This window comes from Streptomyces sp. NPDC059740 (assembly GCF_042733155.1).
Lineage (GTDB): Bacteria > Actinomycetota > Actinomycetes > Streptomycetales > Streptomycetaceae > Streptomyces.
Genome location: NZ_JBHWGP010000001.1, coordinates 310,835 through 366,882, shown reverse-complemented (window position 1 = coordinate 366,882; position 56,048 = coordinate 310,835). Strand labels below are relative to the sequence as shown.

Below are 56,048 nucleotides of genomic sequence, written 5' to 3'. Positions count from 1 at the left end.
CCCCGGCGCGGACCGGGCACCGGGCACCTCGGGGCGGCGTGCCCCACCGGCAGCCGGGTCGTCCTCGGCAGCGCTCTCCGCCTCGGGGCCCCGGGCCCGCCGGCGCCCCGCGGGCCGGCCGTCGGCCTGGGCCGGAATGGCGGGCGCACCACCACGGGTACCGCCGTCACCCTCGGCCTCGTCACCGGCCGCAGCCGCCGCGCGGGCGCCCCGGGCCGGACCGCTGGGGACGGGCATGACCGTCGTCTCGTTGCCGGTGGCCTCGCGCGGACGGTCCGTCACGGGCGCACCGTCCGCACTGACGGGCACCTCCAGCACGTACGCGCTGCCGGCGCCCGGCACCTCGTGGGTCTGCAGCAGCCCACCGTGCTGCCGGACCACGCCGCGCACGATCGGCCCGTGGACCGGGTCGCCGCCGGCGTGGGGTCCGCGGACCTCGATACGCACCACCTCACCGCGGAGCGCCGCCGCGACGACGATGGTGGCGTCGCCGCCGGTGCCCGCCGGGGTGTTGCCGGTGGCGTCGACGCCCGCGACGTCCGCGATCAGGTGGGCCAGCGCCTGGGACAGCCGCTCGCCGTCCACCTCCGCCACGATCGGTGGGGCGTGCACCGCGAAGCGGGCGCGCCCGGGCCCGATCAGCTCCACCGCACCGTCCACACCGGCGGCCACCACCGCGTCCAGCGACAGCCGTTCGCGCCGCAGCCGCTCCTTGCCGGAGTCCAGCCGCTGGTAGCTCAGCACGTTGTCGACGAGCGTGGTCATCCGCGCGTACCCGGCCGAGAGGTGGTGGATGACCTGGTTGGCCTCGGGCCACAACTGCCCGGCCGGGTCCGCGCCGAGCGTGCCCAGCTCGGTGCGGAGCTCTTCCAGCGGCCCGCGCAGCGAGTGGTCCAGGACGGAGAGGAGCTGCGCGTGGCGGGCGCGCAGGGCGTCCATGGGGCGGCGGTCGGTGAAGGTCATCACCGCGCCGACGAGCTGGTCGCCGTCGCGGACCGGAGCCGTCGTCAGGTCCACCGGTACCGCCCGGCCGTCCTTGGCCCACAGCACCTGCCCGCGCACCCGGTGCTTGCGGCCCGAGCGCAGGGAGTCCGCCAACGGCGTCTCCTCCCACGGAAGGGCGGAGCCGTCGGCGCGGGAGTGGTGGATGAGGGGGTGCAGCTCCTGGCCGCCGAGTTCGCTGGCCCGGTAGCCGAGGATCTGCGCGGCCGAGGGGTTGACGAGGACGACCCGGCCCTCGGAGTCGACGCCGACGACGCCCTCGGCCGCAGCGCGCAGGATCATCTCCGTCTGCCGCTGCTGCCGGGCCAGTTCGGCCTCGACGTCCAGGGTGTCGCTGAGGTCCCGCACGACGAGCATCAGCAGCTCGTCCCCGGTGTAGCTGGAGCGGTGGTCGGCCCAGGCCGCCTCGAACGCCGACTCGTAGGGGGTCCGGCCGTCCTCCAGGTTGGCGCTGGTGACCTCGACGAGCATCTCGGTGCCGTCGGTGCGCCGCGCCACCATCCGGGTCGGCTTGGTGCGTTCCTCCCCGGTGTCGTCGTCGGGGCGGCGCATGGAGCCGGGGATGCGCTTGGAGTCGAAGGTCGGCAGGAGGTCCAGCAGGCCCCGCCCGACCAGTGCCGTCCCCGGCGCCTCGAACGTCTCCAGCGCGATGGCGTTGGCGTTGACGACCGTGCCGTTGCAGTTGACCAGCAGCAGCGCGTCGGGGAGGGCGTCCAGTATGGCTGCGAGGCGAGCAGCGCCTCGGGATGGCCTGCTGCTCACGACGACGCTTCCTCCCTGCTGATACCGCACCTTGCCGAGACCGCCGGTGCCCCTGCGGCACCACCGTGCCATACACGTGCGGCGGGTCACTTGGGAGGGAGTCTACGGGCACGGGGCGGCGGCGCGGAGGCGGATGACGCGCAGCGAACACGAAGGATGAGTGCCTTTCGGGCACACGTCCGACATGTGCCCCGCTTCCCGTTCTGATGCGCTACGTCAGCACGGATGCCGTCACCAACCGGCCCCCGGCAGCAGCGGTTGGACGCTCTTCCAGCGGGTGATCTCACAGCCGTTGGTGCGCCGGAAGGTCGCGTCCACGGGACGTCCCGCCCAGACGCCCGTGACGTGCGCGGTCGCCGGGCCCCCGTACTGGAGGGTGCACTGGGCGTGCGGGTCGACGGGGGCGAACGGGTCGGCCCGCCAGGTCGTCGCCTTGTCCAGCCGGTCGCAGGCGTCCCGCGCCATCGGGTGCGTGCCGCCGGTGGGGTGGCAGACCAGCTCCACGGCGTTGCCGTCGTAGGCGCGGTTGCCGGAGCCGGTGACCCGCACGGTCAGGTGGTCCGGCTGCGTCCGCGTCGGCTTCGGGCCCCTCGCCGCCACCGGCGGGGGCACGGGGACGGACACCGCCGGGGCGGCCACCGGAACGCCGGACCCGGCCGGGGTCGCACCGGCGGTCGGCACGGCCGTCACGGCGAGTGCGGCCGAGGCGAGGGCGACCAGGGCTCCGGCCGGTCGGCGGCCGTGGTCGCGCCGGCGGCGCACGGGTCCGGGGCGGCGGGCGGAACGGAGGAGGCGGAGCGGCATGACGGACTCCTGACGTGCTCAGGGGTGAACGGGTCTCGGGCGGCCGTTGCGGGCCGCGCCCGGAGTGACCGCCTCTTCGCGTCGTCTAACGCCGCCGATTGCGGGACGTTGCGCGGGGGTGGGCCGGCCGGGCGGTGTGCGCGGGCGCGCGAGCGAGGAGAGCCGGCCTCGGGGCGCGGGGTGAGGCACGTCACGCGGGCCGGAGCCGCCGCCGGACCACCCGGCCACCGACACCCCCGCCTCTTCCACCTCTCCCACCTCTTCTGCCTCTCCTGCCTCTCCTGTCTTTCCTGCCTCTTGCGTTCCTCGCGACGCGCCTTCGTTCCCCGCCCTTCCCCGAGCGTCCCGCCCATCCCCCGGGCGCGCCCGTCCCTCCGGCCCTCCGGACCTCCGCCCCTCCGGGCGTCCCGCCGTCCGTCTCCCGGCGCCACGCCGTCCCTCTCCCCGCCGTGCCCGACCCGGCCGCAACGCCTTTGCCCCTGGCCCCACCGGCCGGGTACGGTAGGCGGCGATTGGTGACAGCGCACAGTGCTGTGCCATCATCTGCACACACCACATCGCGTTCGCGCGGGTGAGTGCGTGGAGGCGTCGCCTAGTCCGGTCTATGGCGCCGCACTGCTAATGCGGTTTGGGTCTTACCGCCCATCGAGGGTTCAAATCCCTCCGCCTCCGCTCACGACCGAAGCCCCAGCCCTCGTCGGCTGGGGCTTCGGTGCGTTCCGGGGGTGGGGCAGCCGGCAGCGGGGCTTCGGTGGTGGAGGGCGCGGGGCTGAGGTCGGGGCTGTGGGGGCGGCTGAGGTGATCGGCCGGGGTGTCCGGCCTCCCGTGCCCGACCGGGTCACGGCCTACCCGTCTCCGGCTGCGGCTGCCGGTGCGGGTTCGGGCGGGTTGCTCGGGGGCGGAGGGTGTCCCCTTCCGGGGGTGTCGGGTGCGCGGCGGCCCGGTCGGGGCGTGGTGAGGCGCCCGTGACGCCTCCCTGCCACCCCGGGCGCTGGACCCGCGTCCCGCCGCCGACGACCCCGAAAACACGTTTCCGCAGGTCAGAGCAGGTTCGGCCAATGGATTTCGCGTCACGGCGCAGGTCATGTAATGTTGTTCTCGCAACGCCGACCGGCAAGAAAAACCGCCGGAAAGCCAAGCGCTCGTAGCTTAACGGATAGAGCATCTGACTACGGATCAGAAGGTTGCAGGTTCGAATCCTGCCGAGCGCGCAGCAGGTCAGAGGGCCCCTGGGAATCTCCCAGGGGCCCTCTGGCATTCGCGGGTGGCATCAACCGCCTCCCGCGCTCAACTCGGCCTCAGCGGGGGTGCGGTCCGGTACGGGGCACCGGCTCGCAGGAAACGGTCCGTGGGGACGGCTCACCTCGTGCCGCGGCTGTAGCGCCACAGGACGTGGACCGCGCGGAGCACCGCGAGGGAGACGGCGAGGGTGAGCGCCAGGGCGTGGAGTGCGACGTCGAGGGGGTGGGGCAGGTCCCAGACGAACACGGGGCCGGCGATCGCCCCGAAGACGACGAGGCCCAGGAAGGCCGCGCTGGCCAGGGCGTAGCCGATCTCGACGGTCAGTGCGTCCCGTTCGCCCTGGCTTCTGGGCCCGCTGTGTGCCTGGTTCTCCATCGCCGTTCCCCCGTCCTGCCGTCGCCCCAGCCCCGGGCTGCCCGACCGGCCCCTGGGGCGGACCCGGAGGTGCTGTTCCAGGTGCCGGGACCCTGTGTCGGGGCCCCTGGTCCTGTGCTGGGTCCGGGGCCTGGTGCCAGTGGTTCCGACAGTAGTGGCAGGGGTGGGGGCGGGGCGGTGGATCGGGTGAGGGGACGGTACGTTCCGGCCACCGGGGCGGCCCTGAGGGGGAGGTCGGAGGGGCCTGTGGGAGCCCTGTGGCTCGGAAACCCGAGCTCGGGGAAAACCGCTCGCCCGGGGGCTGCCGGCGGCGGAGCATGGCGCCATGCGTTACTCCGGACCGCCGCTCGAGCCCGTGCCCGTTCCCGTCTCGGTCGAGGCGCTCGCGCAGGGGCGGCCCCTGGTGCCGGTGTGGCAGAACGAGGCGGGCGGCCTGACCTTCCGGATCGGCGGGGCGGGCGGCGGGTACGTGAAGTGGGCGGCGAGCGGCTCGGGGTGGGACCCGGCCGCCGAGGTGGAGCGGCTGCGGTGGGCGGGACGTTTCACCGCGGTGCCCCGGGTCCGGGGGCAGGGGGCGGACGAGGAGGGGGCCTGGCTCCTCACCGACGAGCTGGCCGGTACGAGCGCGGTCACTGCCCGGTGGCGGGCGGAGCCGGCGGTGGCCGTCCGGGCGTTGGGGGCGGGGCTGCGGGCCCTGCACGAGCGGCTGCCGGTGGCCGAGTGCCCCTTCAGCCGGGGGGCCGGCGAGCGTCTGGAGCGTGCCCGGCGGCGGGGGGCCCGGGTGCCGGCCGGCCTCTCGCAGGCCCCGCCGGTGGACCGGCTCGTCGTCTGCCACGGCGACCCGTGCGCGCCCAACACCCTGCTGGACGAGAGCGGTTGCTGGTCGGGCCATGTCGACATGGGGGACCTGGGTGTCGCCGACCGGTGGGCCGACCTGGCCGTCGCCACCTGGAGCGCCGGGGTGAACTACGGGCCGGGGTGGGAGGACGCCCTCCTGGACGCCTACGGGGTGCGCCCCGACCCGGAGCGGACGGACTACTACCGCCGGCTCAACGCCGTCGGCTGAGCCGGGTCCGCCGGCGGCCGGTGCCGGCCGGGGCCGGGCGGTGTCCCGGGCCCCCGGGGGCCGCGGTCCCGCCCCCGGCATTCAGCCGTGACGCGGGGCGGATGTCCCCTGCGCGGTGTGCGGCCGGCTGCGGGGAGCGTCCCGGCACTCTTCCCGGTCGCCACGCGGCACGGACCGTTGCGCCGCGGGTCGCAGCCCAGCATCCTCCGGTTATGGAACTCACCCCGCAGACGGCGCGGCAGTGCCGTGTCACCTTCCCCCGCGCGGCGGTCGACCTGGCGGTCGGCGTCCTGGAGACCTACCGGGGGCAGGACCCGGAACGGGTCCACCTCGCGGCGATGCGGCTGAGCGGCGGACGTCTGAACCGGCTGTCCCACTGGATCGGGGTCGCCGAGCGGGACCTGGGCACGTTCCTCTGGTACGCCGGGGAGACGCCCGTCCCGCGGGAGGTCGAACGGGAACGGTCCCGTGCGGTGGACTTCGTCAACGGCGTCATGGACGCGGCCATGATCCACCGGGCCCCCTCGCCGGACTGAGGGGCCGTCCCGTCAGCCGGTGGCGGCCAGGGCCAGCAGGCGCAGGGCCTCGCGGAGGTCCGCCAGCGTGGCCTCGTCGGCGACCCGGTCCCCGGCGGGCGTGAGCCTGCGGGTGACGGCGCCGATCTCCCGGCAGGAGGCCTCGACCAGATCGGCCGACATCTTGCGCAGAGTGCCCCGCAGTTGGGCGTTGGCCAGGTCGCCGCCGGCGGGGAAGGGCGAGGCGGTGACGACGGCGGTGGGGCGGTCCACGAACTCCCCGCTGGAGACCAGCCAGTCCAGGGCGTTCTTCAGGGCGCCGGGCGGGCCGGCTGCGTACTCCGGGCTGACGAGGAGGACGGCGTCCGCCGCGGCGACCGCCGTACGGAGGACCGCCACGGGGGGCGGCGGTACGGCCTCCTCCCCGTCCAGGTCCGGGTTGAAGGGCGGAAGCTGGTCCAGGGCGGCGGCCCCGGTGGGGCCCTGCCACAGGTCGAGGGCGGACCGCAGCACGGCGCCGGTGGCGGAACGGGCGCGGAGGCTGCCGGATATGGCGAGCAGTCTCAAGGGGTCTCCGATCGGGTCGGTCGCCTGGGACCGGCTGTCTCGGGCCGGATGCCCGGGGGACGGCCGTTGTCAGTGGGTGGTGCCACAGTGTGCGTGGACGGACCGGGCTGGACCGCGCGGGGGGCGGCCCAGCCCGGCTCTGTCCTGGTGCGCGTGCGGGGAGCCCGCCTCAGCCGCGGTCGCCGAGCGGCAGCGCCTTGGCGAGTTCCCGCCACTGCGCCAGCGGCAGCGGCTCCAGGGCGCCCGGCTCGCCGGGGGCGGCCTGCACGACCTGGAGCGCGACGTGGTCGGCGCCGGCCGCCAGGAACGCGTCGGCCTTGCGGCGGACGGTCTCGGCGTCCCCGAGGGCGAAGACGGCGTCCAGCAGGCGCTCGCTGCCCCCGCCTTCGAAGTCGGCCTCCTCGAAGCCCAGCCGCTGCAGGTTGCGCGTGTAGTTGGCGAGCCCCAGGTAGTGGCCGAGGTAGCCCCGCGCGGTCTCGCGGGCCCGGTCCAGGTCGGTGTCGAGGACGACCTTGAGTTCGGGCGCGAGGAGGGGGCCGTCGCCGAGGGCGGCCCGCGCCTGGGCGGTGTGCTCGACGGTGACGAGGTAGGGCAGGGCGCCCAGCGCCCGCTCCCCGGCGAGTTCGAGCATCTTGGGGCCGAGGGCGGCCAGGGCCCGCAGGTGCTGCGGCACCGGGCTGGGGGCCGCGTCGAGGGCGTCGAGGTAGCGGCGCATCGCCGCGTAGGGCCGGGTGAAGAGCGGGTCCTCCTGGTGCCGGCGGGCCACGACCTCGCTGTGGCTGACGCCGAGGCCCAGGACGAACCGCGGCCCGTGCTGCTCGGTCAGGAGGGCGTGCTGGGCCGCGACGTCCTCAGCGGCGTGCTCCCAGATGTTGAGGATGCTGGTGCCGACGTGGACGTGGGTGGTCGCGGAGAGCACCGGGCCCACCTGTGCCGTCGACGGGCTGCCGCCGATCCACAGGGTGCCGTACCCCAGCTCCTCCAGTTCGCCGGCGGCGTCGGTGATCGCCGGGAGCTGGTCGTCGTTGTCGGTGCGCAGACCCACGGCCCACAGGCCGTACCGTCCGAGGGTGTCGTTGAGTGCCATGTACGGCGAACGCCGCCCGGGCCGGGACGTGTTCCCCCGCGTGGCCGCCGGGTGATTCTCAGGATATTCACAGGAAGCCGCAAGGGCGCTTTCATGGCCGCGGGCGAGGCTCGGGGCCATGACCGCGACCTCGACGACACCGTCCGCACAGACCGCCGCCTCCGGGACGCAGCCCCTCGGCAGGACCAAGGACCGGCCGGAGCTGCTGCGACCCGACGGCGGGCCGCTCCGCGTCCTCGTCGTGGACGACGAGGCGTCCCTGGCCGACCTGCTGTCCCTGGCGCTGCGCTACGAGGGGTGGGAGATCCGCTCGGAGGGCGACGGGGCCGGTGCGCTGCGCACCGCACGCGAGTGGCGCCCGGACGCCGTGCTGCTGGACGTGATGCTGCCCGACATGGACGGGCTGACGGTCCTGGGCCGGCTGCGGCGGGAGGTGCCCGACGTCCCCGTCCTCTTCCTGACCGCCAAGGACGCCGTGGAGGACCGCATCGCCGGACTGACGGCGGGCGGCGACGACTACGTCACCAAGCCCTTCAGCCTGGAGGAGGTCGTGGCCCGGCTGCGCGGCCTGCTGCGGCGGGCCGGCGCGACGGCGCAGCGCTCGGAGTCGTTGCTGATCGTCGGTGACCTGGTGCTGGACGAGGACAGCCACGAGGTGTGGCGGGCCGGGCAGGAGATCCGGCTGACCGCCACCGAGTTCGAGCTGCTGCGGTACCTGATGCGCAACCCGCGCCGGGTGCTGAGCAAGACGCAGATCCTGGACCGGGTCTGGTCCTACGACTTCGGCGGCCAGGCCAACGTCGTCGAGCTGTACATCTCCTACCTGCGGCGGAAGATCGACGCCGGGCGCGCCCCGATGATCCACACCCGTCGCGGTGCCGGCTACCTCATCAAGGCGGCGGAGTAGGCGATGGGCACGGCCACCGTCCGGACGCCGGCCACGCCACCGGGCACGGCCGTGCCACCGCGGCCCCGGCGCCCGCCGCGCGGGCCGGGTGTCCGCCTGCGCCGCTGGTCGCTGCGGACGCGGCTGGTCGTCTCGGCCGTGCTGCTGATCGCGGTGGTCGGCGCCGTCATCAGCGTGGTGACGGCCATCGCGCTGCGGTCCTACCTCGTCGACAACCTCGACAGACAGATGGAGCACCGGGCCGCGGCACCGCACCCGCGTGACGCGCCGACCGGGGACCTGGACCGGCTGGACTTCGTGGTGCTGCCCGGTCAGCCGATCGGCACGGTCGGCGGCCTGCTGGGCCAGGACGGCCACGTCGTCTCCGGCATCCGCAGCGTCGAGTCGCAGAGCCGGCTGCCCGCCTCCCACACCACCGCGCTCAACGCCGCGCAGCGCGCCGCGCTGGACACCGTCGCCCGCGACGGCGACCCGCACACCGTCACGCTGCCCGGCCTGGGCGACTACCGCGTACAGGTGGCCGGCGGCGCGGCGAACGGACCGCGGCCCGGTGGCGGTTCCGGTGACCCGACCGGTGGCGCGGGCACACAGGACCCGTTCGTCATCGGCGTGCCGCTCGCCGAGGTGCAGGACACCGTCGGCACCCTCGTGGTCGTCGAGGTGAGTGTCACGGCTGCCGGCGTGGTGGCCGCGGGCATCACCGGCACCGCGATGGTGGGGCTGGCGCTGCGCCCGCTGCGCCGGGTGGCCGCGACCGCCACCCGGGTCTCCGAACTGCCGCTGCACAGCGGCGAAGTGGCGCTGCACGAGCGGGTGCCGGACGCGGAGGCCGACGGCCGCACCGAGGTCGGCCAGGTGGGCGCCGCACTCAACCGCATGCTGGGCCATGTCGCCTCCGCGCTGGCGGCACGTCAGGAGAGCGAGACGCGGGTGCGGCAGTTCGTCGCCGACGCCAGCCACGAACTGCGCACGCCGCTGGCCGCCATCCGCGGTTACGCCGAACTGACCCGGCGCGGCGACGAGGAGGTCGGTCCCACCACCCGGCACGCGCTGGGCCGGGTGGAGTCCGAGGCGCAGCGCATGACGGGCCTGGTCGAGGACCTGCTGCTGCTGGCGCGGCTGGACGCCGGCCGGCCGCTCAGCCACGCCGCGGTGGACCTGGTGCCGCTGGTGGTCGACGCCGTCAGCGACGCGCGGGCCGCCGGCCCCGGCCACCACTGGCGCCTGGACCTGCCCGATGCGCCGGTCCTCGCCCACGCCGACGCGGCCCGCCTGCACCAGGTGCTGGCCAACCTGCTCGCCAACGCGCGCACCCACACCCCGCCGGGCACGAAGGTCACCGCCGGTGTCCACGCCGAGGGCGCACAGGTCCGCCTGACGGTGGCGGACGACGGGCCCGGCATCCCGTCCGCCCTGCTGCCGCACGTCTTCGAGCGGTTCGCCCGCGGTGACGCCTCGCGGGCCCGGGCCAAGGGCGGTACCGCGGCGAGCAGCACCGGCCTGGGACTGGCCATCGTGCAGGCCGTCGTCGCCGCTCACGGCGGCACGGTGGGCGTGAGGAGTTCGCCCGGCGCGACGGTCTTCACCGTCGTGCTGCCCGTCAACCCGCTCGGCCGGATCGTGGGGGCGCCGGAAGCCGCCGACACGGTGCCGGAGGCCGCCGACACGGTGCCGGAGGCCGCCGACACGGTGCCGGAGAGCGCCGAGACGGTGCCGGAGAGCGCCGAGACGGTGCCGGAGAGCGCCGAGACGGGGCCGGAGGCCGTTCGCGGGCTGCCGGAAGGCGAGGTTCCGGGTGCCGTGGAGAACTCACAGCGGGCGCACAGCGACACCACACAGGCGTGACAGCAGGGGCCGCGAGTGTCGGAGCATGACGACGACGCAGCCGGCCCCTCCCCCGCTGGGATCCCTGCCACCGCGGGAGCACCTGTGCCCCGCCCCGACCGACACGGTGCTGGACGTGGTGGTGCCCGTCTACAACGAGGAGCAGGACCTCGAACCGTGCGTGCGGCGCCTGCACGCCTACCTGTCGAAGACCTTCCCCTACGGCTTCCGCATCACCATCGCCGACAACGCCAGCACCGACCGCACCCCCGAGGTCTCCGCGCGGCTGGACGAGGCGCTGCCGGAGGTGGTCTCCGTGCGGCTGGAGCAGAAGGGACGCGGCCGGGCGCTGCGCACCGTGTGGTCGCTCTCGAAGGCGCCGGTGCTCGCCTACATGGACGTCGACCTCTCCACCGACCTCAACGCGCTGCTGCCGCTGGTCGCCCCGCTGATCTCGGGCCACTCCGACCTGGCCATCGGCTCCCGGCTGGCCCGCACCTCGCGGGTGGTGCGCGGGCCCAAGCGGGAGTTCATCTCCCGCACCTACAACCTGATCCTGCGCGGCTCGCTGGCGGCCCGGTTCTCCGACGCCCAGTGCGGGTTCAAGGCGCTGCGGGCCGACGTCGCCGAGCGGCTGCTGCCGATGGTGGAGGACACCGGCTGGTTCTTCGACACCGAGATGCTGGTGCTGGCCGAGCGTGCCGGGCTGCGCATCCACGAGGTCCCGGTGGACTGGGTGGACGACCCCGACAGCACCGTCCACCTGGTGCGCACCGCCGTCGACGACCTCAAGGGCGTGTGGCGGGTGGGGCGGGCGCTGGCCACCGGTGCGCTGCCGCTGGACCGGCTGGCCAGGCCGTTCGGTGACGACCCGCGCGACCGTGAACTGCCCGGTGTGCCGCGCGGGCTGGCCCGGCAACTGGTCGGCTTCTGCGTGGTGGGGGCGGTCTCCACGCTCCTCTACCTCGTGCTCTACTCCCTCTTCCGGCTCGGCACCGGGCCGCAGGTGGCCAACGCGCTGGGGCTGCTGGTCTCGACGTTCGCCAACACCGCCGCCAACCGGCGCCTGACCTTCGGGGTGCGGGGCCGCGACAGCGCGGTGCGCCACCAGGCGCAGGGGCTGGTGGTCTTCGCCATCGGCCTCGCCCTGACCAGCGGTTCGCTGGCCGCCCTGGACGCCGCGACCGGCTCCCCGGCACACAGCACGGAGCTGGCGGTGCTGGTCGCCGCCAACCTCGCGGCGACCGTGCTGCGCTTCCTGCTGCTGCGCGCCTGGGTCTTCCCCGAGCGGGGCCGGGCGCGGGCGGCGGCCGAGGCCCCCGGGGCCGCCGGGCACGGCGCGGTACCGCGGACCGCGCCGGCCGGCAACGCCACGGCCGCGACCCCCGCGGACCGGACGGTCGCCCTTCCCGCCCCCTCCCCGTCCCTTCCCGACTCTTCGAACGACCTGAGCAGGAGCGCCTGATGTCCTCGTACCCCTCTGACACCTCGGCGCCGCCGCCCGCAGTGCCGCCGCCCCCGCCCGGTGAGCCGGCGTCCGCGGCGCACCAGCCGGGCGCGGTGGCGGCACCCGGCGCGGGGTCCGTGCCCGGCGCCGTGCCGCCGGTGCCGGTCCGGCGCTACGAGCCCCGCCCCGGCCTCGGCGGCCTGCCCGAGCGGGTGTGGCGCGGGCGGCCGGAGGACCCGCGGTGGGCGCGGCCCGCGCTGCTGGCCCTGCTGGCCGTGACCGCCGTCCTCTACCTGTGGGACCTGGGCGCCTCGGGGTACGCCAACCAGTTCTACTCGGCGGCGGCGCAGGCCGGTGGCGAGAGCTGGAAGGCGTTCTTCTTCGGCTCCTCGGACGCGGCCAACTCCATCACCGTCGACAAGCCGGCGGGGGCCCTGTGGCCCATGGGGCTCTCGGTACGGATCTTCGGCCTCTCCTCCTGGGCGATCCTGGTGCCGCAGGCCCTCATGGGCGTGGCTGCGGTCGGTCTGCTGTACGGCACGGTCCGGCGCCGGTTCGGCGCGGGGGCGGCGCTGCTGTCCGGGGTGTGCTTCGCGCTGACGCCGGTCGCGGCGCTGATGTTCCGGTTCAACAACCCCGACGCGATGCTGTGCCTGCTGATGGTCGGCGCCGTGGCGTGCGTGGCGCGGGCCATGGAGGACGCCCGGACGCGGTGGCTGGTGGGCGCGGGTGTCTGCTTCGGCGTGGCGTTCCTGGCCAAGACGCTCCAGGCATGGCTGATCCTGCCGGTCCTGGCCCTGGTCTACCTGTGCTGCGCGCCGACGAGGCTGCGGCGGCGCATCGGGCAGTTGCTGCTGGCGGGGCTGGCCGTGGTGGTCAGCGCCGGCTGGTGGGTGGCGCTCGTCGAGCTGTGGCCGGCCGGTTCCCGCCCCTACATCGGCGGTTCGCAGAACAACGACTTCCTCGAACTGACCTTCGGCTACAACGGTTTCGGCCGCATCACCGGCAACGAGTCCGGCAGCGTGGGCGGGGGCGGCGGTCCCGGCGGCGGCGGAGGTGGCGGCTGGGGCGAGACGGGCATCACCCGGCTGTTCTCCGCCGACATGGGCGGTCAGATCGCCTGGCTGCTCCCCGCGGCCTTCCTGCTGCTGGTCGCCGGCGTGGTCGTGCTGTGGCGGGCCCGGCGGGCCACCGCGCCGCTGGAGTCGGCGCAGCGCGCCGAGCTGCTCGCCTGGGGCGGTTCGCTGCTGATGACCTTCACGGTCTTCAGCTTCATGTCCGGGATCTTCCACCAGTACTACAACATCGCGCTGGCGCCCTACGTCTCCGCGGTGGTCGGTACCGGCGCCACGGTGCTCTGGCGGCGCCGGGCCCACTTCGCCGTGTCGGCGGTGCTGGCGGTGGCAGTCGTGGGTACGGCCGTGTGGTCCTTCGTCCTGCTCGGGCGCTCGCCGCAGTGGCTGCCGTGGCTGCGCTGGACGGTGCTGGTGGCCGGGATCGTGGCGGCGCTGGGCCTGGTGGCCGCCGTGCGGCTGGGGCGCAGGGCCGCCTACGGGGCCGCGCTGCTCGGTGCCCTCGCCGCGCTCGCCGGACCGGTGGCGTACACCCTGAACACCGTCAACACCCCGCACACCGGCTCGATCATCACCGCGGGGCCCTCGGTCTCCGCCGGCTTCGGCGGTTTCCCCGGCGGCGGACGGCGCGGCGGCGGCTTCCCCGGCGGCCCGCCCGGGGCCACCGGCGGCAAGAACGCAGCCGGCGCCCAGGCTCCCGGTGGTGGCGGGTTCCCCGGCGGTGGCCAGGCCCCCGGCGGCGGCCAGGGCGCAGCCGGCGGGCAGGCCCCGGGCGGCGGCCAGGGCGGCCAGGGCGCGGCCGGCGGGCAGGCCCCGGGCGGTGGCCAGGGCGCAGCCGGCGGGACCGGACGGCAGGGCCGCGCGGGCGGCTTCCCCGGCGGCTTCCCCGGCATGGCCGAGGCCGGCCGGCGGGGCGGAGCAGGCGGCATGGGCGGACTGCTCAACGGCACCAAGGTGAGCGCCGCAGCGAAGAAGAAGCTGCTGCAGAACGCGGACGACTACACCTGGGTCGCGGCGGCGATCGGCTCGCAGAACAGCGCCGGCTACCAGTTGGCCACCCAGAAGCCGGTCATGCCGGTGGGCGGCTTCAACGGCACCGACCCCTCGCCGACACTGGCCCAGTTCAAGAAGTACGTGGAACGGGGACGCATCCACTACTTCCTGGGTGACGGACGCAGCGACTCCGGCGGCGAGAGCCAGGGCCGCGGTGGTCCCGGCGGCGGCTTCGGGCAGAGCGGCTCGTCCTCGGCGATCAGCACCTGGGTGGCGAAGAACTACACCAAGGTGACGGTCGGCAGCACCACGATGTACGACCTGACGAAGCCCGTCTCGGGCAAGTAGGCGGCGCGGCGGCGCAGGGGCGGCCGGGACCCACGGTTCCGGCCGCCCTTCCGGCTCTCCCGGCGGTCCCCTCCGGCACGCGGGGCCGGACCGGGACCGTGCGGCCCGGGCTCGGGGAAGGGCCCGCAAAAGGTGTTGTACGGCGTACAGCGCAACCCTGTACGGTGTAGACCACATTTACGCCGTACAGGGGGAAATCATGACCGACGCGGTCACCGCCGCGGGTGGCACCCAGGCCGACCGTCCCGGTCCCGCGCGTGACCCCGCGCGCTGGGCCGTCCTCGGCGTCATCTGCCTCGCCGTCCTCACCGTCGTCCTCGACAACACCGTCCTCAACGTCGCGATCCCCTCGCTGACCACCGAGCTCGGGGCCTCCACCGCCGACACGCAGTGGATGATCAACGCCTACTCGCTCGTCCAGTCCGGCCTGCTGCTCACCGCGGGCAACGCCGCCGACCGCTACGGCCGCAAGAAGATGCTCGTGGCCGGCCTGGCCCTGTTCGGCCTCGGCTCGCTCTGCGCCGTCCTCGCGGGCTCGCCCGGCCAGCTCATCGCGGCCCGGGCCGGCATGGGCGTGGGCGGGGCGCTGCTGGTCACCACCACCCTTGCGGTGGTGATGCAGCTCTTCGACGACGAGGAGCGTCCCAAGGCCATCGGCATCTGGGGCTCGGTGAACTCGCTCGGCTTCGCCATCGGCCCGCTCATCGGCGGTCTGCTCCTGGACCACTTCTGGTGGGGCTCGCTCTTCCTCGTCAACCTCCCGGTGGCGCTGATCGGTCTGGTGGCCGTGGTCAAGCTGGTCCCCGAGTCCCGCAACCCCAGCGGCGAGCGGCCCGACCTGCTGGGCGCCCTGCTGTCGATGATCGGCATGGTCGGGGTGGTCTTCGCGATCATCTCCGGACCCGTCCACGGCTGGCTCTCGGGCCGCGTCCTGGTCTCCGCGGCGATCGGCCTCGTCGGCCTGGCGGTGTTCGCACTGTGGGAGCTGCACGTGCCGTACCCGATGCTGGACATGCACTTCTTCCGCAACCGCCGCTTCGTCGGCGCGGTGGCCGGCGGCATCCTGGTCTCCTTCGGCATGGGCGGCTCGCTCTTCCTGCTCACCCAGCACCTCCAACTCGTCCTCGGGTACGGGCCGATGGAGGCCGGGCTGCGCATGTCCCCGCTGGCCCTGAGCATCGTCGCGCTCAACCTGGTCGGCGTGGTGCCGCGGGTCATCACCAGGCTCGGCACGCCCCGCACGATCGTGTCCGGCATGACCCTGCTCGCCGTCGGGCTGGCCGTCATCGCCACCCTCGGCGGGAGTGACTACACCTGGATCCTGGTCGGCATGCTGGTCATGGGCTGCGGTATCGCGGTGGCCATGCCGACCATGGCGAACGCCATCATGTCCGCGATCCCGCCCGCCCGGGCCGGGGTGGGCGCCGGCGTCAACGGCACGCTGATGGAGTTCGGCCAGGGGCTGGGCGTCGCGGTGCTGGGCGCCGTGCTCAACGCCCGCTTCGCGGCGCTGCTGCCGCTGGCCGCAGCCGGCGCGGCCTCGCTCCCCGCGGCGCTGGCCACGGTCCACACCGCCGGCGGCCGGGCCGCGGTGGTCGACGCGTTCGCCCACGGCATCCACACCAGCCAACTGGTGGGTGCGGCCGCCGTGCTGGCCGGCGGTGTGGTGGCCGCCCTGCTGCTCAGCAAGGCCGAGCGGACACCCGACGGGGCACCGGCGGACACCGCGGACCCGGCCGCCGGGACCGGCGGGCCCGTCGGCGCCTGAGGCCGGCGGGCGCGGCGGGACTGCGCCCGCGGGCCTGACAGCCTGACGCAATAGCATCGACCACCGGACATGCGGGGCCGTGGGAGGGCGCGGCCCCGCGCCGGCCCCGACCCGGCCGGCAGCACGAAGGAGGGGCGCCATGGCCGCCGGCAACCGGGCCAGACCACGGGAGAGCATCTGGCTGTCCGGCGGCCCCACCCGCCGCAAGTCGGGGGAGCAGCCGGCCGGCCTGGACCTCGACCGCATCGTCGACGCCACCGTCCGCCTCCTGGACGCGGAGGGGGCGCAGGGGTTCTCCATGCGCAGGCTCGCCGCCGAGCTGGGCGTCACCGCGATGTCGGTGTACTGGTACGTCGACAGCAAGGACCAGCTGCTGGAGCTCGCCGTCGACGCCGTCTGCGCCGAGATCGAGCTGCCCTCCGACACCGGCGGGGAGGGGGCGGACTGGCGGGCCCAGTTGCGCCACCTGGCGAACGCGTACCGGCGCATGCTGATGACCCACCAGTGGATGCCCCGGATGCTCAGCGAGTACCTCAACGTCGGCCCCCGCGCCCTGGAGTTCTCCAACGCCACCCTGCGCGTCATGCAGCACTGCGGCCTGCCGGCCGAGTCGGTCACCGGCGCGCTCTCCTCGCTCTTCCAGTTCGTCTTCGGTTTCGCGACGATCCAGGGCGCACACGAGGCGAGGTGCCGGGAGGCGGGCGTCGACCTCGACGAACACCACCACATGGTCCTCCAGGCGCTCCAGGACAGCGGGGAGCAGCGGTTCCAGGAGACGCGGCGGCTGCAGGGGCCGGTGCTGGAGCGGTACGAGGCCCTCAGCTACCAGCGGATGCGGGAGGTCGAGTGGGACTTCGCCCTCGACCTCCAGATCGCCGGCATCGAGGCGATGCGCGACCGCCTCGCGGGCGGACCTGGGCCGACGCCGGGCTGAGCCGGGGCGGGGAGGCCGACGGCCGGCCAGGCGGGCTGTCGGCCCGTCACCCCGCCACCCCCCACGGGAGACCGCGCGGCTCCCGGCGGGCTAGAGTGATCCCATTCGTGTGCTCGCAGTCGGGAATGTGCTGCGGAGCTCTCCTGCGTATGGCCGTACGGCCGTACATGCCGAAGAGGTTCGTGGTGGATTCCCTGCATGTGACCGGTGCGTCGTTCTCCGAGGACGCACTCGACCTGGCCCAGCGTCTGTCCGACGCCGCGACGGCGCTCCACTTGGCCGAAGGCGTCTCCGCCACGGCCCGCACCGCCGTGGAACTCGCCCGCACCCTCGTACCCGGCGCCGGTTGTGCCGGGGTGAGCGAGATCGCCAAGGGCGAGGGGGTGCGGACCCTGGCCCACACCGACGACGTGGTCCCGCTCATGGACACCCTGGCCCGTACCTCCCCGGTGGAGGACGAGGGCGCGGTGCGGCCCGCCTGGCGGGTGCTGTGGGACGAGGACGTGCCGCTGCTGGTCGTGCCCGACGTGGCGGCCGGCCGGGAGTACGGGGCCGACGGCGCCCGCGTCGCGGCCCTCGGCATCCGCTCGGCGCTGGTGTGCCGGCTGCGTGCCACCAACCGCCGGCTGACCGTCCTGGCGCTCTACTCGGCCGAGCCCTGCGCCTTCGACGCGACGGCCGCCCGGATGGTGCGCATGCTGGGGGTGCACGTCGGCGTCGCCCTGGAGTCGGCCGTGGTGCAGGAGCAGCTGACCGAGGCGATGCGCACCCGCGACGTCATCGGCCAGGCCACCGGCATCCTCATGGGCAAGCTCGACATCGACGGGACGGAGGCGTTCCGCCGGCTGGTGCGCGCCTCGCAGAAGGAGAACGTCAAGGTCCGGCACATCGCCCGGCGCATCGTGGAGTCGGCCGGCGGCGGCTGAGCGCACCGTGGCGGGCGGCCCGGCCCGTGCCCCGGTGACGGTCTCTCCTCCCGGGCGCGGGCCGTCGCCGGGGACGCCCGCGGTGAGCGTCCCCGGTGGATTCCTCCCGCGGACTCCCGGGACGGGTGCCTGCCGGCGAGCAGATGTCCCGCGGCGGCCCGCACCGTCCCGCCCCGCTGCCGTCCTCCCGTGGCCGCACAGGCCGACGCCCGGCCGTGTGGCGGCCCCCGGGGGAGAGGGCCGACACGGCCGGGCGTCGGTGGCCGGGCCGGCCCGAAGGGGGCCGGGCCGCGGCGGGCCGGTGGCGGGAAGGCCGGTGCCACCGGCCGTCCGGCGCGGGCCCGTCACTGCGGACGCCGCGCCGGAGGGGCTCACATCGCGGGCAGCGAGTCGCCCTGGAGGGCCTGGATGTCGAGCTCGACCCTCAGGGTGGTGCCGACCGCGGCGATGCCGGCGGCGACCACCTGGTTGTAGTTCATGGCGAAGTCGTCCCGCCGCAGCTCGGCGGTGGCGCTGAACGCCGCCCGGGTGCCGCCCCACGGGTCGGGGCCCGAGCCCAGGTAGGTCAGCTTCAGGTCGACCGGCCGGGTCACCCCGCGCAGCGTGAGGTCGCCGTGGACCGTCCAGCGGTCCGGGCCGGCCGGCTCCAGGCTGGTGGAACGGTAGGTCAGCTCCGGGAACCGCTCCACGTCGAGGAAGTCCTCGTTGCGGAGGTGGCCGTCGCGCATGCCGTTGCCGGTGTCGATGGAACGGGCGGCGATGACCGCGTCCACCGTCGACTTCTCGATGTCCTCACCGATGTCGATGCGCCCGCTGAACTCCGTGAACCGGCCGCGCACGCTGGAGATGCCCAGGTGCTGCGCGATCGCGGCGACACTGGAGTGCACCGGGTCGATCGTCCAGGGGCCGGGGGGCGGCAGCTCCGCCCCGCCCTGCCGGGCCAGCACCACGGTGCCGACGTCCATGCGCCCGCTCGCGGTGACGATGGCGGTGGACGCCGCCGGCGCGTAGCCGACCGCCGTCACGATGACGGTGTACGGACCGGCCGGCAGCGGCAGGGCCTCGCGGACCTGCCCCTCCTCGTCGGCCGTGGCGCGCAGCACCTGAGCCCCCGTCATGTCGGTGACGGTCAGCACCGCGTGTTGGAGGGCCCAACCGTCCCGGGTGCGTACCTGCGCCCGTACTCCCGCGCCCGTCGAACTCATTAGCACTCCCGATCTTGCTTCACGTTCTGAAATCGGACCCCGGCCGGCGGTCGGCGGGCCGTCCCCTGCCCTTGTGCCTACCGCCGGCCGCGGTCCTGGGGCCGGTACGACGCGCGACTCCGCTCAAGCGCGCACCGTACCGGGGTCATTGGTTCCGGCTGCCACCGGGGCGGCTGCCGGGGGGTCCGGGCCGCTTGGTATCGGCCCGGACCGTCATGGTCACTCCCCGGGGTGGGAGAGCTGGACGTCGTAGCCGTCGACCTCGCCGCCACCGACCGACAGGCTGCTCGCCACCGGCGGGTAGCCGCTGGCGATGACCGTGTAGTCGCCGGAGTCCAGGTCGGTGAAGGCGTACGCGCCGTCCTCACCGGTGGTGGAGGTGGCGACCACGTTGCCCGCCCCGTCCACCAGCGTCACCCGGGCGTCGGGCAGCGGACGGCGGTCGGCGCCGGCCCGCACGACGCCCTGGACGCGGGCGCCGGACAGCAGCGAGATCTCCACCCGGGTCACCCCCTGGGCACCGACCTCGACGGGCTGCGCGGTGGGACGGAAGTCCGGGGCGTTGACCGCGATGGTGTAGGTGCCGGGGGTGAGGTCGGCGAAGTTGAATCCGCCGTCGGCGGCCGACCGGCCGGTGGCGAGGACCTCGCCGCGGACGTCGGTGATGACGACCATGGCGTCGCCCACGGGCGCGCCGGTGACTGCGGCCCGCACCTGCCCGCTGAGCCCGCTCGTGCCGCTGAGCACGATGTCGTAACCCACCGACGCCTCGCCCACGACGATGGTCGAGGCCTGCGGCTGGTGGCCGTCGGCCGCGGCGATCAGCACGTAGCTGCCGGCGCCGGGGGCGGTCAGCGCGTACGAGCCGTCCGCCTGGGCGACGGACCGGCCGAGCTGCCGGCCCGCCAGGGAGATGAGGGTCACGGCGGAGCGGCTGACGGGGCTGCCGTCGGCGCCTCGCACGTAACCGTGGACGGCGGGACCACCCGGTGCGCCACCGCCGACGGAGGCGAAGGCGGCCAGGTGCTGCTGCGGCTGGGCCTGGGCCTGGGCCTGGGCCTGGGGCTGGGCCCAGGACGGCACGTCGCTGTCGATGGGGGCACCGGCGCCCACGAGGGCGGGCTCCCGGTCGGGGTGGCCGACGGCACCCGACGCGCTCGCCGCAGCGGGCATCGCGTCGGCGGCGTGCCGGGACGCGGTGACGTCGGTGAGGGTGTCGTCCGGGCTGCCCTGTGTGGAGCGTTCGGTTCCGGACTGGGTGCGCAAGGCGACCTCCTTGATGAACAGGCTGAGGGCGAACGCGAGGAACGCGCAGCAGGCGGCGATACCGAAGATGTTGCCCACTGCGTGGCCGTACGCGACCTCCATGATGTGACGCAGCGGTGCGGGCATGGCAGCCAGGTCCGGAATGCCGGAGGAACTGCCGCCCGAGGACGCTGCCGCCGCCGCGTGGGCGGCCTGTGGGTCGAGGTCGGCCAGCCCGTCCTTGACGTACTGGGCGACCCGGTTGGAGAGCACCGCGCCCATGGCCGAGACACCGACCGCACCGCCGAGGGACCGGAAGAAGGTCACCAGCGACGAGGCCGAGCCGAGGTCCTCGGCGGCCACCTGGTTCTGGGTGGCCAGGACGAGGTTCTGCATCATCATGCCGATACCCAGGCCCATCAGGGCCATGAAGATCGCCATGTGCCAGTACGTGGTGTCGTACCGGAGGGTGCTCAGCAGGCCGATGCCCGCGGTGAGCAGGACGCCACCGGTGACCAGGAACCGCTTCCACTTGCCGGTGCGGCTGATGATCTGGCCGGAGACGGTCGAGGCGACGAACAGACCGGCGATCATCGGGATCGTCATGACCCCCGACATCGTCGGCGTCTTGCCCCGCGCCAGCTGGAAGTACTGGCTGAAGAAGACGGTACCGGAGAACATCGCGATGCCGACGAACAGCGAGGCGGCCGAGGTCAGCGAGATGGTCTTGTTGCGGAAGAGCCGCAGCGGCACGATCGGCTGCTTGGCCTTCGACTCGATGAGGACGAAGATCAGGCCCAGCACGACGGCCCCGGGGACCATCACGTAGGTCTGCCAGGACAGCCAGTCGTACTTGTCGCCGGCCAGGGTGACCCAGACCAGCAGCAGGCAGACCGCCGCGCTGATGAAGACCGCGCCGCCCCAGTCGACCTTGACCTGCCGCTTGACCACGGGAAGGTTCAGCGTCTTCTGCAGGACGATCAGGGCGATGACCGCGAACGGCACGCCCACGTAGAAGCACCAGCGCCAGCCGAGCCAGCTGGTGTCGGTGATGACGCCGCCGAGCAGCGGGCCGCCGACGGTGGCGACCGCGAACACGGCACCGAGGTAACCGCTGTAGCGGCCGCGCTCCCGCGGGGAGATCATCGCGGCCATCACGATCTGGGCCAGGGCGGAGAGACCGCCCACGCCTATGCCCTGGAACACCCGGCAGGCGATCAGCATCCCGGCGTTCTGCGACAGACCGGCGATCACCGAGCCGAGCACGTAGATCACGAGCGCGAGCTGGACCAGCAGCTTCTTGCTGAAGAGATCCGACAGCTTGCCCCACAGCGGGGTGGTGGCGGTCATCGCCAGCAGGGAGGCCGTCACCACCCAGGTGTAGGCGCTCTGCCCGCCGTGGAGATCGTTCATGATCCGCGGGAGGGCGTTGGAGACGATGGTGGAGGACAGGATGGCGACGAACATGCCGAGCAGCAGCCCGGACAACGCCTCCATGATCTTCCGGTGCGACATGGGCGCTCCGCTGTCGGGGGCCGCCTGTGGGCCGCCCCCGTGCTTCGCGTGGCTGCCCCGCACACCGGCTGGTGTGGTCGTAGCCATGTGGTTCCTATCTCATACTGCAGGTGTACGGGTGAGGGTGTCGTGCTGGTGCGCCCGTGGCCGGCAGTCGCCGAAGCTCGAACGCAGCCTGCCGAGCAGTTCGTTGAGGAGGCTGACGTCCGCGTCGGACCAGTCCTCCAGGTACCGGGCGAGGGCCTGGGTGTAGCGCTCGGAGAGTTCGTCAAGGAGCTCCCGGCCCGCCGGGGTCAGGCGCAGCAGACGGGACCTGCGGTCCTGCGGGTCGGGCTGCCGGTCGATCCAGCCGCGCTCCGCGGCGTGGGTGACGTGCCGGCTGGTCACCGACATGTCGATCGCCAGCAGCTCCGCCAGTTTGCTCATGCGCATCTCGCCGTAGCGGCCGAGCAGGGTCAGCACGCCGGCGGACGCCGGTGGACAGTCGGGGGGCAGGATGCGGCCCATCTCGCGCTTGACGGCACCGACGGCGCTGAGTTGCCGGGCCAGCTCCTCGTACTGCCCCTGAGCCGCCATGGGTACCTCCATGTTTTGTTGCTTGAGGCAACCATAGAACCATTTGGTTGCTGAAGGCAAACTGTTGTGGGCGACCTCACGTAAAGACCGGGTAAACCCTTGCTGTGAAAGCGGCGGAGAACCTCTGTTGCGGAAGCGAATGTGCTGGTCAGAAGCGTCCCGCTGGGGGTGCCCAGGGCCGGGCATCTTCGCTAGGGTCTCGACCCATGGCGAACTACCAGCAGCCCCCCGGTGACGGCACCCACGACCCGGCCGGCTCCACGCAGATGTTCCGCGCCTTCGTCGACGAGGAGCAGCCGCAGGCCCGCCGTGCGGCCGCTCCCGCCGCGGCCGCCGCGTCCTCCGGTCCCCGGGTGGGACTGATCGTCGGCGTCGTGGTGGCGATCGCGGTCGTGGTCGCGGCCGTCTGGCTGGCGCTGTAGCCGGCTGCGGTCTCCCTCACCGCCCCGCAGGAGTCCACGGCGGCGGCCCGCCCGCCGGGCCGCCGCGAAGCCCCCGACCGGCCCCGGCGCCCGCGGCGCCCTGGAGGCCCTTGCCCTGGAGTGCACTCCAACTCCTACTGTCCGAGTCACACCGGTTGACCCCGCGACGGCAGGAGCACGGCAGATGAGCACCCCCACCCCCTCCCCCCGACGGCTCGGCGCCCTGGAGGTCGCCCCGCAGGGGCTCGGCTGCATGGGGATGAGCCACGGCTACGGCGACTCCGACGACAAGCAGTCCGTCGCCACGATCCACCGGGCCCTCGACCTGGGGGTCACACTGCTGGACACCGCCGACTTCTACGGCTCCGGGCACAACGAGGAGCTGCTCGGCCGGGCGCTCGCCGCCCCGGCCCGCCGTGAGCAGGCGGTCCTCGCCACCAAGTTCGGCTTCGCCAACCGGCTCGGCGAACCGACCCTGATCCGCGGGGACGCGCCCTACGTCCGGCAGGCCTGCGAGGCCTCCCTCCGCCGCCTCGGCGTGGACCACATCGACCTCTACTACCTCCACCGGGTCGACCGGAACGTGCCCGTCGAGGAGACGGTCGGGGCGATGGCCGAGCTGGTGGCCGAGGGCAAGGTGCGCCACCTCGGCCTCTCGGAGGCGAGCGCGGCGACGCTGCGGCGGGCCCACGCGGTCCACCCGATCGCCGCCCTGCAGAGCGAGTGGTCGCTGTGGACCCGGGACGTCGAGGCGGAGGTGCTGCCGGCCTGCCGGGAGCTGGGCATCGGCGTGGTGCCGTTCTCCCCCCTCGGCCGGGGCTTCCTCACCGGCCGCTACACCTCCACCGACAACCTGGCCGCGACCGACGTGCGGCGCAGCCAGCCGCGGTTCGCCGAGGGCAACCTGGAGCGCAACCTCCGCATCGTCGAGCGCCTCCGCGAGATCGCCGCTCGCCGGGGCGTCACCGCGGGCCAGCTCGCCCTCGCCTGGGTGCAGCACCAGGGGCCGGACGTGGTGCCGATCCCGGGCACCCGCCGCGAGAGCTACCTGGTGGAGAACCTCGCCGCGGCGTCACTGGGACTCTCGGCCGCGGAACTGGCCGAGATCGATGCCGCGGCCCCCGCGACCGAGGTCGCAGGTGCCCGGTACGACGAGGGCAGCATGGGGTACGTCGGCGGCTGAGCAGCCGTGACGGGAGCGGTACGCGGGCAGGGGAGACCCGGGGGTGGCGTGCGGTCGCCGTCGCCCCCACTGCCGTCCCCCCACCGCTGCCGGCCCGGCGGGAGCGAGCGGCCGGGACGGCCGCCCACCTGCCAGGTACCGGTCAGCCTTCGGCGACGAGTCCCTCGCGGAGCGTGGCGAGGGTGCGGGTCAGCAGCCGCGAGACGTGCATCTGCGAGATGCCGACGGCCTCGCCGATCTGCGACTGCGTCATGTTGGCGAAGAACCGCAGCATGATGATCTGGCGTTCCCGCGGCGGCAGCTTGGCCAGCAGCGGCTTGAGCGACTCGCGGTACTCCACGCCCTCCAGTGCGCCGTCCTCGTAGCCGAGGCGGTCGGCGAGCGAGCCCTCGCTGCCGTCCTCCTCCGGCGAGGGGGAGTCGAGCGAGGAGGCGGTGTAGGCGTTGCCCACCGCGAGGCCGTCGACCACGTCCTCCTCGGAGACGCCGAGGCAGAGCGCCAGCTCCGGGACGGTCGGGGAGCGGTCGAGCTGCTGGGCGAGCTCGTCGCTGGCCTTGGTCAGGGCGAGCCGCAGCTCCTGGAGGCGGCGGGGCACCCGCACCGACCAGGAGGTGTCCCGGAAGAACCGCTTGATCTCGCCCACGACCGTCGGCATCGCGAAGGTCGGGAACTCCACGCCGCGTTCGCAGTCGAAACGGTCGATGGCCTTGATGAGGCCGATGGTGCCGACCTGGACGATGTCCTCCATCGGCTCGTTGCGGCTGCGGAAGCGGGCCGCGGCGTACCGCACCAGCGGGAGGTTCAGCTCGATGAGGGTGTCGCGGACGTACGCCCGCTCCGCGCTGTCCTTCGCCAGCCCCGCAAGTCGCAGGAACAGGGAGCGGGAGAGCGTGCGGGTGTCGAGGGCGTCGTCGTGGAGCACGGGCGGCGCCGGCACTGCCTGCGCGGGAACCACCTTCGAGCTGCCCAGTTCTACGGACATGCCACCCCCTTGAGGTCGCGGACGGATCGCTGCGGCGTCCTCGGCCCGGACGGGACGAGAGTGCTGCCTCCCCCTGCATACCGGAGCGGCCGCCGCGGCAAACGCGGTTCCAGCAGAATGTCACATGTCGGCAACGCGCTGTAGCGTCATGTCGACATATCTGGGCTGAATCAGGTCGCCCCCGAGGGTTACGCCTCGATCCTGTTTGCGGACCTCAGTCGGGCGAAGCTCCGCGACAGTAGCCGGGAGACGTGCATCTGGGAAACCCCCAGCTCCGCACTGATCTGCGACTGCGTCAGGTTGCTGTAGTAGCGCAGGAGCAGGATGCGCTGCTCGCGTTCGGGGAGCTGGACGAGGAGGTGGCGGACGAGGTCGCGGTGCTCCACACCGGCCAGTTCCGGGTCCTCGTAGCCGAGGCGGTCCAGCAGCCCGGGCAGCCCGTCGCCCTCCTGCGCCGCCTCCAGCGAGGTGGCGTGGTACGAGCGGCCCGCCTCCAGGCAGGCCAGCACCTCGTCCTCGCCGATCCGCAGCCGCTCCGCGATCTCGGCGGTGGTGGGGGAGCGGCCGTGCTGCACCGTCAGGTCCTCGGTGGCGCCGTTGACCTGTACCCACAGCTCGTGGAGGCGGCGCGGAACGTGGACGGTGCGCACGTTGTCGCGAAAGTAGCGCTTGATCTCGCCCACCACGGTCGGCATCGCGAACGTCGGGAACTGCACGCCCCGGTCGGGGTCGAAGCGGTCGATGGCGTTGATGAGGCCGATGGTGCCGACCTGGACGACGTCCTCCATCGGCTCGTTGCGACTGCGAAAACGCGCCGCGGCGTAGCGGACCAGCGGCAGGTTCGCCTCGATCAGCGCAGCCCGCACCCTGGCGTGCTCGGCGGTCCCCGGCTCCAGGCCCGCCAGCTCGGCGAAGAGCACCTGGGTGAGCGCCCGGGTGTCCGCGCTGCGACTCTCCCGGGTGGCGGCCGGGGCGCTGGTGGGGGAAGACGCGTCGGGCGCCGTACGGGCCGTCGTCACGATCACGCCTCCCCTTCACGGGTCGTGTCCACCCCCGGACGCCGTCCACCGGGTGCGGCGGTGCGGCAGGGCGACGCATCAGATGTGGTGTACACCACAAACTGGCAGCAAAGCGGTCATAGCATCACAAGACGGGCGCATTGCGTGCAAGCACCGCATTGGTCCGTGTTGACCGCCGAGTTGGCGCGGTGCCCGGACACGACAGAGCCCCCCACCGCCCGTCAGCGGGCCGGTGGGGGGCTCGGAGTGTGCCGGGGCGGCCGGTGGCGGCCTCGCGGGCTCCTCAGATCTCGTAGTCGGCGATCACCCAGGTGGCGAACTCACGCCACCTGTCGGCGGCCGCCTGGTGCGCGGGGTGCTCAAGGTAGCGCTTGAGGGCGTCGGAGTCGGCCACGGCGGAGTTGATCGCGAAGTCGTGGGCGATGGGCCGGTCGGTGATGTTCCAGGCGCACTCCCAGAACGTGAGTTCCTCGATCTGGTCGGGGAGGGCCCGGAAGGCGGCCTCCGCCTCGCGCACGCGCGGCTCGTCCCGCAGGACACCGTCGTTGAGCTTGAAGAGGACGAGATGACGGATCACTGCGGTGCACCCCTTCGCGGGCACGACCGGTGGCGGCACCCGGGTCAGCTGATCAACTGGGTCATGAACTCGCCGACCGACTTCGCCGCCGACGAGATGCCCTCGAACCCTATCTGCACCAGGTCCGCAGCCCGGGCGGGGGAGGTGATGACCGTGTACAGGACGAAGACCAGGACGAGATAGAGCAGGATCTTGCGCGCCTGTGCCATCGTCCGCTCCCCCTCACGGCCGGACACCCTCGCGGTGCCGTGGCGTGAGTCTAACCACAGCGACCGCTCCGATCATCAGCCCGGCGACGGTGCCCGTCCGGGCCCTCCGGGAGGCGGCGGGAGGCCGCCCACCGGGCGGGGGCGCGGTCTGCTGCGCTCTTCGGTAGCGTTCTCCCCGATCGTCGAGAGTGACGCCCGTCCGGGCCGGCAGGTGGCGGCGGCAGCGCGACACAGACCCGCCGCCGCGCGGTGCCTCGGCCCCGGCCGCTCAGGGCGCCGCTGCCAGCAAGCATTCGGGGGCTACATGAGCATCGACTGGAACAGGCGCACCTGTGCGCGGCGCGGGCACGTCACCTACGCGCCCCAGGAGCCGGACCTCCGGAGCCGGCTGACCGTCGACACCCACCTGGGCGAGGCCTGGCGCTGTCTGCGCTGCGGGGACTTCGCGCTGGGCGCCCCGCTCAGCGGCGGCCCGGCCGCCCACGCGCCGCTGGTGCCGCGCGGCAAGGTGCTGCGCGACCTGTTCGTGCTGCGCTTCCTCGCCCTGGAGCGGGCGGTGCGCGGCGTCTTCATCGTGCTCGCCGCGGTGGCGGTGTGGAAGTTCAGCAACAGCCAGGACGCGGTGCGCCGGCTCTTCAACGAGAACCTGGACGTCTTCCGTCCGGTCGCCCGGCACTTCAACTACGACCTGGACCACTCACCGGTCGTCGGCACCATCCAGAAGTCCTTCGGCTACGGCCACCACATGCTCCTCATCGTCGCGGGTGCCCTGCTCCTCTACGCCCTGATCGAGATCGTCGAGGGCGTCGGCCTCTGGTACGCCAAGCGCTGGGCCGAGTACCTCACGGTCGTCGCCACCGCGGCCTTCCTGCCGCTGGAGGTCTACGAACTGACGGAGAAGGTGAGCTGGCTCAAGATCGCGACGCTGGCGGTCAACATCCTCGCCGTCCTCTACATCCTGCTCACCAAGCGCCTCTTCGGGCTCCGCGGCGGCCGCCGGGCCTTCGACGCCGAGCGGGAGAGCGCGTCCCTGATGGAGGTCGCCACCGCCTCGGACGAGCCGGTGGCGCCGGGCGTCACCTCGGGGCCCGCGGTATCGATTTAGAAGTACGCGGCCGGATGGGCTAGGCTCTGCCTCGGTAGCGTGTCCGAGCGGCCGAAGGAGCTCGCCTCGAAAGCGAGTGAGGGGAAACTCTCCGAGGGTTCAAATCCCTCCGCTACCGCAGATGAGAGAGGGTGCGCACCCGCGTGGTGCGCACCCTCTCCTGCGTTCCGTCTCAGTCGGTCATGCTGCCTCCCGCCCGAGGGCTTCCCGGAAGCCGCGGGCGACCGCCTGTGCCGCCCACGGCTCGGGGACGCCGACGGAATGGCGTCGCGCAGGCGTTTGCCGGCCGCGGCGTGGATGTCCTCGTGGGCGGTGTCCCGGCGGGTGCTGCACACCAGTCGCCCGTCGGGGGTGAGGGTCCGGCTGTCGGGACGTGGGGCGGGGCGGTGACGTAGGCGAGGGCTTCCCTGCGGGTCTCGAAGTGCGGGATGCCTTCGTCCTCCGGGACGGCTCCGCACAGGTCGCACATGGCGATGAAGCAGATGACGCGGTGGATGGCCATGACGCTCCTCAGCGGTGGTTGTGGGTAGGCGCAGGGATGACTGGCAGACGGTGGTTGTACGCGGTCTTGCTTCCGGTGTGGTGCGTGGCGGTCTTCGTGTTGCTGCACCGGCATCCCTCCGCCGTCGGCGGATTGCTGGGCGGGCCGTTGGGCGCCGTGGCTGCGCGGTGGTGGGCGCGGCGCCGTGCTCAGCGGGGCTCGGCTGATGCGGAGCGTGAGCGGGGCCGGCAGTAGAAGCGGAATCGGGTGGGGTGCTGGTCCAGGGAGGCGTGGGTATCCCCTTCCGGTGTTGCCGTGAAGGGGGTTTCGGGCCTGTGACCTGGGTGCCTCCCTGCCTCCCTGATAGATCATTCACGCAGGCCAGGGCGAGGGAAGCGGTCAGGGAGGGGGTGAGGGAGTTCTCCCTGCCTCCCTGCCGTGCGAGGCTGCGGCTCCCTCTGCTCCCCGGCAGAAGCGGAATCGTCGGGGCATGTCATCAGGTACGACGTCTCAGCAGAGTGACAGCCCTCCTCGGGAGGAAGTCAGCATGAAGGCCCTACGCCCGGACGATTCGGAGGTGTCGAGCGATCGGCACCCTGAACGCGTCTGGTACACCTCCTACGGCTCCAACATGCACTTGGAGCGGCTCGCTGCCTACATCCAAGGCGGGCGCCCGCCCGGCGCGACGAAGGGGTACGCCGGGTGCCGCAACCCCGCCATGCCCACCAGGTCCGTCCCTGTGGAGTTGCCCGGCACGATGTACTTCGCGACGGAGTCCCCTGTGTGGGGAGGGGGAAGGGCGTTCTACGACCCGCAGGCGGCCGGACGCGTGTTTGCTCGGGCCCACCTGGTCACAAGCAGCCAGTTCGCCGACATCGCGGCGCAGGAGATGTACAGGGCGCCAGGTGGGGATCTGGACCTGTCGGGCGTCTTGGAGCAGGGACGTGTCGCGCTCGGCGAGGGGCGGTACGAGACGCTCGTGTGTGCCGGCCAGATCGACGGCATGCCTGTTCTGACGTTCACGGCTCCATGGGGGATGGAGGAAGTCCGCTGGGTGCCGCCAGTGGCTGCCTACGTACGCTTCCTGGCCTCCGGCTTGCTCTCTGCCGGGGCCTGGAGTCCGGAAACGGTCGCTCGGTATGTGGCCGCATGCCCGGGGACGGCAGGCCACTGGTCAGAGGAAGGCATTGCCGCTCTCCTGCGTGAGAACGGCGTACCCGATCAGCGCTGAGGCTGTGCCGGTGACCGCTGGGCCGCGCGATTCTCCGTCTCCGTTTCCGTCCCATTCACCCCCCATTCACCCCCGTTCGCCGACGTTCGCCGACGTTCACGAGCGGACGCGGCCCCGCGTCGCGGACCGCCCTGAACGGTCCTGAACGCGGGCGCGACCACCCGCCGGAGGCGCGAACAGACCTCGAAAGCGAGTGAGGGGAAACTCTCCGAGGGTTCACATCCCTCCGCTACCGCAGATGAGAGAGGGGCGCACCCACTGGGTGCGCCCCTTCGCTGCGTCTCCCTCGCGCTCTCCCCCTAGGCCCGCGTCCGCTGCCGGGCGTTTCCCCGTTCCGTCGGCCGGGCACCCGGCTGGGCTCCGGAAGGTGCCGCGGTGGGCGAGGAGGACGCGATGGCGGAGGAGTCGGACAAGCGGGGGCCGCTGCGGGACGACCGCGAGGCGCAGGAGGTCGAGGGTGAGATGCGTGCCGGACGGGCGCTGCGGGCGGACGAGGCGCTGGAGCCGGAGCCCGAGGGGGAGGACCAGCCCCGCGCCTCGCTCGCCCCGGAGGGCGCCGTACACGGTGCCGCGCCTCCGGGCATGGACGCCGAGGACGTCGAGCTCCGCTCCGAGCTGGCCCGTCACCTGAGCCGGGACGTCTTCCCGGCCGACCGCGCCGGGGTGCGGGCCGGACTGGCGGGCAACAACGCCCCCGACCGGCTGCTGGCGCTCGCCGACCGGCTGCCCGAGGGCGAGTACGCCGACCTTCCCGCCGTCCTGGACGCTCTGGGCATCCCCCGCGAGACGCGCCGGACCTGAACGCCTCTCCCGGGGCGTGCGGACGGGCTCCCGGGTCGGCGTGCGGGGCGGTGTCCTCTCCGGCGGCGCGGTGGGTCTCGGCCAACTTCGCGGGGGGCCGGGGTCGGCGCCCCGGGCCTCTCAGGTGGACGCGGCCCGGCGGGGCGTTCCTCGCGCGCATGGCCAAAAACATGTGCTCTACATCTATCTGTGGTTCCCCGGCGTCCGGACGGGTAATACCGTCCCGGGCATGTAGTTGCTTTGGTTAAGTAACTCGCCCCTGTCCGGGCGGTCACCCCGCCGCCGACCCCCAGGAGGACCCGCCATGCGCATCGCCGTGGACACCGAGAAGTGCTGTGGCGCCGGCCAGTGCGCTCTTGTCGCGCCCGAGGTGTTCGACCAGCGGGACGAGGACGGCGTCGTGGTCGTCCTCGACCCCGAGCCCCCCGCCGAGCAGCACGAGGCCGTCCGCGAGGCCGCACAGGTCTGCCCCGCCGCCGTCATCACCCTCGGCTGACACCCCGCCCACCCGGCGCACCCCGGACCGGCCCGCCCCCCGGGCCGGTCCGGTGCCGCCCAGCCCGTCGCCGCCCGTGGAAGGAACCCCCGATGACCGAGACCCCGACCGCGCCCGCCCCCTACTCCCGGCGCGCCACCGGCTGTCCCTTCGACCCGCCGCCGGAGAAGACGGCACTGCTCGAGACCGGTTCGCTGACCCGCGTGACGCTGTGGAACGGCGTCTCGGCGTGGCTGGTCCCGCGCCACGCCGACCAGGTGGCGCTGTTGCGCGACCCCCGCGTCAGCGCTGACAACCGCCACCCCAACTACCCGAGCGTCAGCGCCGGGCAGGAGGCCTCCCGCGAGCACAACCGGTCGTTCATCACCATGGACGAGCCGCAACACAACGAGCAGCGGCTCCGCTTCACCGGCGAGTTCACGCTCAAGCGGATCGCGAGCCTCCGCCCCCGTATCGAGCGGATCGTCACCGACCTGCTGGACGAGATGGAGCGGACCGGCCCGCCGACCGACCTCGTCCAGTCCTTCGCCCTGCCGTTGCCCTCGCTCGTCATCTGCGAGCTGCTGGGCGTCCCCTACGAGGACCACGACTTCTTCCAGCGGGCCAGCGCCGTCATCGTCGACATGCGCAGCACCGCGGAGCAGGCGCTCGCCGCCTCCCAGGAGCTCGTCGACTACCTCGGCGACCTGGTGGAGGCCAAGCTCACCAAGCCCGGTGACGACCTCCTGAGCAGGCTCGCCACCGAGTACCTCGCCACCGGGCGCAGCGACCGCTACGAGTGCGCCAAGCAGGCCCGGCTGCTCCTGGTGGCCGGCCACGAGACCACCGCCAACATGATCGCGCTGGGCACCTGCGCACTCCTGCAACACCCCGACCAGCTCGCCCGGGTCCGCGACGGCAGCCCCGAGCAGGTGACCGGCGCGGTCGAGGAACTCCTGCGGTACCTGACGATCGTGCACATGGGCCGGCGGCGGGTGGCCCTGGCCGACATCCCGGTCGGCGACACCGTGATCAAGGAGGGCGACGCCCTCATCTGCCCCACCGACGTCGCCAACCGCGACCCGGAGGTCTTCGAGGACCCCGACCGGCTCGACGTCGGCCGGCAGGCCCGCCGCCACCTCGCCTTCGGCTCCGGCCCCCACCAGTGCCTGGGCCAGAACCTGGCCCGGGTGGAACTCCAGATCGCCTACCCGGCGTTGCTGCGGCGCTTCCCGGGGCTGCGGCTGGACGCGGAGCTCTCGGAGATCCGGTTCCGCGAGCAGATGCTCGTCTACGGCGTCCACGAGCTGCCGCTCGCCTGGTGACCGTCGCCCCCGAGCGCCGGTCAGCCGGTGAGGGGCGGGGCCGCAGAGCGGCCGGTGCGGTCGGTCCGCGCCGGTCCTCGCCGCCGGCCCGTCCCTCACCGGCCCCGGAAGAACTCCCGCAGCAGCGCGGCGGACTCCTGCGCCAGGACCCCGGTGACGACCTCCGGCCGGTGGTTGAGGCGGCGGTCGCGCACCACGTCCCAGAGCGAGCCGACCGCCCCCGCCTTCTCGTCCACCGCGCCGTAGACGACGCGGTCCACCCGGGAGAGCACGCAGGCCCCGGCGCACATCGTGCAGGGCTCCAGGGTGACGACCAGCGTGCAGCCGGTCAGCCGCCAGGTACCGTCGCCCCGGTCGGCGCCGGGCGCGGAGCTGCGGAGGTGGGCGGCGGCGGCCCGAAGCGCCTCGACCTCCGCATGGGCGGTCGGGTCGCCGGCCGCCTCCCGCCGGTTGTGGCCGGTGCCGATGACCTCACCCGAGGGCGAGAGCACGACGGCGCCCACCGGGACGTCGCCGGTGGCGGTGGCCAGCGCCGCCTCGGCGAGCGCCCACCGCATCGGTTCCACCCAGGGGTCGCGCAGCGGGTCCGCCGGGCCGTGCGCGTCCGCCGTGGCAGGCGGGGCGGACGGGCAGGCGGGGCGGCCGGCCGCCGAGGGGGGCTGGTGCTCGGGACGTGGGGCGGTCATGGACCCAAGTCTCCACCGTGCGGCCTGCCCGGTGCCCGGCCGGTGCCGGCCGTGGCGGTGGGCGCAGGGCCCGCCACCACGGCCCGTGCGGCATCGGCTATCGCACCGCCTCCAGCATGTCCGAGCAGCCGAGGGCGTCCGCGATGGAGCCCAGGGCGTCCACCTCCAGGACCAGCAGTCCCTCGGCGGAGACGCCCAGGTCGTCGAGGAGTTCGGTGTCGCCCAGGGGGCCGGCGGGCGGTGGGGTGTCGGCGCCCATGGCGTCGTCCACCTCCTCCTCCAGCGTCTCGGGCTCTCCGTCCTCCGTGCCGTCGAGGTCGAGCCGGTCGAGGTCGTCCTCGTCGGCGTCGCGACCGAGCAGTTCGTCGACGAGCAGGGCGCCGTACGAGCTGCGGGCCGCGGCGGCGGCGTTCGAGACGAAGATCCGGGGGTCGTCCTCGCCGTCCACCCGGACGACGCCGAACCACCGGTCCTCCTGCTCGATGAGTGCCACCACCGTGTCGTCGTCGATCGCGACCTCTCGGGCCAGGTCGGCCAGATCGGTCAGGGTCTCCACGTTGTCGAGCTCTGAGTCGCTCGCTTCCCACCCGTCTTCGGTGCGCGCGAGCAGTGCGGCGAAGTACACCGTGACTCTCCCAGTGGTCTACAGGCGTGCCGGGCCGGACGGGAGAGGCGGCCGCCAGGCCGCGCACATCCCGCCCACCCGGAATCGTGGCAGAAACAACACGATTGCGGGGAGTACTGCGCGCTGCGTCGTGCGCCGGGTGTGGAAGATGTGACGCAGGCGCCAGGTTGGAAGGAAGGTTTTTTCCAGCGTGTCCCGCGGGCGGCCGGTGCATCCCCCTGGCATGGGACAGCAGCACCTGCGGGACGCCGACCACCGGAACGGCCGCATCCGCCTGCGCAGGCTCGGGCGACGGGGGCGCACCGGAACGACCCGCTCGACCCCGTCCGCCGGTCCGACTCCGCCCCGCCCCGCCCAGCGGCCGGTCCGGGTCACCAGCGGAACGTGCGCATCCGCAGGGCCTGGCGCATACGGGCCGCGCGGGCGCGGCGCGGCTGGACCCGGTCGCGGAGCGCCTTCGCCTCGTGGAGCTCCCGCAGGAACTGCGCCCGCCGCCGGCGCCGCGCCCGCTCGGCCTCGGCCCCCGCCGGGCTCGTGGCGGACTCCCGGGCCCCCGGCGGGGCGGCGGCCACGTCCACCGGCGGGACGACGCGGCGCATCGTCTCGCGGCTGCGGCGCGGCGGCGGGGGGTGCGGGGCGGACACCACGGGGGCGTCGCGACGGGGCGAGGGCTGTCCGGTTCGGGTGTCGGGCACGGTCCACCACCTCTGCTGACGGTCGCCGCCCGGTGTGTGGGGCGGCACAGAGGCAAGCGTTCCCGCCTCCGGCCGCTTCGATGCGGTGCAGGCCCCTCCTCCGGCGGCCACCCCGTCTCCGCGGCCTCGCGGGTAGGGTGGGCGACTGGTCCGCCTTTGCGGACGTTTCCGCAGTTCAGCGCCCCAGGAGGATCTTGTGCGCGTACACGTCGTCGACCATCCGCTAGTCGCCCACAAACTCACCACGCTGCGCGACCGGCAGACCGACTCGCCGACGTTCCGGCGCCTGGCCGACGAACTGGTGACCCTCCTCGCGTACGAGGCCACCCGGGACGTGCGGACCGAGCAGGTCGAGATCGACACGCCGGTGACGAGGACCACGGGTGTCCGGCTCGCCCGGCCGCGCCCCATGGTGGTGCCCATCCTGCGGGCCGGGCTCGGCATGCTGGACGGCATGGTGCGGCTGCTGCCGACGGCCGCCATCGGGTTCATGGGCATGGTCCGCAACGAGGAGACCTACCAGGCGCAGACCTACGCCACCCGGATGCCCGAGGACCTGTCGGGCCGTCAGGTGTACGTGGTCGACCCGATGCTCGCCACCGGCGGCACCCTGGTGGCGGCCATCCGCGAGCTGATCCGCCGCGGCGCCGACGACGTCACCGCCATCTGCCTGCTGGCCGCTCCCGAGGGCATCGAGGTCATGGAGCGCGAGCTCGCCGACGCCCCGGTGACGGTGGTCACCGCGGCCGTGGACGACCACCTGAACCCCGACCGCTTCATCGTCCCGGGCCTCGGCGACGCCGGCGACCGGATGTACGGCACGGCCGACTGAGGCAGGCGGGCGGGTCCGGCGAAACCACCGGCACACCGGACCGCTCGGACCACCCGGGCCCCCGGGCCGCTCTCGGCCACGGACCCGGCCCGCTCGCGCCAAGGAATGGCCCGGCCGCGGGCCGCCGCCGGCCTCAGCAGCCCGCGTGGGCCTTCGAGGTCCGGGCGGGGGTGGGGTGGGTGAGTGCGGTCAGGCGTGAGCCGGCGGTGTCGGCGTCGGTGAGGTCGGTGAACTTCTCCCCGAGGATCAGGTCCACGTCGCCGCCCTTGCGGTGGTCGCTGCGCGAGAGGGCGCCCGTGACCTGGACGCCGAGCACCTTCAGCGGCCCTCGGGCCGCGGCCGGGCCGCCGAGCAGGACGGCGGCGTCCTTCACCTTGCCGTCGTAGGCCGCGGGCGCGTTGCCGACCTCGCCGATGGTGAACCCGCGCTTCTTGAGCGCGTCGGCCGTCTTCTTGGCCAAGCCCTCGCGGTCGGTGGCGTTGAGAACGTTGACGGTGACGTCGTGCGGGCGGGGCAGGGCGGCGGGGGAGCTGCCGGGCTTGTCCGCGGCCGGACGGGCGTCGTCCTGGCCGGGGTGGCAGGAGGCGCCGGAGGTGGCGGAGGCGTTGGCCTGCTCGCCACCGAAGACGTCGAGGAGCTGCACGACACCCCACCCTGCGACACCCAGGGCACACACCGCCGCGGCGGCCGCGACGGCCAGACGGCGACGGCGGGAGGGGCGGCGCATCCGTGGATACCTGTCGCCCGTGATGCGGTACCTCTTACCGCCCATGCCAGGGGGCGTCAGCATGCTCATGGCCGCAGCGTAGTCGCGCTCTCCCTGCATGCCTACTAAACGATCAACTGACGAGCCGTGAAGCAACCCGAAAGGATCAAATCGGGCTGCGGACGTGCGGGTTCGCCCCTCGCGACGGAGGCGGGGCGGAGGCCGGCGGGTGCGGTCGGCGGAGGTCAGTCCAGTTCGAGGACGCGGGCGTGGAGGACCTGGCGCTGCTGGAGCGCGGCGCGGACGGCGCGGTGGAGGCCGTCCTCAAGGTAGAGGTCGCCCTGCCACTTCACGACGTGGGCGAACAGGTCGCCGTAGAAGGTCGAGTCCTCAGCCAGCAGGGTCTCCAGGTCGAGCTGCTGTTTGGTCGTCACCAGCTGGTCCAGGCGTACCGGGCGCGGGGCCACGTCCGCCCACTGGCGGGTGCTTTCGCGGCCGTGGTCGGGGTAAGGCCGGTAGTTTCCGATGCGCTTGAAGATCACACGGAAAGCCTACCGGGCGGCGGGTGCCGGGCGCAGCCGCGCGACCCGGCGGGCGCCCGTGTTCCCGGGCCTCACGCGGCGGGCGGCACCTCCACCGCGACCGGAAGGCCCGGTATGCGCCCTCACCCGTCCGGGCTACAGTGGCCGGGCCGTGGTGTCGGGAAGCCGGTGTCGGACCCAGGTCCCATTCCGGAGCGGCCCTCGCCACTGTGATCGGGAAGTTCCCGTCCCCTCGCGTACGCAGGCATCCCCCGCGTACGGGCCACTGGTCGCCTCGCCGACCGGGAAGGCCGGGCCGGGCGCGTGTACCCGTCAGCCAGGAGACCGGCCACGGCGCTTCGAACGGTCCACGAGGTGCTGGAGCTGAGCCGTACATGAGCATGTCCTTCGACGATTCCACGTCCACGCCGCCCACGGGCGGCTTCCGGTGGCGGCGGTCCGACACGGTGCGGACGGCGGGCCTGCTGGCCGTGATAGCCGCGCTGCACGTCGTCGCCTTCGGCACCCTGCTGATCTTCGTCGTACCGGAGCACTACACCGCGGGCAACCAGGTCTTCGGGGTGGGACTCGGCGTCACCGCCTACACCCTCGGCATGCGCCACGCCTTCGACGCCGACCACATCGCGGCCATCGACAACACCACCCGCAAGCTGATGGCGGACGGCAAGCGGCCGGTCTCGGTCGGGTTCTGGTTCGCGCTCGGCCACTCCAGCGTGGTGGTCGCGATGGCGGCCCTCATCGCCGGCGGGGCCCGGCTCGCCGGCACGCTGCTCGACGACGACTCCCGTACCCACCAGGTGCTCGGCACGGTCGGCACCACGGTCTCCGGAACCTTCCTGTACCTGATCGCCGCGCTGAACCTGGTGGCGCTCGCCGGGATCTGGCGGGTCTTCCGCTCGATGCGGGCCGGGAGCTACGACGAGGCGCAGCTGGAGCGCGAGCTGGAGTCGCGCGGCTTCATGAACCGGGTGCTCGGCCGCTTCACCCGGTCTGTCAGCCGTCCCGGCCAGATGTACCCGCTGGGCTTCCTCTTCGGGCTGGGCTTCGACACGGCCACCGAGGTCGCGCTGATGGTGATGGCCGGCAGCGGCGCGGCCTCCGGCCTGCCCTGGTACGCGATCCTCTGCCTGCCGCTGCTGTTCGCCGCCGGCATGAGCCTGTTCGACACCTTGGACGGCACGTTCATGAACTTCGCCTACCAGTGGGCGTTCGCCAACCCGGTGCGCAAGGTCTTCTACAACCTGACGATCACCGGTCTGTCGATCGCGGTGGCCTTCTTCATCGGCACCATCGAGCTGGTGACGGTGCTGCACGACAAGCTGTCCCTCACCGACACCGTCACCGGCTGGATCTCCTCGCTGGACCTGGACAACGTCGGCTTCGTGATCGTCGGCCTGTTCGTGGTGGTCTGGGCGGCGGCGCTGGTCTCCTGGCGCCTCTTCGGCATCGAGCGGCGCTGGGCCGCGCGGGCGGGCGACGGCACCGCCTGAGGAGCAGGCAGCCGGGCGCGGAGCCGCCCCGGCTGCCGGCTCGGCGGCACCCCGGCGGGGACGCGGTGCACGGGACCGGGCGGAAGCCCTGCCTCCCCGTGCGACGATCGGACTTTTTTGTGCCCGAAGGGGTGTCGTCTCGCGTACCTTGTGCGCTATGTCGCAGCACACCCTCGAAGAGGGCCGGACCGCACCGGGGTCCATACCCCCGGCGGCCACCCTCGCCCCGGGCCTCGGCGCGCGTCGCAGTCCCGGCGTGCGGGTTCTCTTCGCGCTGCCCTGGGCCGTCATGGCGGTGGTCTGCGGGGTGGACCTGGCTGCCGGTCCCAGCCTCGGTTTCCTCCCCCTGGTCTCGCTCGGACCCGCCTTCGCGGGCCTGGCCGGCGGGTGGCGGCGTACCGCGAGCATCGGTGGTGCCGCCCTCCTGGTCTGCCTCGGGCTGAGCCTCTACGACGACCTCTTCGACGGCCGGCGCGGTCTGGTCGCCCTGCTCTCGGTGGTGGGGGTGACGGCGGCCGGGCTGGTGGCGGCGGTGACGCGGACCCGCCGGGAGGCCGAACTCGCCGACGTCCTGGCGATCGCCGAGGCCGCCCAGCGGGTGCTGCTGCGGCCGGTGCCGCTGGTGGCGGGCCCGCTGCGGGTCGCCGTCTCGTACACCTCGGCGGTGGCCAAGGCCCGGATCGGCGGCGACCTCTACGAGGTGGTGGCCTCCCCGCAGGGCGTGCGCGCCATCGTGGGCGACGTGCAGGGCAAGGGGCTGGAGGCGGTCGAGACGGCGGCCGTGGTGCTGGGGGCCTTCCGCGAGGCGGCGCACGAGGCACCGGACCTGGTGGCGCTGGGCGCCCGGCTGGAGCGGGCCCTGGAACGCCACCTGCCGGGCGAGAAGTTCGTGACGGCGGTGCTGGCCGAACTCGCCGGCGACGGGCGGATGACGCTGCTGGACTACGGGCACCCGGCACCACTGGTCGTCCGCGCCGACGGCACCGCGGACTTCGCCGTTCCCCCGGAGCGGGCCCTTCCGCTGGGGCTGACCTCCTACGGGCAGGACGGGCCGCTGCCCTACGAGGTGCCCTTCGCGGTCGGGGACCAGATGCTCCTGTACACCGACGGTGTCAGTGAGGCACGCGACGCCGAGGGCACCTTCTACCCCCTCCTGCCGCGGGCGTCCCTGCTGGAGGAGGCGGACATCGAGCGGGCGCTGGCGGCGGTGCGCCAGGACCTGGTGGCACACGTGGGCGGTCCCCTGCACGACGACGCGGCGATGCTGCTGGTCCGCTACAAGCCCGAGCACGGGGGCTGAAGGCCGGGCACGAGGGGCTGAAGCCCGGGCCGGGTGGTACGGACCGTGTCGTGTGGGCGGCGTGAGTACCCGTCCTTACACCACTCCCGGTGTGTTTGTCTGAGAAATCCGCCGGATGGGTAGCGCTGCGGGGGCCTGGGTAGTCCTGCACCGTTCCGGGGCGTGGCAGGGCGGGGGCGAGGGAGGTGCGGGGTTCCACCGCCGGCCCAGGCCGCCTGCCGGTCTCCCGCCGCCCAGACCGCGTCCGGCCCTACGCGCACGTGTCCTCCCCGCCCGGGAGGGCGAGGAAGGCCCTTCACCGATGACCGTGATGCCCCACCCCGCCGAGCCGCCGCACACCTCCGCGCGCGGGGTGCCCGCCGGCCCGCCCGAGCCCCCCGCACCTCCCCGGGCACCGGGGCGGCCGGAGGTGCCCGGCCCCCCGGCCGCCGTCCGCCCCCCGGCACCGGCACCCTCCGCCACCGGACCGGCCGCGACCCGGCAGCCGGCGCCGAAGCCCGGCACCGCCCCGACCGCCGGCCTGCCGACCGCCGGTCTGCCGTCTGCCGGTGTGCCGTCCGCCGTGCCGGCCGCGGCGCCCGCCGCTCCGGCCGCCCCGGGCGCTGACACCGCATCCGCGGGCGGCGCCTCGCAACCCTTCCAGCTGCCCGGCTTCTACCTGCCGCACCCGGCACGCCTCAACCCGCACCTGGAGGAGGCCCGCCGCCACACCAAGGAGTGGGCGCGCGGCATGGGGATGCTGGAGGGCTCCGGGGTCTGGGAGGAGCGGGACCTCGACTCCCACGACTACGCCCTGCTGTGCGCGTACACCCACCCCGACTGCTCCGGCCCCGCGCTCTCCCTGGTGACGGACTGGTACACCTGGGTCTTCTTCTTCGACGACCACTTCCTGGAGCGCTACAAGCGCACCCTGGACCGCGAGGCGGGCCGCGACCATCTCGAACGGCTCCCGGCGTTCATGCCCATGGACCTGACCGCCGAGGTGCCCGAGCCGCGCAACCCGGTCGAGGCGGGCCTCGCCGACCTGTGGGCGCGCACCTGCCCCGCCATGTCGGCCGCGTGGCGGGAGCGGTTCGCGGAGTCGACCCGCAACCTGCTCAACGAGTCGCTCTGGGAGCTCTCCAACATCGACATCCACCGGGTGCCCAACCCCGTGGAGTACATCGAGATGCGCCGCAAGGTCGGCGGCGCCCCCTGGTCGGCGGGGCTGGTGGAGTACGCGGCAGGTGCCGAGGTACCGGCCTCGGTGGCCCACTCCCGGCCGCTGCGGGTGCTGCGCGACGCCTTCTCCGACGGCGTCCACCTGCGCAACGACCTCTTCTCCTACCAGCGCGAGGTCGAGGACGAGGGCGAGCTGAGCAACGGCGTGCTGGTCCTGGAGACCTTCCTGGGCTGCTCCACGCAGGAGGCGGCCGACGCGGTGGGCGACCTCCTCACCTCGCGGCTGCACCAGTTCGAGGACACCGCCTTCCTGGAGGTGCCGGCGCTCCTCGCCGAGAAGGGCGTGGACCCGGCCGGCTGCGCGGCCGTCGCCGCCTACATCAAGGGACTCCAGGACTGGCAGTCCGGCGGCCACGAGTGGCACATGGTCTCCAGCCGCTACATGAACGGCGGTGGTGACGCCGCCTCGGTGACGGTCGGCTCCGCCGCCCCCGTCTGGTCGCCGTTCGCCTTCGGGGGTCTCGGCACCTCCGCCGCCGACCCGCGCACCTGGGCACCGGCCGGCGGGGTGCGGCGGCTGCGGTCCTACAGCCACGTACCGCACCGGGTCGGCCCCTCGCAGATCCCCGACATCGACATGCCCTTCCCGCTCCGCCTCAGCCCGCACCTGGACCCGGCCCGCGAGAACGTCGTCGCCTGGTGCCGGGACATGGGCATCCTGGACGAGGGCGTCGGAGCGGCCGGCGCCACCGTCTGGACGGCGGAGCGGACCCGCGACTACGACCTGCCGCTGTGCGCGGCGGGCATCCACCCCGACGCCACCCCCGAGGAACTCGACCTCACCTCCGCATGGCTGGCGTGGGGCACCTACGGCGACGACTACTACCCGGTGGTCTTCGGCGCGCGACGGGACCTGGCCGGGGCGAAGCTGCTGACCGAGCGGTTCAAGGAGTTCATGCCCGTCGAGGACCCGGCGGCGCTGCCCGTCCCCGGCAACGCCCTCGAACGCGGCCTCGCCGACCTGTGGGTGCGCACCGCCGGGCCCATGACCCCCGACGCGCGACGGACCTTCCGCCGCTCCGTGGAGGTCATGACGGAGAGCTGGCTGTGGGAGCTGGACAACCAGTTCCGCAACCACGTGCCGGACCCGGTGGACTACATGGAGATGCGCCGCTTCACCTTCGGGTCCGACATGACGATGAGCCTGTGCCGGCTGCGCCACGGGCGGGTCGTGCCGCCGGAGGTGTACGCCAGCGGCCCCGTGCGGTCGCTGGAGAACGCCGCCATGGACCAGGCGTGCCTGCTCAACGACGTCTTCTCGTACCAGAAGGAGGTCGAGTACGAGGGCGAGGTGCACAACGCGGTCCTGGTGGTCCAGAACTTCTTCGCCTGCGACTACCCGGCGGCGCTGCGCGTCGTCGCGGACCTCATGAACTCCCGGATGAGCCAGTTCCGGCACGTCGCCGACCACGAACTCCCGGCGCTCTACGACGACCTCGGCCTGGATGGCGAGGCCAGGGCGGTGCTGGCGGCCTACGTCGGCGAGCTGGAGAACTGGATGGCGGGAATCCTCAACTGGCACCAGGGCTGCCGGCGCTACCGGCCCGAGGACCTGGAGCGGCACAAGGGCGCGCCGGCGCTCGCAACCGGCCGGCCGTCCTCACCCCGGGGATGGAGCGGCGGCCTCTCCGGACCGGGCACCTCCGCGGCACGACTGGCCGGCAGGCTCGCAGCACAGACGGTGGGGTGAGGAGGCGGCGAACGCGCAAGCCGGACGGCCCCGGCGGGCGGACGGGTCAGGTGGCGGGGCGGCGGAGGGCTCACCGCCCGCCGGCGCCCCCGCCCGGCGCCCCGCCCGGCTTCGCGGTCCCCGCCGTCCTGGCGGCCTTCGCGGCGCGCTTGAGCTCCTGCTTGTGCGCCCGCACCTCCTCCAGGGTCTCCGGCCCGGTGATGTCGGCCGCGGACCGCATAGCCCCGTCCTCCCCGTACACGCCGGCCGCCTCCCGCCAGCCCGAGGGGCGGACGTCGAGCTGCTTGCCCAGCAGGGCGAGCAGGATCTGCGCCTTCTGCGTCCCGTAGCCGGGCAGCGCCGTCAACCGGCGCAGCAGCTCCGCGCCGTCGCCGACGCCCCGCCACACCGCCTGGGCGTCACCGTCGTAGTGCTCGACGAGGTACCGGCACAGCTGCTGGACCCGGCCCGCCATCGAGCCCGGGTAGCGGTGGACCGCCGGTTTGCGGGAGAGCAGCTCGGCGAAGTCCTCCGGGTCCGCGGCGGCGATCTCGTGGGCGTCGAGGTCGTCGCGGCCCATGCGGGAGGCGAGGGTGTGGGGTCCGGTGAAGGCCCACTCCATCGGCACCTGCTGGTCGAGCAGCATCCCCACCAGCAGGGCGAGCGGACTGCGACCGAGCAGCGCGTCGGCCTCGGGCTGCTGGGCGATACGGAGGGTGTGGTTCATGGCCTCCATGGTTCCCGCGGCGCCCACGGCCCGCACCTCGCCCCGCCAGGGCCGCGCCGCACCCGCCACGGGCCGCTCCGCCGGGCCCCGAGTCCGCCCGTCCGCCGGGTCCGCGGGCCCTGCCCGTCCGCCGGGTCCGCGGGCCCTGCCCGTCCGCCGGGTCCGCGGGCCCTGCCCCGCCGCCGGGTCCGCGGGGCCGCCCCGCCCGGTGGCCGGCCTCGGGCCGCACGTCAGGAAGGCTGCGGAACGGCGTCCGGGTAGGCTGAGGAGGTACTTCCTGGTCCCGCCGCGCCGTCTGTCGCGGGGCCCGCACCCAAGGTCGACCGTTCCCGCCCCGCCTGCGGCACCGTCGCCGTGCGGGTACCGGGCCCTGACGACGCGCGTGCGGACGGCGACGAGGCCGGATGACCGCTCCGCGCCCGACGCGAGAACGGTTGCCTTGTCCTCTCACGCCCCCGCGGCCGGCCGACGCCGCTTCGCCCGCCCCGCCTGCCTGGCCTCCGCGAAGGTGCTGCGCACCGAGGTGCTCGGAGGGCTGGTGGTCGGCCTGGCGCTCATCCCGGAGGCCATCTCCTTCTCGGTGATCAGCGGCGTCAGCCCCAGCGTCGGCCTGTTCGCCTCCTTCACCATGGCCGTGGTGATCTCGGTCGTCGGCGGACGCCCGGCCATGATCTCCGCGGCCACCGGTGCCGTGGCGCTCGTCATCGGCCCGGTCAACCGCGAGTACGGCTTCGGCGCCCTGGTCGCCACCGTCATCCTGGGCGGCCTGTGCCAGATCGTGCTGGGGGCGCTCGGTGTGGCGAAGCTGATGCGGTTCGTGCCGCGCAGCGTCATGGTGGGCTTCGTCAACGCGCTGGCGATCACCATCTTCCTGGCCCAGGTGCCGAACCTGCTGCACGTGCCGTGGCCGGTCTACCCGCTGTTCGCCGGCGGGCTGGTGCTGATGGTCCTCTCCCCCCGGATCACGAAGGCCGTCCCGGCGCCCCTGGTGACCATCGTCGTCCTCACGGCGGTCACGCTCGGCGCCGGCATCTCGGTGCCGACCGTCGGCGACAAGGGCTCGCTGCCCTCGTCCCTGCCCGTCCCCGGCCTGCCCGACGTGCCGTTCACCCTCCACACGCTGACCACCCTGGCGCCCTACGCCCTGGCCTTCGCGCTGGTGGGCCTGATGGAGTCGATGATGACGGCGAAGCTGGTCGACGAGATCACCGACAGCCCGTCGAACAAGACGCGTGAGTGCGTGGGCCAGGGCATCGCCAACATCGTCACCGGTCTCTTCGGCGGCATGGGCGGCTGCGCCATGATCGGCCAGACCATGATCAATGTGCGCAGTTCCGGCGCCCGGACCCGGCTGTCGACCTTCCTCGCCGGGACCTTCCTGATGGTGCTGTGCGTCGTCCTGGGCCCGCTGGTCTCCGACATCCCGATGGCCGCGCTGGTGGCCGTGATGGTGCTGGTCTGCGTCGCCACCTTCGACTGGCACTCGATCCGCCCGACGACGCTGCGGCGCATGCCGGTGGGCGAGACGGCCGTCATGGCCGTCACCGTCGCCTGCGTGGTGGCCACCGGCAACCTCGCCGTCGGCGTCGTCGTCGGCACGCTGTGCGCCATGGCCGTCTTCGCCCGGCGCGTCTCCGACCACGTCCACGTCTCGGGCGTCCTCGACCCGGAAGGGGGCCGCGTCGTCTACGCGGTGACCGGCGAGCTGTTCTTCGGCTCGGTCGGCGACCTCACCCAGCGCTTCGACCTGCGGGGCGATCCGCAGGAGGTGGTCGTCGACCTCTCGGGCACCCGCGTCTGGGACGCCTCCTCGGTCGCCGCGCTCGACGCACTGGAGGCCAGGTACGCCGAGCTGGGCAAACGCGTCGAGTTCACCGGCCTCGACGCGTCCAGCGCCGCACTGCACGGCCGTCTCGCGGGGCAGCTGGGCGCCGGGCACTGACTCCCGCCGCGCCGTCCTTGCGCCGCACCGTCCCCCGCCGCGCCGGACGCTGACAGGGGCGGGGCCCGCGCGGGACACTGGCGGCGGGCCCGGCGCGGCGTCCGCTCCACTGCGGGCGCGCGACCCGCAGCCCGCCCACCCGTGAGGAGGCCGACCCATGACCGACCGCAAGCCGCCCGGTGTCGACTTCGAGACCTGGGCCGACCGGCAGATCCGGGAGGCCGCCGAGCGCGGCGAGTTCGAGAACCTGCCGGGCTTCGGCAAGCCGCTGCCCGGCGCGGGGGAACCGTACGACGAGATGTGGTGGGTGCGGCGGAAGATGGAACGGGAGAACCTCTCCTTCCTGCCGCCCTCGCTGGCCCTGCGCAAGGAGGCGCAGGAGGCACGGGAGGCCGCGCTGGGCGCCCGCACCGAGGCCGAGGCCCGCCGCATCCTCGGGCATGTCAACGAGCGGATCCGGGAGGCCGTCCGGCAGCCGCTGTCCGGTCCGCCCGTGGTGCTCGTCCCGCTGGACACCGAGGAGGTCCTGGCCGAGTGGCGCCGGCGCCACGACGCGTCGGAGCCGCCCGCTCCGTGAGGCCACCGGGCGGCTGACCGCCGGCGAGGGCGTCCCGGCAGCCGGCGTGCCGGGAGCCGCTCGCTCCCGGCGCGGATGCGGGGGCCGGTGGGCGGTGCCACGCTGGAGACAGCCCCCGGCGGCCGGGGGCACCAGGCCAGGACCGTATCCGCCCGTGCACCGTCCGCGACCGGGCCCGCACCGCACCCGCTGCGGAGCGGCCGGCCGGGCCGCCCCACCCGGTTGCGGGGGACGGCGGCCGGGGGCGGGGTCGCAGGACGGCTCGCCGAAGGAAACGCATGTCCGTGCAGAGGCCCGAACGTCCGGAGCGTGAGGCGCTGCGTGAGCTCGCCGCCGAGGCGTACGTCTACGGCTACTCCCTGGTCCTCAACCTGGGGATGGTCGAGAACTGCCTGCGGCGCGGCGTCGGGCTGCTGCCGGCCCGCCCCTTCAACGAGTTCGCACACGCCGCCCGGCTGGCCGAACCGGGTGAGCGCGCGGTGTCGGTCAACAACGACACCCTCAACTCCGTGGCACAGGTGGATCTCTCGGCCGGCCCGGTCTACCTGCACGTTCCCGACACCGCCGGCGCTTACCACGTGCTGCAGTTCGTGGACGCGTGGATGAACAACTTCGCCTACCTCGGCAGCCGGGCCACGGGGACGACGGCGAGCGACTGGCTGATCGTGCCGCCCGGCTGGGAGGGCGAGACACCGCACACCGTCCGGGACGTGGTCCGGGCCCCCACCTCGATCGTCTCGGTCGTCGGCCGGTTCGCCTGCGACGGCCCGGACGACCTGCCGCGCGTCCGCGGCCTGCAGGAACAGCTCACGCTGACCCCGCCGCGGGCCTCGGCCGGGGGCGACGGCCTGCCGCCTCCGGACGCCGTCGTCCGCGACGAGCTGGTCTTCTTCGAACGGCTGCGGGTGTGGCTCGCCGACTTCCCCCCGGCCGCCGCCGAGCGGGACTACCAGCAGCGGTTCGCGCCGCTCGGGCTGCTGGAGGAGGGCCGCTCCCCGTACGGGACCGCCGACTCGACGTTCGTGCGGACCCTCGTCGAGGGACGGGAGGCCGCGCGTGAGCGCATCGAGGAGGCGGCACGCCCGGTGCGCGAGCCGGCGGGCGGCGACTGGCACGCCCAACCGCACCAGTTCGACTACAACATCGACCACCTGGGGATCGGCACCATCGACTCGCCCCGGTGGAAGATGACCGACCGCCGGTCCGCCCACCTGGCGCGCGCGGTGGCCGCCCGCACCGCCCTGTGGGGCAGCCACGGGTACGAGGTGACCGCCGCCACCACGTCCACCGACGCGGCCGGCGAACAGCTCGACGGTGCCCACTCCTACCTGCTGCGCCTCCCCGAGCCGTTGCCCGTGGACGCCTTCTGGTCCCTGTCGATGTACGAGACGCCTGAGATGCAGCTGGTCGGAAACCCGGCCGGACGGTACTCGGTCGGTGACCGCACGCCGGGGCTGGTCCGCGGGGAGGACGGTTCGCTGACGGTCGTGGTCCAGCGTGAACGCCCCGCGGACGAGTCGGAGGCGGCCAACTGGCTTCCGGCGCCCGGCGGCGGGTTCCGGCTCACCCTGCGGCTGTACTGCCCGCAGGAGGCGGTGCTGGAGGGCGGGTACCGGCTGCCGCCCCTGCGGCGCAGGTAGGCAGCGACCGGGGGACGGCGAGGGGGCGGGGAGGGCTGGGCACGGACGTCTCGTTCCGCCGTGCCGCTGCTCTCGTCTACGCTGGGGCGCAGCGAAGGGGAGTAGTCCCGGAACACCGGCGGGTCGACACACTGGACACCTGCGGGCAGCAGCCCGCACGTGGCCCGGCCCCCGGGTCGCAGCGGATGCGCCGCGACGGACGAGACCTTCGGCTACGGCATGACAGAGCCCGGGCACCCTGCCCGGGCCGCCCCGTCGTGCCGGGCCGAGCGTCCCCTCCCGCCTCCGGCGTGCGTGGTCCGCCCCGGCCCGGCGCCCGCAGAGAAAGACCTGGCAATGCACCTCGACCCCCTGGCGGTCCTCACCGCCTTCGGGCTGATCTTCCTCGCCGAACTCCCCGACAAGACGATGTTCGCGTCGCTGGCCATGGGCACCCGGATGCGTCCGCTCTACGTCTGGTTCGGGACGTCCACGGCCTTCGTCGTCCACGTCGCCATCGCCGTCGGCGCGGGCGGCCTGCTGAGCCTGCTGCCCGGCTGGATCGTCAAGCTGGTCTCCGCGGCACTCTTCGCCTTCGGCGCGGTGATGCTGCTGCGCGGCTCCGACGAGGACGAGGAGGAGGGCGAGACCGCGACCCGGACCGGTTTCTGGCCGGTCTACACCACGGCGTTCATGGCCGTCTTCCTCAGCGAGTGGGGCGACCTCACCCAGATCACCACCGCCAACCTGGCCGCCACCAACGGCACCCTGTCCACCGCGATCGGCTCGGTGGCCGCGCTGATGTCGGTCTCCGCCCTCGCGCTCCTCGCCGGACGCTTCATCGCCCAGCGCGTCCCGCTGCGGATCGTCAAGCGGGTCGGCGGGGTCTGCATGGCGGGCCTGGCGGTGTGGTCGCTGGTGGAGGCCTTCACCGGGTAGGGCATCCGGGGCCGGACCGGGCGGCGAGCGGGCCTGCGCCCGCCCCGCCCACCGAGCGACGCCCCGCACCCGCTCGTACGCTGAGGACGAGGGCCGATCGCCGGGGACGGTCCGATCGCCGTGAGGGATTGATCGGTGGTGAGGTCATGCCCGAGCTGCCCGACGTGGAGGCGTTCCGCGAGGTGCTGGCCGACTGCGCGCAGGGCCGGCTGGTGCGGCGGGTGGACGTCCGCGACAGCGGGGTCCTCAACGGCGTCGACGCTCCTCGGCTGCGCAGGGAGCTGGCGGGGCGCCGGCTGGCGGCCCCCTACCGGCACGGCAAGTGGCTGTTCGCCCCCACCGACGGCCCGACGGTGCTCTTCCACTTCGGGATGACGGGGAGCCTGCTGTGCCCCGAGCCCGGTGAGCCCCTCGCCCGGCACGACCGGGTGGTTCTCACCTTCGCGGACGAGGTGGAACTGCGCTACCGCGACCAGCGCAAACTCAAGGGCCTCTGGCTCGCCGACCCCGCGACGGCCGACCGGACGGTGGCCGAGGAGGGGCCCGACGCGCTGACGGTCGGCCGGAAGGGGTTCGAGGCGGCGCTCACGGGGCGCCGCGCCCGTATCAAGGCCGTCCTCACCGACCAGTCGGCCCTCGCCGGCCTCGGCAACCTCCTGGCCGACGAGATCCTGTGGCGCGCCCGCCTCCATCCCGCCCGCGCGACGGACCACCTCTCGCGGGAGGACCGCGACCGCCTCCACCGCGCGATGCGGCGCACCCTGCGCGAGGCGGTCCGGGCCGGGCGCGTGCCGCCCCGGCCGTCCTGGCTCACCGGCCACCGCGACGGGGAAGGGGAGACCTGCCCGCGGTGCGGCACCGAGCTGAGCCGGGGACGCGTCGCCGGCCGCGGAACGGTCTGGTGCCCGCACTGCCAGCCGGCGGACGACTGAGCCCCCGCCGCGCTGCCCGCACACCCGCACTGCGCCCGAGCGCCTGGGCCGGCCCGCGCGCGTGGACCGCGTCCGTGCGCCTGCACCACGCCTGTGCTCTTCGAGGTGTCACCGGCAGGGCTCGCCTCGCTCACGCCTGCGAGGTCTCCGGGTGTGCGTTCCCTCAGGTGAACGGCGGCGGCTGCCCTGGTCGGCCGGGTGGGTCTGAGGAGGACCGGGTCCTGACTCGCTTCTCCCGCAGGACAGGCGCAGACTGCGGGTAGAGGGCGGGACCCGCCGGGGCACCGCAACCCGTCGGGGACCGCGGGGCACGCGCCCCACCAGGCCGGTCGGCCTCACCCCTTCCGTGGCCGGCCGGTTCCTCGTAGGAGGGCCCCTCCCGGCAGCCCGGTGGGGGAGCGCCTCCCCTCGCGGGTTCGGCTCACCTGCGGTCCGGGTCCGGAGCATCACCGAAGGGCCGGATCACCACGAACGACTGGGGGACGCCCGCGGGGGCCGGCGACCGGGTCACCTGCGAGGCGATCTCCGTGACCCGGTCCAGGTCGGCGCAGTCCAGCACCCAGTAGCCGGCGATGAGCTGCTGGGTCACGTCGTAGGGGTCGTCGGTGACCACGATCTGGTCGGAGCCGGGCGCCGAGGTGACGACCCGGGCCTGGGACGGCTCCGCCAGCCCACCGGCGTCGACCAGTTCCCCCGAGTCCGCCAACTCCTGGTTCAGCCTGCTCATGTGCGCCACCATGGCCCGGACCTCCTCCGGGCTCCAGGACGGCGAGTGGACGGACTCCCTGCCGTTCATCGCGTCGTAGTCCGCCTGGGAGGCTTGCACCATCATCAGGAACCGCACGGCCACTCCTCGAAGGTTGCGCCGCCCCCGGCGGACGGCCGTTCCAGGAGACGCCGGGACGGCCGCCGGACGCTGTCAGCCGCGCGGACCGGGCGGCAGGCACGGGCCGCAATCCACTCAGGCGGGGGGACGAGGCGGCTCGCCGGCGGGGTGCTGCGCGGCCGGCGGTCCGGTGGGCCCCCCGGGCCCGGCGCCGAAGCACTCCTGGGCCCGCTCGGTGACCAGGTCGACGAAGTCGGCGACGGCCGGCGCGAGGGGCCGTGCGGTGACCCTGGCCAGGCCCACCGTGCGGAAGGCGGCCGGTTCGTCGAGCGGCAGGTCGACCAGGCCGGGCAGGGCCACCGGCGAGGGCGGGAGGACGGCGACCCCCAGGCCGGCCGCCACGAACCCGCGGATCGTGGCGATCTCGGCCCCCTCGAAGGCGACCCTGGGGGTGAAGCCGGCGGTGGTGCACAGCTCCGTCACCAGCCGCCGCAGCCCGTACCCCGAGGTGGCCATCACGAAGTCCTCGCCCGCGGCCTCCGGCAGCCCGACCCGTCGCCGTGCGGCCAGCCGGTGGCCGACGGGCACCACCAGGCGCAGCGGCTCCCGGGCCACCGGCAGGTGGGTGAGGTCGGGGGCCGGGGTCAGCGGCGAGGTCAGGCACAGGTCCACCACACCCTCGCGCAGCCGGTCCAGCAGCCCGCCCGCGTTGTCCTGCACGAAGCGGAAGCGGACGCCGGGGCGCCGGGCACGGAACCAGCTCACCAGCAGCGGCACCGGCGCCGTGCCGAGCGCGGGCAGGAAGCCGAGGGCGACCTCTCCCGGGGCGTCCGCCGACTCCCGCACCTCCCGGCAGCCGGTGGCGATCTCCTCCAGGCCGCGCTGGGCCCGCGCCAGAAAGGCCTGCCCCTGACGCGTCAGCCGCAGACCGCGCCCCTCGCGGTGGAAGAGCCGTACCCCCACCGCCTCCTCCAGCCGGGCCACGCTCCTGCTGACCGTCGACTGCGGAACACCGAGTTCCGCGGCAGCCTCCGAGAGGTGCTCCCGCCTCGCCACCGCCGCGAACCGGACCAGGTCGGGGCAGAGACCGAGCAGCGGCGCGAGCGGCAGCGGCAGCGCCCCCCGGCTCCCGGTCCCAGGGCCGTCAGGGGCCTGGCTGCCCGTACCGGTCCGCTGAGGTGTCACCTCGCACCGCCTCGTGTCGCCCGTCCGCACCGCGACGGGGACCGACCCGCCCGTCACCGCCACGCTATTCCATATCCGGAACAGAACCCCGCTATCCATGCATTGGACGCATCACTGGGACCGCCCTACCGTGATCGGCGTGAACGACAGCGCCATAACGCCCCCCGCGCACGCGCGGGGCACCGCAGGGTTCCGCCGGGCCACCGGAGCGCTCTTCGCCGCCGGGCTGACCACTTTCATGACGCTCTACTGCGTCCAGGCGCTGCTCCCCGCCTTCTCCTCCGACCTCCACCTCTCGCCGGCGACCTCCTCGCTGACGGTCTCCGTCTCCACCGCCGCCATGGCCATCGGCGTGGTCCCGCTGACCACGCTCTCCGACGCCTGGAGCAGGACGGGCATGATGACCGTCTCGCTCTTCGCCGCGGCGGTACTCGGCATCGCGGCGGCCTTCGCGCCGGACTTCGGTGTCCTGCTGGTCATCCGCGTCCTCCAGGGACTCTCCCTGGCCGGCCTCCAGGCCACGGCGATGTCCTACCTCTCCGAGGAGGTGCACCGCGAATCCCTGGGCCAGGCCATGGGCCTGTACGTCGCGGGCAACGGCATCGGCGGCATGGTCGGCCGGCTGATAGCCGACGGCCTGCTGGAGGTCACCGGCAGCTGGCGCTGGGCGCTGGCCGGTGTGGGCCTGCTCGCCGCGGTTTTCGCCGTCGTCTTCCGCCTCACCGTTCCCACCTCGGTGCGGTTCACCCGCCGCGACCCCAACCCCCGGGCGCTCGTCGCCGGCATCGGCAGGGCCGTCCCCGACAGCGGGCTGCTGCGGCTGTACCTCATCGGCTTCGTGGCGATGGCGGCCTTCGTCACCGTCTACAACTACCTGGGCTTCCGCCTCATCGCCCCGCCGTTCGGCCTCTCCCAGGCGACGGCGGGCCTGCTCTTCACGGCCTACCTGGCCGGCTCCTTCTCCTCGGCCACCGCCGGCCGGCTCGTGGACCGCTTCGGCAGGCCGCGGGTGCTGCTGCCCGCCCTCGTCATCGCGCTGGCGGGCCTGGTGCTGATGCTGGTGCCGAGCCTCGGCGCGGTCATCCCGGGTCTGGTGGTCTTCACGGTCGGCTTCTTCGCCGCCCACGCCGTGGCCAGCGGCTGGGTCGGCGGAAGGTCCACGGCACTGGGGGCCCAGGGCGCGGCCGTCTACCTGTTCTGCTACTACATCGGCAGCGCCGTCGGTGGCTCGGCCGGCGGCATCGCCTACTCCGGCGACGCCTGGGGCGGCGTGACCGTCTACTGCGCCGGCCTGCTGGCCGTCGCCCTGCTCAGCGCGGTGACCCTGCGCAAGCTGCGCCCCGCCGCGGTCCGGCCCGAGAAGGCGACCGCCGGAAAGGCGTCGCCGCCCCTGCCGCCGGACCCGGCACGGCAGACCGCCCCGGCCGGCCCGGCGGAGAGCGAACGGCCGACCGAAGCAGGCGCCTGAGCGGTGCGCTGACCCCGGGGACCCACCACGCGCCAGGTGCCCCGCGCCCCGAGCGTCTCGGGGCGCGGGGCACCTGGCGTCAGCCGGGGCGGGATCGCGGGGCACCGGGCGTCAGCCGGGGGGCGGGGTCGCCGACCGGTGCGCCGTCCGCTCCGGGCGTCGCCGGCCGGCCCGTCCTCCGGGTCACGCCCGGAGGGGCGGTCACTCCGACTGGAGCCCTTCCGCCCGCATCAGCCGCCACAGCAGCGGCAGGCTCGTCAGCGTGACGAGGGCGATCAGGACGGCGCCGACCGCGGTCATCGGCCAGAAGGCGAACCAGTCGGTCACGCCCTCGTCGAGCAGCCGCAGCAGCGCCCACCCCAGGCCCATGCCGAAGACCGAGGCCAGGACAAGGCCCAGCACCACGGGCACCGCCGCCTGCCACAGCACCGAGGCGCCCAGCGTCGCGCGCCGGGTGCCGAAGGCCACCAGCACCGCCAGTTGACGCCTGCGCTCCCGGAGCTGCTCGGCCTGGGTGACGACCATGCTGGCCCCGATGAGCAGGAGGACACCGACCGCGGCCGCGAAGATCGCCTTCCGGACCCCGGCGAACTGGTCAGAGACCTTGGTCTCCTGCATCTGCAGGACGCTTGCGGCGGGGGCGTCGCGGTAGATCGCGGTGCGTACCCGCTCCAGCGTCCCGGAGTCGTTGTGCCGGAGTTGGATGAAGGCCGTGTAGCCGGCCTCCAGCCGGTCCGCCGCCAGCGCCGCCGGTGTGGCCAGGATCGCCTCCTCGTAGCCGTCGCCCCAGAACTCCCTGGCGGCCCGCACCGTCGCCGTCCCGGTGGGCACCCGCCAGGTCGCCTGCCCCTCGCCGTGCGCGCCGGCAACCAGCAGCTGCGCACCGGGGCTCGGCGGGGCCTCGGAGCCCGTGGACGAGGGGGCGGTGGAGCGGAAGACCTGGCCGTCCCGGCAGGAGCCGATATCGGCGAGTTGCCGCAGCGTGCCGCAGCTCGCCACGACGACCCTGGCCGTGTCCTCGCCCCCCTTCACGTCCGGGAACGCCTCCACGTAGCCCCGGGCGGCGGCCACACCGGGGGTGGCCGTCAGCGCCCGGGTCAGGTGGTCGGCCGTGGTGGGCGAGGCGAGGGCGGCGGAGACCGACACCTGGCGCTCCTGGGCACGGGTCAGAACCGTCGACTGCGTCTGCTGGGCACCGATGGCGGCCAGCAGCATCTGCAGGGCGATGGCGCCGGCCACCGCGACGGTGATGCCGCTGACCGAACGGCTGGCCGTTCCGCTGCTGAGCTGGAGGCGGCGCACGGCGAGCTGCCAGGAGACGGCGCCCCCGTGCACCATGCCGACCAACCGTTCCACCAGCCACGGCAGCAGCAGCGCCACACCGCTCAGCAGCAACACCACGGCGGCGACGACCTGGTACTCGTTGACGCTCCCGCCGCCGCCCAGCGAACCGGCCAACGGCAGCAGCAGCGCCAGACCCAGGGCCGGCGGCAGCAGCCGCCACACCACCCTGCGCCGCCTGCCGGCGGCCTCCCGCAGGACGCCCAGCGGTTCGATCGCGACCTTGCGCAGCGCGAAGACCGAGACGGCCACCGCGACCGCGGGAATTCCCACCACCACCAGGAGCCCCAGGGCCGCCTGCGGTACCACGTCGGAAGGGAAGGCACTGATGCCGAACAGCTCGAACTGCCCCACCAGTTGCCTGGCCAGGACGAAGAGGACGCTGCCGATCACCAGGCCGAGCAGCGCGCCCCCCAGCGACTCGCCGGCTGCCACCCGCCGCACCATGGGACCGTCGGCGCCCACCAGGCGGAGTGCGGCCAGACGCTGGTCGCGCCGCTCGCCCCCGAACCGGGCCGCCGTGCCGATGAAGACGGCGACCGGCATGAGCAGCACCACGCAGGCCACCGCGCCCAGCAGGATCAGCATCGGACTCACCGGGGCCCGCTCCTGGGTGCCGCCGAACGCGGCCATGCGGTGCACGTTCAGCGTGTGGGGCGTCAGCTGGTCCGAGCCGATGTACAGGCTGAGGTCCTTGGGACCGGACAGCCCCTGAGGCCCGATGGTGCCGACGACCCGGGAGTGGAACCGCTTCCGCAGCTCCGCGCCCTCGCCGGAGTCCAGCAGGACCCGCAGCGCGGGGGAGACCACCATCTGGCCCGGCTTCGGGAACCGGTCGACCCCGGGCGGGACGACGGGGTGGCTGCCCTCGGCCTTGAGGGACGTCCCCTCGATGCTCTTGCCGTGGTAGCTGGTGCCGGCGTCGGCCACCAGGATCGAGTGAGCGGTGGGATCCGGCTCGTCGGCCGACAGCAGCCCACCGCTCGCGTCAGTGCGGGCCTGCCGCTCGCTGAGCATGTGGGGGACTGAGGCCGCCAACAGCAGCATCGCCACCCCGAGGCCGACGCCCACCGCGGTGAGCAGCGTGCGCACCTGGCCCTGCCGCCCCGAGAAGGCGAACCGGCAGCCCATCAGCAGGTCACGGCCCCAGCGCCGCAGCGCCCCGGACCGCCCGGGCTCTCCCCCCTGTCCCCTCACACCGCACCGGCCAGGGTGGTCTCCCGGGCAGTGCCGTCGCGGACGACGACCTCGCGGTCGGAGTAGGCGGCGACCCTGGGCTCGTGCGTGACCAGCACCACGGCCGCCTGCGCCTCCCGGGCGGCCTCGGTCAGCAGCTGCATCACGCGCTCCCCGTTGAGCGTGTCCAGGGCACCGGTCGGCTCGTCCGCGAAGATGACCTGCGGCGAGGCGGCCAGCGCACGGGCTACGGCGACGCGCTGCCCCTGGCCGCCGGAGATCTCGCCGGGCCGTCGGCGGCGCACGTGGTCCACCTCCAGCCGCTCCAGCCACTGCCGGGCCCGGGCCTCCGCCTCCTTGCGGGGGACGCCGGCGAGCCGCATCGGCAGCGCGGCGTTCTCCTGGCACGTCAGCTCCGGCACCAGCTGGCCGAACTGGAAGACGAAGCCGAAGTCGGTCCGGCGCAGCGCACTGCGTTCCGCGTCGGAGCAGGACGAGACCTCGCGGCCCTGGTACACCACCCGGCCCGAGTCCGGCGGCAGGATGCCGGCCATGCAGTGCAGCAGCGTCGACTTGCCGGAGCCGGAGGGCCCCATCACCGCGACGACCTCGCCCGCGTCGATGTGGAAGTCGGCACCCCGGAGCGCCGCGTTGGAGCCGTAGGTCTTGTGCAGGCCCTCCGCGTACAGCAGGGGTCCGGTCGCCGGGACGGTGTGCGGGGTGGTCATGAGCGGACCTCCGTGGCGAGCTTGTCGAGCCGGGCTGCGGCCGTCTCCAGCCAGCGCAGATCGGCCTCCAGGTGGAAGAGGGCGTGGTCGCAGATGAGCTGGTCGGCGAGGTCGCCACCGGCCTTGCGGCGGGTCAGCTCTCGCATCAGCCGCAGGTGCTCCGCGCGCTGGGTGTCCAGCAGGGCGGCGGCGTCGCGGCCGGTGAGCAGGGCCAGCACCAGCTTGGTGTAGAGCGTGCTCTGGAGGTACGGCTCCGGCTTCTCCGGAGTCTCCAGCCACCCCTGTACGTCGGTGACGCCGGCGTCGGTGATCGCGTACCGCTTGCGTTCCGGCCCCTCCCCGGACTCGATCCCCTCGACCTCCACGAGGCCGTTCTTCAGCAGCCGGGACATCGTCGAGTAGACCTGCCCGTAGTGCAGGGGCCGGTCGTGGCCGAACCTCTCGTCGAAGGTCCGCTTCAGGTCGTACCCGTGGCGGGGCCCGGTCTCCAGGAGGCCGAGCAGCGTGTGACTGATGGACATGGAGGGGACACTACACCGCGTCTATACATCGCGTGTATAGACGCGGTGCAGAGATGATGGCCGCCGGGTGGCGCGAGCCTGGGGCGGGTGTGGGTGTGGGTGTGGGTACGGGTCTGCCGAGCGTGGGGTGGTGGCCGGAAGGGCGCATCGGGCAAGTCGAAGGGCCCCACCGCGAACGGTGGGGCCCTTCGGTCAGCCCGGTGAGGCTGGGCGGAGGATACGAGATTCGAACTCGTGAGGGGTTGCCCCCAACACGCTTTCCAAGCGTGCGCCCTAGGCCACTAGGCGAATCCTCCGCCGGAGACCCTAC

Annotated in this window: 49 protein-coding genes, 4 tRNA genes and 1 riboswitch (1 of these 54 cut by a window edge); of the genes, 29 read left to right on the top strand and 24 right to left on the bottom strand. The window is 73.8% G+C overall.

What is annotated here, in order from left to right; translation table 11 throughout:
- Together ACFV3R_RS01305 and ACFV3R_RS01300 are read right to left on the bottom strand one after the other, a co-directional pair.
- Positions 1–1,764 carry the start of a PAS domain-containing protein gene (locus tag ACFV3R_RS01305; RefSeq protein ID WP_385573309.1) on the bottom strand. Its footprint begins 2,832 nt before the window's first position, so only the first 1,764 of its 4,596 coding nucleotides appear in the window; its start codon is at positions 1,762–1,764; its stop codon lies beyond the left edge, outside the window.
- 231 nt (positions 1,765–1,995) lie between these two features.
- Positions 1,996–2,568 (bottom strand): SSI family serine proteinase inhibitor, encoded by a 573-nt coding sequence (locus ACFV3R_RS01300; protein WP_385573306.1) that lies wholly within the window; start codon positions 2,566–2,568, stop codon positions 1,996–1,998.
- Between the two features lie 581 nt (positions 2,569–3,149).
- On the opposite strand from ACFV3R_RS01300, the gene ACFV3R_RS01295 reads away from it, so the two are divergent.
- Both ACFV3R_RS01295 and ACFV3R_RS01290 read left to right on the top strand, forming a co-directional pair.
- Positions 3,150–3,240: transfer RNA gene (locus tag ACFV3R_RS01295), tRNA-Ser, on the top strand.
- Positions 3,241–3,706: 466 nt separating this feature from the next.
- Positions 3,707–3,779: transfer RNA gene (locus ACFV3R_RS01290), tRNA-Arg, on the top strand.
- Between the two features lie 148 nt (positions 3,780–3,927).
- On the opposite strand, the gene ACFV3R_RS01285 is transcribed toward ACFV3R_RS01290, so the two are convergent.
- Positions 3,928–4,185, bottom strand: coding sequence for a DUF6332 family protein (locus ACFV3R_RS01285; RefSeq protein ID WP_385573303.1), 258 nt, complete (start codon positions 4,183–4,185; stop codon positions 3,928–3,930).
- A gap of 325 nt (positions 4,186–4,510) precedes the next feature.
- Between ACFV3R_RS01285 and ACFV3R_RS01280 the strand changes: the two genes are divergently transcribed.
- Complete coding sequence (locus tag ACFV3R_RS01280) at positions 4,511–5,251, top strand: phosphotransferase (RefSeq protein WP_385573301.1); 741 nt, start codon at positions 4,511–4,513, stop codon at positions 5,249–5,251.
- A gap of 212 nt (positions 5,252–5,463) precedes the next feature.
- Complete coding sequence (locus ACFV3R_RS01275) at positions 5,464–5,787, top strand: hypothetical protein (protein WP_385573299.1); 324 nt, start codon at positions 5,464–5,466, stop codon at positions 5,785–5,787.
- A gap of 12 nt (positions 5,788–5,799) precedes the next feature.
- On the opposite strand, the gene ACFV3R_RS01270 is transcribed toward ACFV3R_RS01275, so the two are convergent.
- Positions 5,800–6,333 (bottom strand): NADPH-dependent FMN reductase, encoded by a 534-nt coding sequence (locus ACFV3R_RS01270; RefSeq protein WP_385573298.1) that lies wholly within the window; start codon positions 6,331–6,333, stop codon positions 5,800–5,802.
- Between the two features lie 169 nt (positions 6,334–6,502).
- Positions 6,503–7,420, bottom strand: coding sequence for a TIGR03620 family F420-dependent LLM class oxidoreductase (locus ACFV3R_RS01265; protein WP_385573296.1), 918 nt, complete (start codon positions 7,418–7,420; stop codon positions 6,503–6,505).
- 118 nt (positions 7,421–7,538) lie between these two features.
- On the opposite strand from ACFV3R_RS01265, the gene ACFV3R_RS01260 reads away from it, so the two are divergent.
- From ACFV3R_RS01260 to ACFV3R_RS01230, 7 genes are all read left to right on the top strand, one after another.
- A complete protein-coding gene (locus tag ACFV3R_RS01260; protein WP_385573294.1) occupies positions 7,539–8,327 on the top strand; it encodes a response regulator transcription factor in 789 nt (262 codons plus the stop codon).
- Positions 8,328–8,330: 3 nt separating this feature from the next.
- Positions 8,331–10,172, top strand: a complete 1,842-nt coding sequence (locus ACFV3R_RS01255; RefSeq protein ID WP_385573292.1) for a sensor histidine kinase — start codon at positions 8,331–8,333, stop codon at positions 10,170–10,172.
- Between the two features lie 25 nt (positions 10,173–10,197).
- Positions 10,198–11,616, top strand: coding sequence for a glycosyltransferase (locus ACFV3R_RS01250; protein WP_385573290.1), 1,419 nt, complete (start codon positions 10,198–10,200; stop codon positions 11,614–11,616).
- Complete coding sequence (locus ACFV3R_RS01245) at positions 11,616–14,012, top strand: ArnT family glycosyltransferase (RefSeq protein ID WP_385573287.1); 2,397 nt, start codon at positions 11,616–11,618, stop codon at positions 14,010–14,012. Before ACFV3R_RS01250 ends, ACFV3R_RS01245 begins: the two co-directional genes overlap by 1 nt.
- A 199-nt stretch (positions 14,013–14,211) precedes the next feature.
- Positions 14,212–15,780, top strand: a complete 1,569-nt coding sequence (locus ACFV3R_RS01240; protein WP_385573285.1) for an MFS transporter — start codon at positions 14,212–14,214, stop codon at positions 15,778–15,780.
- Between the two features lie 139 nt (positions 15,781–15,919).
- A complete protein-coding gene (locus ACFV3R_RS01235) occupies positions 15,920–16,714 on the top strand; it encodes a TetR/AcrR family transcriptional regulator (protein ID WP_385573282.1) in 795 nt (264 codons plus the stop codon).
- A 182-nt stretch (positions 16,715–16,896) separates the two neighbouring features.
- Positions 16,897–17,640: a GAF and ANTAR domain-containing protein gene (locus tag ACFV3R_RS01230; protein ID WP_385573280.1), complete on the top strand. Its 744-nt coding sequence runs from the start codon at positions 16,897–16,899 to the stop codon at positions 17,638–17,640.
- Positions 17,641–18,011: 371 nt separating this feature from the next.
- Here ACFV3R_RS01230 and ACFV3R_RS01225 read toward each other — a convergent pair whose 3' ends face one another.
- From ACFV3R_RS01225 to ACFV3R_RS01215, 3 genes are all read right to left on the bottom strand, one after another.
- The gene (locus ACFV3R_RS01225; protein ID WP_385573277.1) at positions 18,012–18,845 is read right to left on the bottom strand and encodes a YceI family protein; all 834 of its coding nucleotides are present in this window, start codon (positions 18,843–18,845) and stop codon (positions 18,012–18,014) included.
- A gap of 219 nt (positions 18,846–19,064) precedes the next feature.
- A complete protein-coding gene (locus ACFV3R_RS01220; protein WP_385573275.1) occupies positions 19,065–21,692 on the bottom strand; it encodes an MFS transporter in 2,628 nt (875 codons plus the stop codon).
- Positions 21,693–21,704: 12 nt separating this feature from the next.
- A complete protein-coding gene (locus tag ACFV3R_RS01215; protein ID WP_385573273.1) occupies positions 21,705–22,181 on the bottom strand; it encodes a MarR family winged helix-turn-helix transcriptional regulator in 477 nt (158 codons plus the stop codon).
- 206 nt (positions 22,182–22,387) lie between these two features.
- Between ACFV3R_RS01215 and ACFV3R_RS01210 the strand changes: the two genes are divergently transcribed.
- Complete coding sequence (locus tag ACFV3R_RS01210; RefSeq protein WP_385573270.1) at positions 22,388–22,603, top strand: hypothetical protein; 216 nt, start codon at positions 22,388–22,390, stop codon at positions 22,601–22,603.
- Positions 22,604–22,787: 184 nt separating this feature from the next.
- Positions 22,788–23,786 carry an aldo/keto reductase gene (locus ACFV3R_RS01205; protein ID WP_385573268.1) on the top strand — a complete coding sequence of 333 codons (999 nt, stop codon included), beginning with the start codon at positions 22,788–22,790 and terminating at the stop codon, positions 23,784–23,786.
- Positions 23,787–23,928: 142 nt separating this feature from the next.
- On the opposite strand, the gene ACFV3R_RS01200 is transcribed toward ACFV3R_RS01205, so the two are convergent.
- The 4 genes from ACFV3R_RS01200 to ACFV3R_RS01185 form a co-directional block, all read right to left on the bottom strand.
- Positions 23,929–24,768 carry an RNA polymerase sigma factor SigF gene (locus ACFV3R_RS01200; RefSeq protein WP_385573265.1) on the bottom strand — a complete coding sequence of 280 codons (840 nt, stop codon included), beginning with the start codon at positions 24,766–24,768 and terminating at the stop codon, positions 23,929–23,931.
- Positions 24,769–24,956: 188 nt separating this feature from the next.
- Positions 24,957–25,790 carry an RNA polymerase sigma factor SigF gene (locus tag ACFV3R_RS01195; RefSeq protein ID WP_385574219.1) on the bottom strand — a complete coding sequence of 278 codons (834 nt, stop codon included), beginning with the start codon at positions 25,788–25,790 and terminating at the stop codon, positions 24,957–24,959.
- Between the two features lie 280 nt (positions 25,791–26,070).
- Complete coding sequence (locus tag ACFV3R_RS01190; RefSeq protein ID WP_385573262.1) at positions 26,071–26,364, bottom strand: Dabb family protein; 294 nt, start codon at positions 26,362–26,364, stop codon at positions 26,071–26,073.
- 44 nt (positions 26,365–26,408) lie between these two features.
- On the bottom strand, positions 26,409–26,573 hold the full coding sequence (locus ACFV3R_RS01185) for a hypothetical protein (protein ID WP_385573260.1): 165 nt from the start codon (positions 26,571–26,573) through the stop codon (positions 26,409–26,411).
- A 304-nt stretch (positions 26,574–26,877) separates the two neighbouring features.
- Between ACFV3R_RS01185 and ACFV3R_RS01180 the strand changes: the two genes are divergently transcribed.
- The 6 genes from ACFV3R_RS01180 (at position 26,878) to ACFV3R_RS01155 (ending at position 31,991) form a co-directional block, all read left to right on the top strand.
- Entirely contained in the window at positions 26,878–27,678 is an 801-nt protein-coding gene (locus ACFV3R_RS01180) for a DUF2127 domain-containing protein (protein WP_385573258.1), read from the top strand.
- A gap of 33 nt (positions 27,679–27,711) precedes the next feature.
- Positions 27,712–27,796 (top strand) — tRNA-Ser (locus ACFV3R_RS01175).
- Between the two features lie 910 nt (positions 27,797–28,706).
- A complete protein-coding gene (locus ACFV3R_RS01170; protein WP_385573256.1) occupies positions 28,707–29,390 on the top strand; it encodes a histone deacetylase in 684 nt (227 codons plus the stop codon).
- Positions 29,391–29,765: 375 nt separating this feature from the next.
- On the top strand, positions 29,766–30,191 hold the full coding sequence (locus ACFV3R_RS01165) for a hypothetical protein (RefSeq protein WP_385573253.1): 426 nt from the start codon (positions 29,766–29,768) through the stop codon (positions 30,189–30,191).
- A 304-nt stretch (positions 30,192–30,495) separates the two neighbouring features.
- Complete coding sequence (locus ACFV3R_RS01160; protein ID WP_385573250.1) at positions 30,496–30,687, top strand: ferredoxin; 192 nt, start codon at positions 30,496–30,498, stop codon at positions 30,685–30,687.
- 92 nt (positions 30,688–30,779) lie between these two features.
- A complete protein-coding gene (locus ACFV3R_RS01155) occupies positions 30,780–31,991 on the top strand; it encodes a cytochrome P450 (protein WP_385573247.1) in 1,212 nt (403 codons plus the stop codon).
- A gap of 95 nt (positions 31,992–32,086) precedes the next feature.
- Here the strand turns inward: ACFV3R_RS01155 and ACFV3R_RS01150 are convergent, their stop codons facing one another.
- The 3 genes from ACFV3R_RS01150 to ACFV3R_RS01140 form a co-directional block, all read right to left on the bottom strand.
- Positions 32,087–32,677 (bottom strand): nucleoside deaminase, encoded by a 591-nt coding sequence (locus ACFV3R_RS01150; RefSeq protein WP_385573245.1) that lies wholly within the window; start codon positions 32,675–32,677, stop codon positions 32,087–32,089.
- A gap of 97 nt (positions 32,678–32,774) precedes the next feature.
- Positions 32,775–33,302 carry a hypothetical protein gene (locus ACFV3R_RS01145; protein ID WP_385573243.1) on the bottom strand — a complete coding sequence of 176 codons (528 nt, stop codon included), beginning with the start codon at positions 33,300–33,302 and terminating at the stop codon, positions 32,775–32,777.
- Between the two features lie 371 nt (positions 33,303–33,673).
- The gene (locus ACFV3R_RS01140) at positions 33,674–33,997 is read right to left on the bottom strand and encodes a hypothetical protein (RefSeq protein ID WP_385573240.1); all 324 of its coding nucleotides are present in this window, start codon (positions 33,995–33,997) and stop codon (positions 33,674–33,676) included.
- A 196-nt stretch (positions 33,998–34,193) separates the two neighbouring features.
- On the opposite strand from ACFV3R_RS01140, the gene upp reads away from it, so the two are divergent.
- Positions 34,194–34,829 (top strand): uracil phosphoribosyltransferase, encoded by a 636-nt coding sequence (gene upp, locus ACFV3R_RS01135; protein WP_385573237.1) that lies wholly within the window; start codon positions 34,194–34,196, stop codon positions 34,827–34,829.
- Between the two features lie 133 nt (positions 34,830–34,962).
- Here the strand turns inward: upp and ACFV3R_RS01130 are convergent, their stop codons facing one another.
- Positions 34,963–35,625, bottom strand: a complete 663-nt coding sequence (locus ACFV3R_RS01130) for a LytR C-terminal domain-containing protein (RefSeq protein ID WP_385573235.1) — start codon at positions 35,623–35,625, stop codon at positions 34,963–34,965.
- 155 nt (positions 35,626–35,780) lie between these two features.
- Positions 35,781–36,077 (bottom strand): type II toxin-antitoxin system VapB family antitoxin, encoded by a 297-nt coding sequence (locus tag ACFV3R_RS01125; protein ID WP_385573233.1) that lies wholly within the window; start codon positions 36,075–36,077, stop codon positions 35,781–35,783.
- A gap of 135 nt (positions 36,078–36,212) precedes the next feature.
- A riboswitch (cobalamin riboswitch) is annotated at positions 36,213–36,425 on the top strand.
- Between the two features lie 26 nt (positions 36,426–36,451).
- Here ACFV3R_RS01125 and ACFV3R_RS01120 point away from each other — a divergent pair.
- The 3 genes from ACFV3R_RS01120 to ACFV3R_RS01110 all read left to right on the top strand — a co-directional run bounded on the left by ACFV3R_RS01120 (position 36,452) and on the right by ACFV3R_RS01110 (position 41,778).
- Positions 36,452–37,567, top strand: coding sequence for a HoxN/HupN/NixA family nickel/cobalt transporter (locus ACFV3R_RS01120; protein ID WP_385573231.1), 1,116 nt, complete (start codon positions 36,452–36,454; stop codon positions 37,565–37,567).
- Between the two features lie 289 nt (positions 37,568–37,856).
- Entirely contained in the window at positions 37,857–38,867 is a 1,011-nt protein-coding gene (locus tag ACFV3R_RS01115) for a PP2C family protein-serine/threonine phosphatase (RefSeq protein ID WP_385574215.1), read from the top strand.
- A gap of 643 nt (positions 38,868–39,510) precedes the next feature.
- On the top strand, positions 39,511–41,778 hold the full coding sequence (locus ACFV3R_RS01110) for a germacradienol/geosmin synthase (RefSeq protein WP_385574212.1): 2,268 nt from the start codon (positions 39,511–39,513) through the stop codon (positions 41,776–41,778).
- A 70-nt stretch (positions 41,779–41,848) separates the two neighbouring features.
- On the opposite strand, the gene ACFV3R_RS01105 is transcribed toward ACFV3R_RS01110, so the two are convergent.
- Complete coding sequence (locus ACFV3R_RS01105; RefSeq protein ID WP_385573228.1) at positions 41,849–42,484, bottom strand: HhH-GPD-type base excision DNA repair protein; 636 nt, start codon at positions 42,482–42,484, stop codon at positions 41,849–41,851.
- Positions 42,485–42,923: 439 nt separating this feature from the next.
- On the opposite strand from ACFV3R_RS01105, the gene ACFV3R_RS01100 reads away from it, so the two are divergent.
- From ACFV3R_RS01100 to ACFV3R_RS01080, 5 genes are all read left to right on the top strand, one after another.
- A complete protein-coding gene (locus ACFV3R_RS01100) occupies positions 42,924–44,426 on the top strand; it encodes a SulP family inorganic anion transporter (protein ID WP_385573226.1) in 1,503 nt (500 codons plus the stop codon).
- Positions 44,427–44,583: 157 nt separating this feature from the next.
- Entirely contained in the window at positions 44,584–45,003 is a 420-nt protein-coding gene (locus ACFV3R_RS01095) for a DUF1992 domain-containing protein (protein WP_385573224.1), read from the top strand.
- A gap of 278 nt (positions 45,004–45,281) precedes the next feature.
- Complete coding sequence (locus tag ACFV3R_RS01090) at positions 45,282–46,643, top strand: DUF1254 domain-containing protein (RefSeq protein WP_385573221.1); 1,362 nt, start codon at positions 45,282–45,284, stop codon at positions 46,641–46,643.
- Positions 46,644–46,979: 336 nt separating this feature from the next.
- Complete coding sequence (locus ACFV3R_RS01085) at positions 46,980–47,561, top strand: TMEM165/GDT1 family protein (RefSeq protein WP_385573218.1); 582 nt, start codon at positions 46,980–46,982, stop codon at positions 47,559–47,561.
- 146 nt (positions 47,562–47,707) lie between these two features.
- Positions 47,708–48,493 (top strand): Fpg/Nei family DNA glycosylase, encoded by a 786-nt coding sequence (locus ACFV3R_RS01080; RefSeq protein ID WP_385573216.1) that lies wholly within the window; start codon positions 47,708–47,710, stop codon positions 48,491–48,493.
- Positions 48,494–48,914: 421 nt separating this feature from the next.
- Here ACFV3R_RS01080 and ACFV3R_RS01075 read toward each other — a convergent pair whose 3' ends face one another.
- Both ACFV3R_RS01075 and ACFV3R_RS01070 read right to left on the bottom strand, forming a co-directional pair.
- Positions 48,915–49,337: a YciI family protein gene (locus tag ACFV3R_RS01075; protein WP_385573215.1), complete on the bottom strand. Its 423-nt coding sequence runs from the start codon at positions 49,335–49,337 to the stop codon at positions 48,915–48,917.
- Positions 49,338–49,454: 117 nt separating this feature from the next.
- The gene (locus ACFV3R_RS01070; protein ID WP_385573213.1) at positions 49,455–50,504 is read right to left on the bottom strand and encodes a LysR family transcriptional regulator; all 1,050 of its coding nucleotides are present in this window, start codon (positions 50,502–50,504) and stop codon (positions 49,455–49,457) included.
- Positions 50,505–50,643: 139 nt separating this feature from the next.
- On the opposite strand from ACFV3R_RS01070, the gene ACFV3R_RS01065 reads away from it, so the two are divergent.
- A complete protein-coding gene (locus tag ACFV3R_RS01065; protein WP_385573211.1) occupies positions 50,644–51,972 on the top strand; it encodes an MFS transporter in 1,329 nt (442 codons plus the stop codon).
- A 201-nt stretch (positions 51,973–52,173) separates the two neighbouring features.
- On the opposite strand, the gene ACFV3R_RS01060 is transcribed toward ACFV3R_RS01065, so the two are convergent.
- From ACFV3R_RS01060 to ACFV3R_RS01045, 4 genes are all read right to left on the bottom strand, one after another.
- On the bottom strand, positions 52,174–54,510 hold the full coding sequence (locus ACFV3R_RS01060) for an FtsX-like permease family protein (RefSeq protein WP_385573209.1): 2,337 nt from the start codon (positions 54,508–54,510) through the stop codon (positions 52,174–52,176).
- Positions 54,507–55,217 (bottom strand): ABC transporter ATP-binding protein, encoded by a 711-nt coding sequence (locus tag ACFV3R_RS01055; RefSeq protein WP_385573207.1) that lies wholly within the window; start codon positions 55,215–55,217, stop codon positions 54,507–54,509. The genes ACFV3R_RS01060 and ACFV3R_RS01055 overlap by 4 nt, the downstream gene beginning before the upstream one ends.
- A complete protein-coding gene (locus ACFV3R_RS01050) occupies positions 55,214–55,738 on the bottom strand; it encodes a PadR family transcriptional regulator (protein WP_385573205.1) in 525 nt (174 codons plus the stop codon). Before ACFV3R_RS01050 ends, ACFV3R_RS01055 begins: the two co-directional genes overlap by 4 nt.
- A gap of 211 nt (positions 55,739–55,949) precedes the next feature.
- Positions 55,950–56,034: transfer RNA gene (locus ACFV3R_RS01045), tRNA-Ser, on the bottom strand.
- Between the last annotated feature and the right edge of the window lie 14 nt (positions 56,035–56,048).

Excerpts from the sequence above, each read along its gene's own strand:
- ACFV3R_RS01200 (WP_385573265.1), bottom strand. The coding sequence starts at position 24,768 with ATGTCCGTAGAACTGGGCAGCTCGAAGGTGGTTCCCGCGCAGGCAGTG.
- ACFV3R_RS01235 (WP_385573282.1), top strand. The coding sequence starts at position 15,920 with ATGGCCGCCGGCAACCGGGCCAGACCACGGGAGAGCATCTGGCTGTCC.
- ACFV3R_RS01105 (WP_385573228.1), bottom strand. The coding sequence starts at position 42,484 with ATGAACCACACCCTCCGTATCGCCCAGCAGCCCGAGGCCGACGCGCTG.
- ACFV3R_RS01220 (WP_385573275.1), bottom strand. The coding sequence starts at position 21,692 with ATGGCTACGACCACACCAGCCGGTGTGCGGGGCAGCCACGCGAAGCAC.
- ACFV3R_RS01215 (WP_385573273.1), bottom strand. The coding sequence starts at position 22,181 with ATGGCGGCTCAGGGGCAGTACGAGGAGCTGGCCCGGCAACTCAGCGCC.
- ACFV3R_RS01160 (WP_385573250.1), top strand. The coding sequence starts at position 30,496 with ATGCGCATCGCCGTGGACACCGAGAAGTGCTGTGGCGCCGGCCAGTGC.
- ACFV3R_RS01170 (WP_385573256.1), top strand. The coding sequence starts at position 28,707 with ATGAAGGCCCTACGCCCGGACGATTCGGAGGTGTCGAGCGATCGGCAC.
- ACFV3R_RS01255 (WP_385573292.1), top strand. The coding sequence starts at position 8,331 with ATGGGCACGGCCACCGTCCGGACGCCGGCCACGCCACCGGGCACGGCC.
- ACFV3R_RS01080 (WP_385573216.1), top strand. The coding sequence starts at position 47,708 with ATGCCCGAGCTGCCCGACGTGGAGGCGTTCCGCGAGGTGCTGGCCGAC.
- ACFV3R_RS01180 (WP_385573258.1), top strand. The coding sequence starts at position 26,878 with ATGAGCATCGACTGGAACAGGCGCACCTGTGCGCGGCGCGGGCACGTC.
- ACFV3R_RS01265 (WP_385573296.1), bottom strand. The coding sequence starts at position 7,420 with ATGGCACTCAACGACACCCTCGGACGGTACGGCCTGTGGGCCGTGGGT.
- ACFV3R_RS01095 (WP_385573224.1), top strand. The coding sequence starts at position 44,584 with ATGACCGACCGCAAGCCGCCCGGTGTCGACTTCGAGACCTGGGCCGAC.
- ACFV3R_RS01285 (WP_385573303.1), bottom strand. The coding sequence starts at position 4,185 with ATGGAGAACCAGGCACACAGCGGGCCCAGAAGCCAGGGCGAACGGGAC.
- ACFV3R_RS01055 (WP_385573207.1), bottom strand. The coding sequence starts at position 55,217 with ATGACCACCCCGCACACCGTCCCGGCGACCGGACCCCTGCTGTACGCG.
- ACFV3R_RS01155 (WP_385573247.1), top strand. The coding sequence starts at position 30,780 with ATGACCGAGACCCCGACCGCGCCCGCCCCCTACTCCCGGCGCGCCACC.
- ACFV3R_RS01085 (WP_385573218.1), top strand. The coding sequence starts at position 46,980 with ATGCACCTCGACCCCCTGGCGGTCCTCACCGCCTTCGGGCTGATCTTC.
- ACFV3R_RS01090 (WP_385573221.1), top strand. The coding sequence starts at position 45,282 with ATGTCCGTGCAGAGGCCCGAACGTCCGGAGCGTGAGGCGCTGCGTGAG.
- ACFV3R_RS01150 (WP_385573245.1), bottom strand. The coding sequence starts at position 32,677 with ATGACCGCCCCACGTCCCGAGCACCAGCCCCCCTCGGCGGCCGGCCGC.
- ACFV3R_RS01185 (WP_385573260.1), bottom strand. The coding sequence starts at position 26,573 with ATGGCACAGGCGCGCAAGATCCTGCTCTATCTCGTCCTGGTCTTCGTC.
- ACFV3R_RS01250 (WP_385573290.1), top strand. The coding sequence starts at position 10,198 with ATGACGACGACGCAGCCGGCCCCTCCCCCGCTGGGATCCCTGCCACCG.
- ACFV3R_RS01280 (WP_385573301.1), top strand. The coding sequence starts at position 4,511 with ATGCGTTACTCCGGACCGCCGCTCGAGCCCGTGCCCGTTCCCGTCTCG.
- ACFV3R_RS01275 (WP_385573299.1), top strand. The coding sequence starts at position 5,464 with ATGGAACTCACCCCGCAGACGGCGCGGCAGTGCCGTGTCACCTTCCCC.
- ACFV3R_RS01115 (WP_385574215.1), top strand. The coding sequence starts at position 37,857 with ATGGCGGTGGTCTGCGGGGTGGACCTGGCTGCCGGTCCCAGCCTCGGT.
- ACFV3R_RS01300 (WP_385573306.1), bottom strand. The coding sequence starts at position 2,568 with ATGCCGCTCCGCCTCCTCCGTTCCGCCCGCCGCCCCGGACCCGTGCGC.
- ACFV3R_RS01120 (WP_385573231.1), top strand. The coding sequence starts at position 36,452 with ATGAGCATGTCCTTCGACGATTCCACGTCCACGCCGCCCACGGGCGGC.
- ACFV3R_RS01260 (WP_385573294.1), top strand. The coding sequence starts at position 7,539 with ATGACCGCGACCTCGACGACACCGTCCGCACAGACCGCCGCCTCCGGG.
- ACFV3R_RS01205 (WP_385573268.1), top strand. The coding sequence starts at position 22,788 with ATGAGCACCCCCACCCCCTCCCCCCGACGGCTCGGCGCCCTGGAGGTC.
- ACFV3R_RS01210 (WP_385573270.1), top strand. The coding sequence starts at position 22,388 with ATGGCGAACTACCAGCAGCCCCCCGGTGACGGCACCCACGACCCGGCC.
- ACFV3R_RS01225 (WP_385573277.1), bottom strand. The coding sequence starts at position 18,845 with ATGAGTTCGACGGGCGCGGGAGTACGGGCGCAGGTACGCACCCGGGAC.
- ACFV3R_RS01240 (WP_385573285.1), top strand. The coding sequence starts at position 14,212 with ATGACCGACGCGGTCACCGCCGCGGGTGGCACCCAGGCCGACCGTCCC.
- ACFV3R_RS01130 (WP_385573235.1), bottom strand. The coding sequence starts at position 35,625 with ATGAGCATGCTGACGCCCCCTGGCATGGGCGGTAAGAGGTACCGCATC.
- ACFV3R_RS01245 (WP_385573287.1), top strand. The coding sequence starts at position 11,616 with ATGTCCTCGTACCCCTCTGACACCTCGGCGCCGCCGCCCGCAGTGCCG.
- ACFV3R_RS01050 (WP_385573205.1), bottom strand. The coding sequence starts at position 55,738 with ATGTCCATCAGTCACACGCTGCTCGGCCTCCTGGAGACCGGGCCCCGC.